General features: G+C 68.7%; 39 protein-coding genes (1 of these 39 only partly in view). 15 read left to right on the top strand and 24 right to left on the bottom strand.

The annotated features are described in order from the left end of the window. From ABW16_RS15185 to ABW16_RS15170, 4 genes are all read right to left on the bottom strand, one after another. Positions 1-692 (bottom strand): condensation domain-containing protein (locus ABW16_RS15185; RefSeq protein ID WP_047320000.1); only part of this gene is annotated, 692 nt, incomplete at its 3' end. Continuing rightward, positions 685-3,642, bottom strand: a complete 2,958-nt coding sequence (locus ABW16_RS15180) for an SDR family NAD(P)-dependent oxidoreductase (protein WP_052956930.1) — start codon at positions 3,640-3,642, stop codon at positions 685-687. The genes ABW16_RS15185 and ABW16_RS15180, both read right to left, overlap by 8 nt. Next, positions 3,636-4,961: a beta-ketoacyl [acyl carrier protein] synthase domain-containing protein gene (locus ABW16_RS15175; protein ID WP_047319999.1), complete on the bottom strand. Its 1,326-nt coding sequence runs from the start codon at positions 4,959-4,961 to the stop codon at positions 3,636-3,638. Before ABW16_RS15175 ends, ABW16_RS15180 begins: the two co-directional genes overlap by 7 nt. Next, positions 4,954-5,700, bottom strand: coding sequence for a thioesterase II family protein (locus ABW16_RS15170; protein ID WP_047319998.1), 747 nt, complete (start codon positions 5,698-5,700; stop codon positions 4,954-4,956). Before ABW16_RS15170 ends, ABW16_RS15175 begins: the two co-directional genes overlap by 8 nt. A gap of 226 nt (positions 5,701-5,926) precedes the next feature. Here ABW16_RS15170 and ABW16_RS15165 point away from each other — a divergent pair, with 226 nt between their 5' ends. Then, entirely contained in the window at positions 5,927-6,298 is a 372-nt protein-coding gene (locus ABW16_RS15165) for a nuclear transport factor 2 family protein (RefSeq protein ID WP_047319997.1), read from the top strand. 19 nt (positions 6,299-6,317) lie between these two features. Here ABW16_RS15165 and ABW16_RS15160 read toward each other — a convergent pair whose 3' ends face one another. From ABW16_RS15160 to ABW16_RS15140, 5 genes are all read right to left on the bottom strand, one after another. Further along, entirely contained in the window at positions 6,318-7,004 is a 687-nt protein-coding gene (locus ABW16_RS15160) for a cutinase family protein (RefSeq protein ID WP_109519615.1), read from the bottom strand. Between the two features lie 73 nt (positions 7,005-7,077). Further along, complete coding sequence (locus ABW16_RS15155) at positions 7,078-7,362, bottom strand: hypothetical protein (RefSeq protein ID WP_131721508.1); 285 nt, start codon at positions 7,360-7,362, stop codon at positions 7,078-7,080. A gap of 104 nt (positions 7,363-7,466) precedes the next feature. Beyond that, on the bottom strand, positions 7,467-9,674 hold the full coding sequence (locus ABW16_RS15150; RefSeq protein WP_082134134.1) for a copper-transporting P-type ATPase: 2,208 nt from the start codon (positions 9,672-9,674) through the stop codon (positions 7,467-7,469). Next, positions 9,671-10,165: a hypothetical protein gene (locus ABW16_RS15145; protein WP_047319995.1), complete on the bottom strand. Its 495-nt coding sequence runs from the start codon at positions 10,163-10,165 to the stop codon at positions 9,671-9,673. The genes ABW16_RS15150 and ABW16_RS15145 overlap by 4 nt, the downstream gene beginning before the upstream one ends. Before the next feature lie 682 nt (positions 10,166-10,847). Then, positions 10,848-14,270 (bottom strand): non-ribosomal peptide synthetase, encoded by a 3,423-nt coding sequence (locus tag ABW16_RS15140; RefSeq protein ID WP_047319994.1) that lies wholly within the window; start codon positions 14,268-14,270, stop codon positions 10,848-10,850. A gap of 87 nt (positions 14,271-14,357) precedes the next feature. Between ABW16_RS15140 and ABW16_RS15135 the strand changes: the two genes are divergently transcribed. After that, complete coding sequence (locus ABW16_RS15135; protein WP_047319993.1) at positions 14,358-15,896, top strand: (2,3-dihydroxybenzoyl)adenylate synthase; 1,539 nt, start codon at positions 14,358-14,360, stop codon at positions 15,894-15,896. A 15-nt stretch (positions 15,897-15,911) separates the two neighbouring features. On the opposite strand, the gene ABW16_RS15130 is transcribed toward ABW16_RS15135, so the two are convergent. From ABW16_RS15130 to ABW16_RS15120, 3 genes are all read right to left on the bottom strand, one after another. Continuing rightward, entirely contained in the window at positions 15,912-16,520 is a 609-nt protein-coding gene (locus ABW16_RS15130) for a DUF3060 domain-containing protein (RefSeq protein WP_047319992.1), read from the bottom strand. A gap of 80 nt (positions 16,521-16,600) precedes the next feature. After that, complete coding sequence (locus ABW16_RS15125) at positions 16,601-18,340, bottom strand: ABC transporter ATP-binding protein (RefSeq protein WP_047320027.1); 1,740 nt, start codon at positions 18,338-18,340, stop codon at positions 16,601-16,603. Next, the gene (locus ABW16_RS15120) at positions 18,337-20,934 is read right to left on the bottom strand and encodes an ABC transporter ATP-binding protein/permease (protein ID WP_047319991.1); all 2,598 of its coding nucleotides are present in this window, start codon (positions 20,932-20,934) and stop codon (positions 18,337-18,339) included. The genes ABW16_RS15125 and ABW16_RS15120 overlap by 4 nt, the downstream gene beginning before the upstream one ends. 123 nt (positions 20,935-21,057) lie before the next feature. On the opposite strand from ABW16_RS15120, the gene ABW16_RS15115 reads away from it, so the two are divergent. Next, positions 21,058-21,687: a GNAT family N-acetyltransferase gene (locus ABW16_RS15115; RefSeq protein ID WP_047319990.1), complete on the top strand. Its 630-nt coding sequence runs from the start codon at positions 21,058-21,060 to the stop codon at positions 21,685-21,687. On the opposite strand, the gene mbtN is transcribed toward ABW16_RS15115, so the two are convergent. From mbtN to ABW16_RS15100, 3 genes are read right to left on the bottom strand one after another with little or no spacing between them, the layout of a single operon-like run. Continuing rightward, positions 21,648-22,823, bottom strand: a complete 1,176-nt coding sequence (gene mbtN / locus ABW16_RS15110) for a mycobactin biosynthesis acyl-ACP dehydrogenase MbtN (RefSeq protein WP_047319989.1) — start codon at positions 22,821-22,823, stop codon at positions 21,648-21,650. The two genes, ABW16_RS15115 and mbtN, sit on opposite strands and share 40 nt — an antisense overlap. Continuing rightward, positions 22,820-24,406 (bottom strand): long-chain-fatty acid--ACP ligase MbtM, encoded by a 1,587-nt coding sequence (gene mbtM / locus ABW16_RS15105; RefSeq protein WP_047319988.1) that lies wholly within the window; start codon positions 24,404-24,406, stop codon positions 22,820-22,822. The genes mbtN and mbtM overlap by 4 nt, the downstream gene beginning before the upstream one ends. Next, positions 24,403-24,711 carry an acyl carrier protein gene (locus tag ABW16_RS15100; protein WP_267878360.1) on the bottom strand — a complete coding sequence of 103 codons (309 nt, stop codon included), beginning with the start codon at positions 24,709-24,711 and terminating at the stop codon, positions 24,403-24,405. The genes mbtM and ABW16_RS15100 overlap by 4 nt, the downstream gene beginning before the upstream one ends. Positions 24,712-24,835: 124 nt before the next feature. Here ABW16_RS15100 and ABW16_RS15095 point away from each other — a divergent pair, with 124 nt between their 5' ends. The 5 genes from ABW16_RS15095 to ABW16_RS15075 all read left to right on the top strand — a co-directional run bounded on the left by ABW16_RS15095 (position 24,836) and on the right by ABW16_RS15075 (position 30,062). Beyond that, a complete protein-coding gene (locus tag ABW16_RS15095) occupies positions 24,836-25,756 on the top strand; it encodes a hypothetical protein (RefSeq protein ID WP_047319986.1) in 921 nt (306 codons plus the stop codon). A 140-nt stretch (positions 25,757-25,896) separates the two neighbouring features. After that, complete coding sequence (locus tag ABW16_RS15090) at positions 25,897-26,763, top strand: SDR family NAD(P)-dependent oxidoreductase (protein ID WP_047319985.1); 867 nt, start codon at positions 25,897-25,899, stop codon at positions 26,761-26,763. An 11-nt stretch (positions 26,764-26,774) separates the two neighbouring features. Beyond that, positions 26,775-27,695 carry a hypothetical protein gene (locus ABW16_RS15085; protein WP_047319984.1) on the top strand — a complete coding sequence of 307 codons (921 nt, stop codon included), beginning with the start codon at positions 26,775-26,777 and terminating at the stop codon, positions 27,693-27,695. Between the two features lies 1 nt (position 27,696). Beyond that, positions 27,697-29,166: a flavin-containing monooxygenase gene (locus tag ABW16_RS15080; protein ID WP_047319983.1), complete on the top strand. Its 1,470-nt coding sequence runs from the start codon at positions 27,697-27,699 to the stop codon at positions 29,164-29,166. Then, positions 29,163-30,062, top strand: a complete 900-nt coding sequence (locus tag ABW16_RS15075; protein WP_047319982.1) for a MerR family transcriptional regulator — start codon at positions 29,163-29,165, stop codon at positions 30,060-30,062. Before ABW16_RS15080 ends, ABW16_RS15075 begins: the two co-directional genes overlap by 4 nt. 25 nt (positions 30,063-30,087) lie before the next feature. On the opposite strand, the gene ABW16_RS15070 is transcribed toward ABW16_RS15075, so the two are convergent. The 4 genes from ABW16_RS15070 to ABW16_RS15055 all read right to left on the bottom strand — a co-directional run bounded on the left by ABW16_RS15070 (position 30,088) and on the right by ABW16_RS15055 (position 33,357). Continuing rightward, complete coding sequence (locus ABW16_RS15070) at positions 30,088-30,357, bottom strand: metal-sensitive transcriptional regulator (protein WP_047319981.1); 270 nt, start codon at positions 30,355-30,357, stop codon at positions 30,088-30,090. Between the two features lie 69 nt (positions 30,358-30,426). Then, positions 30,427-31,773 (bottom strand): salicylate synthase, encoded by a 1,347-nt coding sequence (locus tag ABW16_RS15065; protein ID WP_047319980.1) that lies wholly within the window; start codon positions 31,771-31,773, stop codon positions 30,427-30,429. Positions 31,774-31,840: 67 nt separating this feature from the next. After that, positions 31,841-32,335: a hemerythrin domain-containing protein gene (locus tag ABW16_RS15060; protein WP_047319979.1), complete on the bottom strand. Its 495-nt coding sequence runs from the start codon at positions 32,333-32,335 to the stop codon at positions 31,841-31,843. Continuing rightward, the gene (locus tag ABW16_RS15055) at positions 32,332-33,357 is read right to left on the bottom strand and encodes a Rieske (2Fe-2S) protein (RefSeq protein ID WP_047319978.1); all 1,026 of its coding nucleotides are present in this window, start codon (positions 33,355-33,357) and stop codon (positions 32,332-32,334) included. Before ABW16_RS15055 ends, ABW16_RS15060 begins: the two co-directional genes overlap by 4 nt. 525 nt (positions 33,358-33,882) lie before the next feature. Between ABW16_RS15055 and ABW16_RS15050 the strand changes: the two genes are divergently transcribed. Then, entirely contained in the window at positions 33,883-34,155 is a 273-nt protein-coding gene (locus tag ABW16_RS15050; RefSeq protein WP_412178212.1) for a hypothetical protein, read from the top strand. An 18-nt stretch (positions 34,156-34,173) separates the two neighbouring features. Here the strand turns inward: ABW16_RS15050 and hemW are convergent, their stop codons facing one another. From hemW to ABW16_RS15035, 3 genes are read right to left on the bottom strand one after another with little or no spacing between them, the layout of a single operon-like run. Further along, on the bottom strand, positions 34,174-35,355 hold the full coding sequence (gene hemW, locus ABW16_RS15045; protein ID WP_047319977.1) for a radical SAM family heme chaperone HemW: 1,182 nt from the start codon (positions 35,353-35,355) through the stop codon (positions 34,174-34,176). Between the two features lie 49 nt (positions 35,356-35,404). After that, positions 35,405-35,800, bottom strand: a complete 396-nt coding sequence (locus ABW16_RS15040) for a transglycosylase family protein (protein ID WP_047319976.1) — start codon at positions 35,798-35,800, stop codon at positions 35,405-35,407. Continuing rightward, on the bottom strand, positions 35,797-36,336 hold the full coding sequence (locus ABW16_RS15035) for a hypothetical protein (RefSeq protein WP_230987504.1): 540 nt from the start codon (positions 36,334-36,336) through the stop codon (positions 35,797-35,799). Before ABW16_RS15035 ends, ABW16_RS15040 begins: the two co-directional genes overlap by 4 nt. A gap of 118 nt (positions 36,337-36,454) precedes the next feature. Between ABW16_RS15035 and ABW16_RS28115 the strand changes: the two genes are divergently transcribed. The 6 genes from ABW16_RS28115 to ABW16_RS15010 all read left to right on the top strand — a co-directional run bounded on the left by ABW16_RS28115 (position 36,455) and on the right by ABW16_RS15010 (position 42,408). Next, positions 36,455-36,625, top strand: coding sequence for an Ms4527A family Cys-rich leader peptide (locus ABW16_RS28115; protein WP_350355354.1), 171 nt, complete (start codon positions 36,455-36,457; stop codon positions 36,623-36,625). A gap of 113 nt (positions 36,626-36,738) precedes the next feature. Further along, the gene (locus ABW16_RS15030; protein ID WP_047319975.1) at positions 36,739-38,418 is read left to right on the top strand and encodes a nitrite/sulfite reductase; all 1,680 of its coding nucleotides are present in this window, start codon (positions 36,739-36,741) and stop codon (positions 38,416-38,418) included. Beyond that, positions 38,415-39,146, top strand: a complete 732-nt coding sequence (locus tag ABW16_RS15025) for a phosphoadenylyl-sulfate reductase (protein WP_047319974.1) — start codon at positions 38,415-38,417, stop codon at positions 39,144-39,146. Before ABW16_RS15030 ends, ABW16_RS15025 begins: the two co-directional genes overlap by 4 nt. Beyond that, positions 39,125-39,856, top strand: coding sequence for a sirohydrochlorin chelatase (locus ABW16_RS15020; protein WP_047319973.1), 732 nt, complete (start codon positions 39,125-39,127; stop codon positions 39,854-39,856). Before ABW16_RS15025 ends, ABW16_RS15020 begins: the two co-directional genes overlap by 22 nt. A gap of 105 nt (positions 39,857-39,961) precedes the next feature. Continuing rightward, positions 39,962-40,774, top strand: coding sequence for an iron reductase (locus tag ABW16_RS15015; RefSeq protein ID WP_230987502.1), 813 nt, complete (start codon positions 39,962-39,964; stop codon positions 40,772-40,774). Next, entirely contained in the window at positions 40,771-42,408 is a 1,638-nt protein-coding gene (locus tag ABW16_RS15010; protein ID WP_200900670.1) for a diflavin oxidoreductase, read from the top strand. Before ABW16_RS15015 ends, ABW16_RS15010 begins: the two co-directional genes overlap by 4 nt. Before the next feature lie 16 nt (positions 42,409-42,424). Here ABW16_RS15010 and ABW16_RS15005 read toward each other — a convergent pair whose 3' ends face one another. Continuing rightward, positions 42,425-43,465 (bottom strand): sulfate/molybdate ABC transporter ATP-binding protein, encoded by a 1,041-nt coding sequence (locus tag ABW16_RS15005; protein WP_047319972.1) that lies wholly within the window; start codon positions 43,463-43,465, stop codon positions 42,425-42,427. Beyond that, positions 43,462-43,883: the 3' portion of a sulfate ABC transporter permease subunit CysW gene (gene cysW / locus ABW16_RS15000; protein ID WP_047319971.1), read on the bottom strand. Its footprint extends 391 nt past the window's final position; only the last 422 of its 813 coding nucleotides appear in the window; its start codon lies beyond the right edge, outside the window; the stop codon is at positions 43,462-43,464. The genes ABW16_RS15005 and cysW overlap by 4 nt, the downstream gene beginning before the upstream one ends.

Raw genomic sequence — 43,883 nt, 5'->3', positions numbered from 1 at the left:
CACCCCGTCGCACCGGCGAACTGCTCTGGGTCGGCATAGGCGGCGGTGAGGTCGGCGAAGAAGACCGCCCAGGAGTCGTCGTCCCAGGCGATGTGGTGGGCCACCAGCAGCAGAATGTGTTCGTCTGGCGCCACCCGGATCAGGGTGAGCCGAAGCGGGGCATCGGATTCCAGCCGGAACGGGGTGCCGAATTCTCGCTGGGCCAGCACTTCCAGCCGCAGTGCGCGGGCCTGTTCGGCGAGGTCGGACAGGTCGTGTGCGGCAAAGCCCGGCGTGACCTCAGCGATCACCGGGTGCGGTTCGCCCGCGTCGTCGACGGAATAGACGGTGCGCAGCACGGGGTGGCGTGCGGCCACTGCGGCCAGCGCGGCCTGCACCCGGGCGCCGTCCAGCGGACCGGTGAGACGGTAGGAGACCGAGATGTTGGCCAGGGCGCCGTCCGGGTCGAGCGCCTGTACGAACCACATGCGTCGCTGTCCGTCGCTCATGGTCAGCGGCCCAGAACCGTTGGCCGGCCCGGAAGCCGGCTCGTCAGAGGACGAAGCAGCGGACAGGCCGCGTTCGGCGAGTCGGCGGCGCAGCAGTTCCAGCCGCAGCTCGTTCGCGTCGGTCGCCTGGTCGACGGCGTCACGCGGCGATTCCAGCTTCGCCTCTCCTTCGTCGAGCCTCGCTAAACCGCCGGTGTCAGTCATGGGTGAATACAGTCCTTTCCGTCGCCGCGGCCGGCGCTGCGTCATCGCTCAGCGCCGCCGTCAGCTGGGCTCCGGTCATTCCGGCCAGCAGCGGGCCGAGCGCCACGCGCAGGCCGGTGGCCCGCCCCAAGCGCTTGCGCAAGTCCAGTGCGAGAAGTGAATCCAGGCCGAGGTCGACCAGGGCCCGGTGCATGTCGATGTCGTCGGGACCTTCCAGGCCCAGCACCGTCACCAGTTCGGCGGCCACCACCTCACCGATCGGGCGATCTGCCTCGGCGTCAGCCGTTGCTGCGGTCAGTGATTCGTCGAACGGCGAAGGCACGCCCTGGCTGTCGAAGAACACCGCCAGCCGATCGAAATCGGCGGCCAGGATCGCCGGGTCGTCCGGCGCGGCAAGGAATCCGGCGATGATCGCGGCCTCCGGGGTCATCGGTGTGAGGCCGGTTCGGGCGATCCGGTCCTTCTCCTCGCCGCTGACCACCGCCACGCTGCGCCACAGTCCCCAGCGGATGGAGGTTGCGTTTCGGCCCTGCACCCGCAGCTGTCCCACCAGCGTGTCGGCCATCCGGTTGGCCGCCGCGTAGAGTCCGTGTCCCGACCCGCCCCACAGCGCCAGCACCGAGGAGCACACCAGCACTCGTGCGTCGGCGGCCAGCGGCCAGAGCCGTGCCAGGTTGTCCAGTCCGATCACCTTGGCGCCGAACGCGTCCCGGACCGCCTCGGCGGTCACCTTCGACGTAGCCACGGCTTCCGCCGACGCGGTATGCACCAGCAGCCCGGCCGGTACGGGTCGGTGTTCCGCGATGACCTCCGCGACCGCGGCCTCATCGGTGACGTCGCAGCGGATCGCGGTGATGCGCGCCCCGGTACGCGCGCGCAGCGCATCCAACTGCGGCGTAATCGCATCGCCGGCCCCGCTCCGGCTGAGCAGGACGATGTCGCGTGCGCCGTGTTCGGCGCAGAACGCCGCATACGCCATGCCGATGGCTCCGGTTCCGCCGCTGATCACCACGGTCTGCGGGACCGTTGGCACCGCTGCGGCGGCCTTAAACTCGGCGGCCTCGACGGACTCGACGAATCGACGGGTCGCCAGGCGCCCGGCGCGCACTGCCACCTCGGTGTCGGTCAGCGAGAGTGCGGCACCGGCGGCTCGCAGGTCTGCGACGGTGGGCTGCACCGGCAGGTCCAGGTGCGCGAAGGTGTGGTCGGGGTAGTCGAATCCAGTGCTGCGATGCAGCGCGGCCAAGGCGGCGGCGCCGGGGCGCGGTGGCGGATCACCGTCGAGTTGCTCGGCGCCGCGGGTCAGCAGCCAGACCCGGCGGCAGTGCTGCCCCGGCTGAACAACGGTCTGGCCGGTCGCGTGTGCGGCGAACTCGGTTGTCACTGTGGCGATATCGGCCGCGTCGGCAAGCGGAGCGATCACAAGCAGGAATTCGGCGTCGGCCGGGTTCACCACCTCGACGTCCAGCTCCGCCGCCAATTGCGCCGTCAGCTCAGGCGATTGGCCGGCGTAGTCGACGACGGCCACCCGCGCGGGCCGCTGCTCCGGCTCGGCGACCGGCCGCCAGCTCTCGGTCATGACGACCGGCGTCCGATGGCGCGGCGCGGACGTCTCCGCGCCGGCCCACAACCGGTTGGTGTGCATCGGTGCATGCGGGAAATGCCGCAGCAGCGCAGGAGCATCCGGTGGGGTGAAGTCGCGCCAGCGATAGCCGGGGTCGGCGATCGCCGCGGCGGCGATGTTCGCTGCCAGCGCCTCGCCGGCGGGCCGGTCACGGTCGGTGCTGCCCAACACCTGGGCGGCCCCGACCGAGTCGCCCAGCGCGACGAGCAGGGTCGGGTGCGGCGACATCTCGATGAACGTCGTAACGCCGCGCGCCACCGCGGCAGCGGCGGCCAAGTCGAATCGGACCTGCCGGCGCAGATTGTCGAACCAGTACTGTCGGAACGTGGTGGCAGGCGGGATCGGACCGCCGTACACCGACCCGATGAATTCCACCGGGGCGCTGTGGAATTGCGCGTCGGGAAGCTGCCCGGTCAGCTGGTCACGCAACGGCTCCAGGGCGCTGGTGTGCGCGGGGTAGCGCACCGGCAGCTCGCGGGCGAAAACGCCGCGCTGGCCGGCGCACTCCAGAATCTGCTGTATCGCCGGCCACTCGCCGGAGACGACCACCGATTCGGGGCCGTTGACCACCGACAGCTCCAGCCAGCCGGGGATTGCGGCGATGATGTCGGCCGCGGCGTCGGCGTTCAGGGCGATCATCGCCATGCCGAACCGGACCGGCGCGTCGGCGGCCAGCTGGTCGGTCAGCTGCGCGCGTGCGGCCACCACCGCCACCGCGGCGTCCAAATCCACCACGCCGGCGGTGTAGGCAGCGGCCAGCTCCCCCAGGCTGTGGCCGACGGTGATGTCGGGCAGCACGCCGAAATGTCGCCAGGTGGCTGCTAGGGCCGCGGCGTGGGTGAACTGAGCGGCCTGCACCACCACGGGATCTGTGTCCTCAGTGCCGCGCAGGTAACTCAGCGGCGAGGCGTGACCGGCACGCAGGAAGGCGTCATGACAGCGGTCCGCCTCGGCGCGGTAGGCCGCAAGCTCGAGCAGCTCGGCGCCCATGCCGGGCCACTGGTTCCCCTGGCCCGGGAACACGAAGGCGGTGCGAGCGGCCTCGGGTTGATGCGACCGAGCCACCAAAGGGTGTTCGACGCCGCGATAGACGGCGTCGAGGCCGCCGATGAGCTCGGCGGCGTCGCGAGCCCGGATCACCGCGCGGTAGCGGCGCACCGAGCGGGTGGCCCGCAGGGTCTGGGCGACCGCCGAGACCCCGGCGGGGTGCGTGTGCAGGTAGCGCGCCAGCGCGCCCGCCTCGGCAGCCACCAGGTCGCGGGCGTGTGCCGAGATCAGCACGGGGATCCGGCCGTCGGGCAGGGTCATCGGGTGGCTGTTCAGCACGACGCGACCTCGGAAGCGTCGTCCACCCCGACGATCACATGCGCGTTGGTGCCGCTCATTCCGAACGCCGACACCGAGCCGATCCGGCGGCCGTCGCTCGCCGGCCAGGCGGTGATGGTTTCGGCCAGCGTGATTCCGTGACCGTCCCAGTCGATGCCGTCATGCCAGCCGTCTCGAACATGCAGAGTGGCCGGGATCGTCTGGTGCTCAGCGGCAAGGAGCAGCTTGGTCAGCCCGAGCGCGCCCGCCGCGGCCTGGGTATGCCCGATGTTGGATTTGACCGAGCCGAGCCGCGGGCCGCCGCCGCCAGCCGTGTCGGTGCCGTAGACGCTGATCAGCGAGCGCAGCTCCACGGGATCTCCGACCCGGGTTCCGGTGCCGTGACCCTCGATCATTCCGACCTGGCTGGGGTGCACGCCGGCGTCGGCCAGGGCATGCCGGAACAGTCGCTGCTGGGCCTGTTCACTGGGGGTCAGCAGGCCGGTGGTGTGACCGTCCTGGTTCAGCCGGCTGGCCATGATCTCGCCGTAGATGTGGCGGCGCTCGCGCAGCGCGGCCGACTTCCGTTGCAGCACAAAGATTCCAGCGCCCTCGGCCCACACCGTTCCGGTAGCGGCGGCACTGTAGGGCCGGCAATGGCCGTCGTCGGAGAGCGCGTGCTGCTTGGAGAACTCGACGAAGAAGCCGGGCGAGCCCATCACGCACACACCACCGGCCAGCGCCATGTCGGTGTCACCGGTCTGAATCGCCTGCACCGCCAAGTGCAACGCGGACAGCGCCGACGAACAGGAGGTGTCGACGGTGATCGCCGGGCCGGCCAGGCCAAGGGTGTAGGCGATCCGGCCGGAGATCACCGACAGCGCGGTGCCGGGCAGCAGGTGACCACTGTGCGCGCTGAACTGCGCCATGTCCGGGCCGTAGCCGGTGACCGAGGCACCGAGATACACGCCGACGTCGTGGCCGGTGAGCTCGTCGGGATTGATGCCGGCATCTTCCAGCGCGCGCCAGGCCACCCGCAGTGCCACCCGCTGCTGCGGGTCCATCGCGATGGCCTCGCGTGGCGCGATACCAAAGAATCCGGGATCGAATTCGGCGGCGCCGGACAGGAATCCGCCCGCGTTGCAGATCGGCTTGAAGCCGTCGCGGTGCGACCCCTCGATGAGTTCACGCACCGCCCAGTCGCGGTCTTCGGGGATGGTGCTCAGCGCCTCGCGGCCGTCGGCCAGCAGTGACCAGTACTGCTCGGCGGTGTCGATCCCACCGGGCGCCTCGACGCCGAGGCCGGTGATGACGACCGGGTCCTCGCGCCGATCATTCATCGGCGATGATCCGCTTCGCCAAGGTCTCGATGTGCTCGTAGTGATAGAAGTGCCCGCCGTCGTACAGCGACATCGACCAGTCGCCGGTGGTGTGGTCGGCCCAGCGTTGCAGCAGGTCGGCGCCGACCCGGTCATCGGAGCGGCCGCCGAGCACCGTGATGTCGGCGCTGATGGTGGTATCGGGTGCGCACTCGTAGCGGTTGAACGCCAGGTAATCCGCGCGCACCGGGGTCAGCAGCAGGGTGAGGAACTCCTCGTCGGCCAGGATTCGCGGGTCGGTGCCGCCGAGCTGGGCGAGCTCGGCGCGCAGGTCGGCATCCCCGGTGGGCACCTTGCGCAGCCCGGCCACCACGCCGGGTGCCGGGCCCGCCGAGGCCCACAAGCGCTGGATCTCGATGCCACGCTCTTCGGCGAGCCGGGCGAACTCGAACGCCACCAGCGAGCCCATGCTGTGCCCGAACAGGCGTAGCGGCCCGAGCTGGTGCCAAGGCGCGGCGTCGAACAGGCTGCGGGCCAGCTCCGGCAGGGTTTCGGCGGCCGGCTCGCGAAAACGGTCGGCACGCTGCGGATACTGCATGACGTAGGTGTCGGCACCGGTGGCGAGGGCCAGCGCCAGCGGGCGATAGTTGACCGCCGTTCCGCCGGCATGCGGGAACACCAGAGTCGGGGCGCCGGGCCCGGGAAAGCGGCCGATCCAGGGTGGGAACTGCGCGACGGCCGAGGTGTCGTCGACGGCCATCCGGTCCCCTCCCGATCCCTCGCAAGTGTTAGTAAAGGCTGCCCTAATTTTCCTGCGTTAGGTTACCCCTATCGGAGGCGCGCCGGAAATCCGGGAGCTTGTGGACCGGTCTTCGACCCTTCGCTGCGCCGAGCGTGTACTGAGGGCGTTTTTGCGGCCGTGTTTTTCCTCGCACTGAATACACGTTCGGCGAAGGCGGAGCCTCGCCCTGGGTCACACTCCCCTGATGGACGTCCGCACCACGATCGACACCTACCTGCGGGCCTGGACGCTCCAGGACCCCGAACTCATCACCACGATCTTCACCGACGACGCCACTTACCACGAGCGGGTGCTGAACGAACCGATCCGCACCCGCGCCGGGATCCGCGACTATTGGCAGAGCAAGGTCGTCCAGGGACAGGCCAATATCGATGCCCGACTGCTCAACCTCTACACCGCCACCGACGGCACCACGGTGATCGCCGAGTGGGAGGCGACATTCGACGACCGCGTCCAGAACGTGCGAAAGCGGATGCGCGAAGTCGCCATTCTGGAATTCGCCGGTGAGCGGATCGTCAGCCTGCGCGAGTACTGGGCCTCGGAGGTAGTCGGCTAGCGCGGGTTGCCGCCCAGCGTCAGAGCTGGCCGGCCACGAATGCCGCCGCCTGACCGGGCATCGGCGACTGCGCATAGGACAGGTGCGGCGCGGAGAACATCTCGTCGTGCGAAGGCAGCGCCAGGGCGCCCGGAGTGCAGATCGGATCGCCGTCGGCACACAGGTCGATGGCCTTGGCCCCGTACCAGGGGCTGATCTCGCTGATCGGTCCGCCCAGGTACCGGTCGGTGGGATTCCCGAAGACCGCGACCGCAGCCACGTGTGCGGCCTCCTCCTCCGACAGGGTCGCGGCGTTGAAGCCCGCCACCGATGCCCGCGCGATGGTGATCAGGTCGATGACCATCGCGCCTTGCGAATATCCGCCGAGCACCAGCTTGGTGTTGGGACAGGTCGCGACCATGGATTGCACGTGGGCGTTCGCGTCGCCGGCGCCGGCGGACGCCGACGGCGGCCAGTCTTCGCCTGCCGGGTAATTGACCGCATACACCCCGACGGTCCGTCCCCCGACCCGCGAGCGCAGTGCATCGATGAATTTCTGGCCGACCGCGCCGACGCCGGGCGGTTCGGCGGTGCCACGGGCGAAGGTCACCTCGACGTCGGGACAGCCGGCAGCGGCGGCGGAAGGGACGACCGGGGCGCTGGGCAGGATCGCCAAGGCCGTCAGCACCGGGACACCGAGCAACACGAGCCATCGGCGCGCTTTCATGTCACCGATGCTGGCACACCGCGACCGCGATCCACCAGCCCTTATCGCCACGTCTGGCACCTTTCTCCGGAGATCAGAACGGGCCCAGGAGACTGTCCAGGGCGTCTCCGCCCGCCGAGGCCACGGCGCTACCGGCGCCGTCAGCCGTAGCCCCCAGGGCGGTGGCAAGCATCTGCGGCCAAGTCACCAGGAGGTCCTGCAGCAGGCTGCCCTCGTTGATCAGACCTGCGAACGGGGTGTCGTCTCCGTTGACGGGGCTGACCTGGACGAAGCCGTTGAGAAGGTCGCCGATCGCGTCGCCGGGCACCGTGAGCGCGTCGAAGAATGCCTGTTCAAGGATGCCGGGCACTAGCTGCATGAAAAACCCTTCGCAAGGTCCGATCGGCGGCGGTGACATGGGCATGGCCTCGACAAGCCCCCATGTTGGACAGGCGCCCCGTCGTCTCTGTCAGCTGCGACTCGTCATACCCCGGGTTCGGTCAGACGCTGGGTGCGCAATCGCAGCGCATTGCCGATCACGCTGATCGACGACAGGGACATGGCAGCCGCGGCGATCATCGGTGACAGCAGCAGCCCGAATGCCGGGTAGAGGATCCCCGCGGCGATCGGAATGCCGACCGCGTTGTAGGCGAACGCGAAGAACAGGTTCTGCCGGATATTGGCTACCGTCATCCCGGAGAGTTCGCGTGCTCGCACAATGCCGGTGAGGTCGCCGTTGAGCAGGGTGACGCCGGCGCTTTCCATTGCCACATCGGTGCCGCCGCCCATGGCCAGCCCGACGTCGGCGGCGGCCAACGCAGGAGCATCGTTGACGCCGTCACCGGCCATCGCCACCACCCGCCCCTCGACGCGCAGCCTGGTGACGACATCACTCTTCTGATCGGGCAGCACATCGGCCTCAATCCAGTCGATCCCCAGGCGGTTTCCGACGGCCTCGGCGGTCACCCGGTTGTCGCCGGTCAGCATGACGATGTCGATGCCTTCGCGGCGCAACGCGGCCAGCGCTGCTGGCGTCGTCGGTTTGACCGGGTCAGCGATGGCGAAGATGCCGGCCGCCCGACCGTCGATGCCGATATAGATCGCGGTGGCTCCATCAGACCGCAGCCGGTTGGCGTCGGCCTCCAACGCGCTGGCGTCGATCCGCTGCGAGATGAGGAATTCGGCGTTGCCCGCCACCACATGGCGGCCGTCGACGACGCCGATCACGCCTCGGCCGGCCGGTGCATCGAAGCCGTCGACGGCGGGAACAACCACGCCGCGGGCCGCCGCCGCCGCAGCGATGGCTTGCGCGAGTGGGTGCTCCGAAGCCCGCTCGACACCTGCGGCCAGTCGAAGAATTTCGGCGGGATCGAAACCGGACACGGCGACGATGTCCGTCACCGCGGGATGTCCTTCGGTCAGGGTGCCGGTCTTGTCGACGACCAGGGTGTTTACCTTCTCCATGAGTTCCAGCGCTTCAGCGTTCTTGATCAGCACGCCCAGCCTGGCTCCGCGGCCGACTCCGACCATGATCGACATTGGCGTGGCCAGCCCCAGCGCACAGGGACAAGCGATGATCAACACCGCCACCGCGACAATCAGGGCGTGCGCCAGCTTGGGGTCGGGACCGAATAGACCCCATGCGATGAATGCGATCACCGCGACAGCGATCACGGTGGGTACAAACACCCCGGCGACTCGGTCGGCGATCCGCTGGATCGGTGCTCGGGAGCGCTGCGCCTGCGCGACCATGGCCACGATCTGCGCCAGCATGGTGTCCCGACCGATCTTCTCCGCGCGCATGACCAGCCCGCCGGACTGGTTGATGGTGCCGCCGATAACGGTGTCGCCGGTGGACTTGGTGACCGGCATCGATTCGCCAGTCACGACCGACTCGTCGACAGTGGATCTGCCGTCCTCGACCGTGCCGTCGACCGGCACCCGCTCGCCGGGCCGTACCCGCAACCGGTCGTCAATCTGCACATCGTCGAGGCTGATCTCCTCGTCGGCACCATCCGAACGGATTCGCCGGGCAGTCTTCGGTGCCAGGTTAAGCAGGGCCTTGATGGCGCCGGAGGTCTGCTCGCGCGCCCGTAGTTCCAGCACTTGGCCGAGCAACACCAAGACGGTGATGACGGCTGCCGCCTCGAAATAGACATCGACGGCGCCCATGGTCCGGAACGAGTCAGGGAAGACATCCGGTGCGACTGTGGCGACGACGCTGTAACCCCAGGCCACACCGGTGCCCATCGCGATGAGGGTGAACATGTTCAAGTTGCCGGTACGCACCGAATCCCAGCCTCGGACAAAGAACGGCAATCCCGCCCACAACACCACCGGCGTGGCCAGTCCCAACTGGATCCAAGCCGATACCGAGGCAGAGATGACCTCCGGCACCCAGCCGAGCAGGTGGCCGCCCATGGCCAGTACGACCACCGGCAGTGCCAACGCTAGGCCCACCCAGAAGCGGCGGGTCATGTCGGCAAGCTCGTGGCTGGGACCGGTGTCAGCGGTGACTGAGACCGGCTCCAGCGCCATGCCGCAGATCGGGCACGACCCCGGGCCCGGCTGGCGAATCTCGGGGTGCATCGGACAGGTGTATTCCGACGCCTCCAGCACGCCCGAAGGCTCGACGCCGACTCCGCAGTGATGGTGCTCGTCGTGCCGCTCGCGGCCGGTCTGCGCGGTCATGCGCAACACCCCATCGAACCCCAGACCGCTTGAGCACCGGTGTGGCCAATGCGCACCACGAGCCAGACGGAAGCAACGGCCGACAGCACGGTTCCCGTTCCGGCGATCGCGATGCCGATGCGACGCACAGCGAGCGGCAGGGCACCCACCACATCGGCGAACAGCGGAGTGTGCCCAGCCCACCAGCAGATCAGCGCGATCATCAACAGCGCCGACCAAACGATGATCTGACCGCCCAACCGCGCGTGTACCTGGAGAACCGCGCTGCCCATCACCTGGCTTTGCAGCCAGTTTCCGGCCCCCGTCGTCAGCGGGATTGCCATCAGGGTCCCGGCCGCCACGAACAACAGCGGTCCACCGATTCGGCGGCGCGCCGCGGGCCAGAAGACCACCACGATCGCCAGCACGGCCGTTACGAAGATCATGACTGCTGCCAGATGCGCGACCAGTGGGTGCGCAGGTAGACCGCCGATTGTGGTTAGCACGGTCATCTCACCTCAGATCGCGAATTACTATTTGTCGCAGCACCTTTTGTCTGGCATCTGCTTGTCCATCGGCATGCCTGGGGACATCTTGTGGTGAGACATTCCCGGACCCGACTTGTGTGAACCCCCGCCGTCGTGCTCGGACCCGTTGGGCGAAGGCGCATTCGGGGCATGAGGCGCGGCGACCGCTACCGGTCCCAGCGTAACCGCGCCAGAGGACCCAGCCCAGGCTCCGACGAAAAAGACTCCCGCCGTGACGCCGACGACGGCCAAGGCGGCCGCCATCGCACGCCGGCGCTCGCGCACGACACGGCCAAGTTTGTTGACGATCCCCATTTTCGACTCCTTCCGGCACTGGCGGAACCAGCCCGTTAGCCCGACCAACTCCCCCGCAAACCTGCTCGATTTATACCCACACGGGGTATGGGTATGTAGGGTTCGACTGTACAACCCCGGCAAACCGGTGGCAACTGTGACTTATCGAACGCGACCTGATAAGCGCACGAGCGGGCGCTAGTCGAGCCGATCCGTACTCGCGGCGGGATCAAGGACTACTGGCAGAGCTGCTAGGGCGCGCGAAAACGGATGCGGGAAGTCCCTATTCCGGAATTGGCCGCGAGCCGATCGCCGGCCCGAGCGAGAATTGAGTTTGGGGGTCATCGCCCGGCGAATCGGCAAACCCCCGGGCTCACTCCTCGCCGATCGCCGCCAGCACGTCGGCCGCATCCAGTTGCGCCACCTCCAAATACACCTCCGCCACCGCGTCCAACCGTCCCGGATCGGCCTCGGCAGCAGCCAGCCGCGAAGCCAGCCCTGCCACGGTGCGGGTCGCGAAGATGTCGGCGACCACCGCGCCGGGGGCGTCCAGCCAGGTGCGGATGCGTGACACGGCGGCGGTGGCCAGCACCGAATCGCCGCCCAGGGCGAAGAAGTCGTCGTCGGCTCCGACCCGGGCGGCGCCGAGTACCTCGGCGACGATCGCGGCCAGGGCGCGCTGCAGCGGACCAACCGGCTCGCGGTAGCCGTCACCGGCCGCCATGGCCGCGGCCAGCTCGGCCGTCACCGCCCGCCGGTCGATCTTGCCGGATACGGTGTAGGGAATCGCCGAAACCACGTGCAGCTGAAGAGGAATCATGTGCTCGGGCAGCGACTGGGCCAGCCCGGCCTGCAATCCGGCAACGCTCACCGCGGGGTCGCCGGTGCGCACCGCAGCCGCCAACACCTCACGCCCGCCGGGCTCGGGCAGCGCCACCACCACCGCCTCGGCAACCCCGGGCAAGCGGCGCAGCGCGGATTCGACCTCGCCGAGCTCAATCCGGTAGCCGCTGATCTTGACCCGGTGATCGGCGCGACCGACGAATTCCAGGGTGCCGTCGGACTGGTAGCGGGCCAGATCGCCGGTGCGATACCAGGTTCGGGCGTCGTACTCGACGAACTTCTCGGCGGTCAGATCGGGCCGGCCGCGATACCCCGAGGCGATACCGCGCCCGGCAACCCACAGTTCGCCGGCCACCCAGTCCGGACGGTCGGCTCCGTCGGCGCCGACGACCCGGCAGGCGATATTGGGCAGCGGGATGCCGTAGGGCACCGAGGCCCACTGCGCCGGCGGTTCACCCTCGACCTCGCAGATAGTGGCATGGATGGCGGTTTCGGTGGCCCCGCCCAGCCCGGCGAACCGCACCCCGGGTGCCGCGGCGGCAAATCGTCGCGCCAGCTCGGGGCGCACCCAGTCGCCTCCGGTCAGCACCGCCCGCACCGACGACAGTTCGCCGCCCGTGGCGGCCAACATCTCCAGCGCCCCCGGCATCAGGTTGAGCACACTGACCCGGTGCCGAGCCACCAGCTGCGCCCACACCTCGGGGCTGCGCCGGTCGGCCTCGTCGACCATCGCGATCGCCGCACCGGCGCGCAGCATGGCGAAGACGTCGAGCACCGACATGTCGGCGTCCAGGGTCAGCAGGGCCAGACTGCGGTCCTGTGGACCGAATCCGAAACGGGCGCTGAGTGTTTCGACAGTGTTCATGGCGGCGTCGTGGGTGACCTCGACGCCCTTGGGCTCGCCGGTGGAGCCGGAGGTGAACACCACATAGGCCAGCTCGGACGGATCGGTGCGCACCGGTTCCATAACACCGGGTCGCTGCACGGCATCGGACACAGCCACCACCGGAATATCCAACTCCGGCACCGCTTCCCCGGTCACCAGGGCCAGCACGGCACCGCCCAGCGCCAGGATGCGTTCTCTGCGCTCGGGCGGCTGATCGGCCGCGATCGGCAGATACACCGCACCGGCGGCCAGGATGCCCAGCAGCGCCGGGATCTGCTCTGCCCCTTTGGGCCCCAGCAGCGCCACGGTGTCAGCAGGCCGCACGCCGCGCTCCCGCAAGGCGGCGGACACCGCCAACGCCTGATCGCGCAGCTGGCCGTAGCTCAACTCCCCCGACCCGTGCAGCAGCGCGACCGCCTCGGGATCGTGGTCGGCCTGGCGAAAGAAGCCGTCCTGCAAAGCTTCCCCGCTGGGGTCGGCGGTGCCCGCGTTCACCGACTCCCGCACCTGGGCCTGATCGGCGGGCAACGCGGCCGGCGCCGGCTCCGCCCAGCCGTCGCCGCCGGCCAGCCGGGTCAGGTCGGCGAGGTGGTGGGCGAACATGGCGTCGATGACACCGGGCGCGAACATCTCCTCGCGCACGTCCCAGTTCACCAGGATGCCGCCGTCGAACTCGGTGACCTGGGCGTCCAGCAGCACCTGCGGGCCCTGGGAGATGATCCAGACCGGAGTGCCGAACGCGCCGGTGACCTCGTCGGCGAACAGCTCCCCGAGTCCCAGTGCGCTGGTGAACACCACCGGCGCCAGCACCTGCGTGCCGCGATGCCGGCTCAGGTCACGCAGCACCGCCAGGCCGGGATAGTCGGCGTGCGCGGCGGCGGTCCGCATGGCGTCCTGTAGCGCGTGCGCGCGCTGCGCACCGGTGCTGGCCTGGCTCAGATCCACATCCAGTAGCAGTGACGAGGTGAAATCACCGACCAGCCGATCCACGTCGTCGTGCAACGGTTCCCGGCCGAACAGCGGCACGTTGAGCAGGAAACGCGGTGCGTCCGACCAGCTGGCCAGGGTGTGGGAGAACGAGGCGGCCAGGGTCATGGCCGGGGTGACGCCGTGGGCGCGCGCCTGGCCGAACAGCGCGTCGCGGGTGTCGGGGTCCAGCCAGTGCCACCGCCGGGTGCTGCGCCGCGGGTCGTCGGGGGCGCCTATGGGCGGCGGCAGCTTGGGCGGGTCGGGCAGGTCGGGGATGCGCTGCGCCCACCACTGGCGGTGGCTCTCGTCGGGCTCGCGGTCGGCGGTGGCGTGGCGGTACTGCCGGTAGGTGTAGCCCAGCTTCGGCAACGTCTCCCCCCGGTAGGCGGCGGCCAGATCCGCCATCAGGGTGCGGTAACTCATCGCGTCGGCGGCCTGCATGTCCAGGTCGACGTGCAGGCGCGCGGTCCCGTCCGGCAGCAACGACACCGTGAGCTCGAAGACCGCGTTGTCGAGTTGCTGATGCGATTTCGCCACCCTGGTGGCGTCCAGCCGTTGGGCCACCTCGGCGACGTCCAGTCCGCGCAGATCCTGCACCACGACGGGCAGTTCGGCGTCAGCCCGGATGCGCTGGGTGCCGTCGGGCGAGAATTCCACCCGCAGCATCGGGTGGCGGGCGGCCAGCGCGGTTGCGGCGGCGGCCAGCCGGTCCGTATCAATGCCGGGCCCGTCAAACTCGACGTAAAGGTGTCCCGCCACCCCGCCGAGCGCCACGTCGTCGTCGCGTCCCACCCACATGGCGTGCTGCATGGGAGCCAGCGGAAACGGTGCGCAGGCGTCCGTCGGGTCGTCCGTCGGGGCGGTGACCGGCGCGGGTTCGCCCCGCTCGCCCAACAGGTCCTGCCAGGCGGCGATGCGGGGGTCGGCGGCCAGCGCAGCGAAGTCGACGTCAAGACCCTGTTTGCGCCAGCGGCCGGCGAGGCTCATCATCCGGATCGAGTCCAGACCCTGTCCGACCAGGTCGGCGTCGGGGTCGACGGCGCTGACGTCGGCGCCGAGCAGCTCAGCGACCTGCGCGCGAATCTCCTCCGGCCCCACCGCGCCACCCCACCCTTCGTTAGGCTGCCCTAATTTCGTTGAAGCTACTCTAGCTACGTTCGGTCGTCGGAAAGCCAGGGAGTACAGATGCACGGGTTCGTACCGTTTCCCGACGAGCGGGCCGCCGCCTACCGGGCCGCCGGGTACTGGAGCGGACGACCGTTGGCATCGCTGCTCGACGACGCCGCCGCGCGCTGGCCCGAGCGTCCCGCGGTGATCGATGGAGGCGCGACGTTGTCGTATACGCAGCTGGACGCGGCCGCCGATCACGCCGCGGCGGGCTTGCACCGGCTGGGGGTCGGCGCCGGCGACCGGGTGCTGCTGCAGTTGCCCAACAGTTGCACCTTCGCGGTCACGTTGTTCGGGCTGCTGCGGGTGGGCGCTATCCCGGTGCTGTGCCTACCGGGCCATCGCGCTGTCGAGATCGGGCATCTGGCTGCGGTCAGCGATGCGGTCGGGATCGTAATCCCTGACGCCGCTGCGGGATTCGACTACCCGGCGATGGCTGCCGAACTGGGCCTGCGGCGGATCGTCATCGACGAAACGTCCGACAGCTCTCCCCCGCCTCGATTCACCCCCGACCCGGCCACACCGGCACTGCTGCTGGTCTCCGGCGGAACCACCGGGCTGCCCAAGCTGATCCCCCGCACCCACGACGACTACGTCTACAACGCCACCGCCAGCGCGCAGGTATGCGAGCTGACCACCGACGACGTCTACCTGGTGGCGTTGCCGGCCGCGCACAATTTCCCGCTGGCCTGCCCGGGGTTACTGGGCGCCATGTCGGTGGGAGCGACCACCGTCTTCGGCGCCGACCCCAGCCCGGAGGCGGCGTTCGCCACCATCGCCCGCCACCGGGTGACGGTCACCGCGCTGGTGCCGGCGTTGGCCACGCTGTGGGCGCAGGCCTGCGACTGGGAGCCGCAGAAGCCGACGACGCTGCGGTTGCTGCAGGTCGGCGGCGCCAAACTGGCGCCGGGCGACGCCCGCCGGATTCGCGAGGTACTGACGCCGGGCCTGCAGCAGGTGTTCGGCATGGCCGAGGGGCTGCTCTGCTACACCCGGCCCGGCGACGCAGCGGAGTTGCTCGACACCACGCAGGGCCGGCCATTGTGTGCCGACGACGAGCTGCGGGTGGTCGACGAGGACGGCGCCGAGGCACCCGAGGGTGAGCTGCTGGTGCGCGGGCCCTACACGATCAACGGCTACTACAACGCGGCCGAGGCCAACGCGCGATCCTTCAGCCCGGACGGTTTCTACCGCAGCGGGGACCGGGTCCGCCGCCTGCCGGGCGGTTATCTGGAGGTGACCGGGCGGATCAAGGACGTGATCGTTCGCGGCGGCGAGAACATCGCTGCCGACGAACTGGAGACGCACCTGCTGACGCATCCGGCGGTTCGGTCGGCTGCCGCGGTCGGCCTGTCGGATCAGTACCTGGGCGAAAAAGTGTGCGCTGCAGTTGTTTTCAAGGGGTCACCCCTGACGCTGACAGAGCTGAACCGCCATCTCGATGAGTGCGGGGTCGCCACCCACGTCCGGGTCGATCAGCTGGCGGCGCTACCGGCGCTGCCTACCACGGCGGTTGGCAAGATCGACAAAAAAGCGTTGGTCCGCCAGCTCGGCTGAACCGGATTCGCCGACTTAACCCCGTTCGACGACGTTGTCGAACCCCGAGGTGCTTATCACCGGGTTACCGGAGCGGTAGGTGACCCGGTTGTTGAGACCCGATGCCGTGACCTTGGGCGTTGCGTCCACGGTGATGACGTTGCCGATACCGGACACTGTCAGACCGGCGCACTGGCCGGTGAGTTCCACCGTGTTTCTGACCCCACTCACGGAGACGTAGCGCCCGGCGCAGGCCAGGGTCTTGTTCTCCCCGGCCCCGGCGATGGTGATGGTGACACTGCTGTCCGGCACCGGGATAGCAGGCGACGCTGCGACCGGCGGCGCCGGAACGGGCGCCGGTTCCGACGACGACGCGGCAGCGCCACCGCTGGGCATGGTGGCGCGCCCCGGCGCGGTGCTGGTCGAGCCACGGGAGACCAGGAATACCGCCACCGCGGCGGACATCACCACTACCGCCGCCACCACGCTGACCGCGATGGCGATTCCCCGGCCCGTGCCAGACCGCGGCGGCCCCTGCCAATCGGCGCCAACGGACGGGGCGGTCAGTTCCACGGGCCCCGCGAAGTCCGACAGCGGGCGCTCCAATTCCCGTATCCGGGCCTCGGGGTCATCGTCGGAGTTCACGCTGGAATGATCGCACAGCTGAATCGATGGCAGTGGCCCGCTGCGCCCGGCTCCGCCGCGCTTGCGACCACCGCTGGGCGCTAGCCGGCGTGGATCTGCCATCCCGCGGCATCGGTTTGCTGTCGCCAGAACTCATCGAAACGTCCACCGGCCGCTCGCAATTCATCGATCGTGCCGTCTTCGACCACTCGGCCGTCATCGATGAACAGCACGCGGTCGGCCTGGGAGATGCTGGCCAGCCGGTGCGCGACGATCACCCGGGTGCGCGGGCGCAGTTCGGAGCTCAGGGCGGCGACGATCGCCGCCTCGTTCTCGGTGTCCAGGGCGCTGGTCGCCTCGTCGACCAACAGCACCGGTGCGGGTTTGAGCAGGGCACGGGCGATGCTGACCCGTTGACGCTCACCGCCGGACAACGCCGCGCCGGCTTCGCCCACCCTGGTGCCGGCGCCGTCGGGCAACCGGGCGACCAGCTCGTCGACGCGAGCCAATTCGGTGGCCCGCCCAAAGGTCTCTTGATCGGCCTCGGGGTCTCCGACCAGCACGTTGTCGCGGATCGTGCCGTCGAGTAGGTAGGGATGCTGGAACACCACGCTGCTGGCGGCCCGCCGCGACGGGGCATCCAGCCCGGCGGCATCCACCCCGTCCAGCAGCACCCGGCCGCCGGTCGGCTCATGCAGCCCGGCGATCAGGGACAGAATGGTGCTCTTGCCCGATCCGGAGGGCCCGACGATAGCCGTCGTGGTGCCGGGCTCCAGCGTGAAGCTCACCCGGTCGAGCACCGGTGGGCCCGCTGGGTCGTAGCCGAACGTGACGTCGTCGAACTCGATGCGCGGCGCATCGCCACGGTCGGGTAGCCGGCTGGTTCCGACCGTCACCTCCGGCGCGGTGAGCACGGCACGGATCCGCTCGAGGGAGGCCCGCGTCGACTCCAGGGCAGGCGCCAGCTCGCTGATCACGGTGAAGGGTTCCAGGTAGCGAGCCGCCACGACGATCAACGCGATGGCCTCGGGAACGCTCAGCGTGCCGGTCACGGTCAGCGCGGTGGTGGTTCCGGCAAACAGGATCAACGCGCCCTGGCTGGCCAGACTGAACAGCAGCTGCCCCGGAATCTGCATGAGCAGCAGCCGCATCGCCGCGCCATGCTGGGCGCTCAGCGCCTGTCCGACGGTGCTGCGCTCGGGTTCGACGCGCCGCGCCGCGCGCAGCGCCTGCTGGGTGCGGGCGAACTCGATGATCCGTTCGGTCAGAGCGGTGTTGGCGTCGCCGGCCGCGGCGTCCGCGCGGGCGCTGAGCCGGTTGGATGCCCACAGCGCCCCCAGCAGCAGCGGCACCCCGCCTAGGGCGGCCAAGCCCAGCTGCCAGGACACCCCGAGCAGGGCCACTGCGATCGCCGGCGGCAGCAGGATCGCGCTGATCAGCGGGGTCAGCAGATTGACCACCAGGCTCACCAGTTCGGGACCGGTGGCTGCGATCGCCTGTCGCGCGTCCGCCGTGTTGTCCGCGGTGAACCAGCCCAACCGGACGCCGGGCAGCCGGTCGGCCACGTCATGTTGAGTGTGATCGAGGACGGCGAATCCCAGGTCGAATCCGATTCGGGCGCAGACGAAGTCGATCAGCCAGCCCGCGACAGTCGCCACGGTCAGCCAACCCAACCAGGCCACCGCCCGGCTCGGGGTTTCGGAGAACAGCGCGCTCACCAGCGGGACCAGCAGCACGGTTCCCGCCGCCCGTACCGCTACCGACACCAGCGTCAGCGCGGCGTAGCCGAACATCCGACCGCGGCGGTCCTGCGGAATCAGCCGGATCAGGGTGCGGATCATCGGCTCGCCTCCGCACCGACGGTGACCGCGGCGCGGCCGGTCTCCCACAACTGCAGGTAGCGTCCCTGCGCGGCCAGCAGCTCGTCGTGGCTGCCCTGTTCGACGATGCCGCCGTGATCGAGCACGACGATCTGATCGGCACCGGCGATCGTGTGCAGCCGGTGTGCGATGACGAGCACCGTCCGGTCCTTGGTCAGCCTGTTCAGTGCCTGCTGCACCAGGTATTCCGACTCGGGATCGGCGAACGCGGTGGCCTCGTCCAGGATGAGCACCGGGGTGTCGGCCAGGATGGCGCGAGCGATGGTGAGCCGCTGCCGCTCCCCGCCGGAGAGCGCCGCGGCGGCCCCGAGCACGGTGTCGTAGCCGTGCGGCAGCCGCAGTATCCGGTCATGGATTTGGGCCTGACGGGCGGCGGCCTGCACCTGCTCATCAGTGGCATCCGGGACGGCCAACGCGATGTTGTCGCGCACGCTGCCGTGCACCAGTTGGGTTTCCTGCAGGACGAATCCCACTCGGCGGTAGAGCTCGTCGGCGGTCAACGACCGGATGTCTTGTCCGTCAACCGATATCGATCCGGACTCGATATCGTGGAACCGGGCCAGCAGTGCGGCCAGGGTCGACTTACCCGAGCCCGACGGGCCGACCAGTGCGGTCACCGTGCCCGGCCGCAGCGTCAACGACACGTCGCGGATCACCGGGACACCCGGGCGGTAGCCGAAGGTGACCGCGTCGAAGCGCACCGTCCCGGCCGCGTCCGCCGGCTCCACTGCGGCGGCATCATGCTGCTCGACCGCGAGTTCGGGCTCGTCCAGGGCGATCTGCAGCCGCCGGGCCGCCAGCATCCCGCCGCGAATACCACCGACCCCCAGGCCGATGCCCAGTAGGCGGGCGCCGAAGGTGGTGCCCAGCAATAGAAACGGCAGTAGGTTCACCGGGTCCATTCGGCCGGTGACGATCAGCGGGGTACCGGTCAGCATGATCAGCCACAGGAAGGTCGACGGGCGGGTGACCAGGTCCATCAGCGTCTTCTTGCCGATGAAGGGCCGCTGCCAGTCCACCAGAAAATTGATGTATTCGTCGAGGCGGCGGCGGAAGGTCGAGGCCGCGGCCCCACCGAACACCCGGATCACCGGCTGGCCCTCCAGATAGGTGCCGGCTTCGCCGTTCATCCGCTCGGCCCAGCGTTGCGCCTGGCTGATCTTGGGACCCGACTGGGTCAGCATCACCGACATCAGCACCATGTAGACCAGCACGGGCGCGAACAGCACCAGAGCCACCCGCCAGTCCACCACGAACAGGTAGACCAGCACCGCCACCGGCGCCACGACGGCGGCGACGGCGTCGGGGATGGCGTGGGTCACCAGATAGTGCAGCGACAGGGTGTCGTCGGCGACCAGTTGCTTGATCGAACCGGATCCGCGGGCGGTGAACCAGCCCAGCGGCAGCCGCGACAGCTTGCTCAGCAATCGAGTTCGCAGCGCGCCGGCAAAGCGGGCGTCGACGACATGTAGCCACAGCGTCAGCCCAGCCCCCAGCAATGTGCCCAAGCCCAGCAACGACAGCGCGGCGATCCCGACCGTCCACAGCCGTGACTCGTCGGCGCCGGCGACCAACAGCCGGGCCAGCTCCACCAGCAGCACGAACGGCGCCAACTGCAGCAGCGTGATCAGGGCCTGCAGCACACCGGAGATGATCAGCGGCACCTTCAACGGGGCGAGCAGCCGTCCCGCGGCCTGGGCGCGCCATGCCCCCTTTGCGTTGACTCTGCGCTCACCCGGCGGTTCACTCGCACTCTTGTCTGGTGGCGGCAGAGTCAACGAGGTGGGCTCGGCGACTTCGGGTGCGCGCTGGGTGCCCATGGCACGTCCGGCGGTCCAGTAGGCCTGCGCGTGGATCTCGGATTTGGGGAAGCCGAACTCGTCGCGCAGCCGGGTCCGCAGCGCCTTGAGCGTCGCGGCTTCCGGGGTGGCCCAGGCATACCAGTCCGACCAGTCCCGGGCCTCGATCGCCGCGGCCAGCGAGCTCGCGTCGCGCCGGGGCACCCAGTGCACCCGCAGCCGGGGATGTTCACGCAGTGGGATCAGCAGGTCGTCGTCCTCGTGCTGTTCGAGGTACAGCTCGATCGGTACGTCGGGCGCGACGGTGCCGATAATCCCGTTGATCCCCGGGATCGACGCCGAGTCCCCCATCAGCAGGTAGCCGGCGGGCTGCGCGTCGGCGTCGGGCACCTCGAAGCGCGAGGAGCCCATCAGTGACATCGCCGCGATGGAGGCTCCGGGTTCGACGGTGCGGGCCCAGCGGGTGGCCGGACCGGCCGGTTCGTGCAGCACCATGTCGACCGCGAAGCGCCCGGTCTCGGCGTCGCCCTCGGCGATGGTGTAGGCGCGCTGGAACTCGGTGTCCGAACCGTCCGGGTCCGGGAACCAGAACCTCAGCCAGGCACTGGGTTCCACGGCCGCGTCGGTGAACAGGGTGGGCGAGTGCATCCAGACCCGGATGCAATGTGGGGCGATCCAGCTGGTTTCGAGCACCGTTACGGTGTGGTCGCGAGCACCGAAGCCCCGCAGAATCGCACCCTGCAAGCCGCGCGCCATCACGGTCCTTTCGCCAACGGTGGCCCCCGCGGAGTCGGGCTCCGCCCCCCGCCGCCAAGTCGAACCTAGGTTACCCTACCCTCACTTACTCGAATAGGCGCTCGGGTAGGCTCACTGCTCGTTATGACTGACGCCGCAACCATCCTGCACCGCGAGCTGACGGATATATCCGACGAGGTGCGCCGCGTCCCGGCACCCCCGATCCCGGTGCTGGCCGAGCCCTATGCGATCCGGGTTGCCGACCCGGACGCCGACGCGGAGATGATCTCGGAGTGGATGAACCGGCCCCACCTCGCGCAGACGTGGGAGTCCGCCTGGCCGCCGGAGCGCTGGCGCGCTTACCTCACCGCCCAGGTCACCGGCAGGTATTCGCGGCCGTTGATCGTCAGCCGGCAGGGGCAAGACGGCGGTTATATCGAGATCTACCGGGCGGCAAAGGATTCCATCGCGAAGTACTATGCGGCCGACCCCTATGATCTGGGCATTCACGCTGCCGTCGCCGACACCACGGTGGTCAATCGCGGGTTCGCGGCGATCCTGTTGCCGCGCATCATGCGCTACGTCTTCGACCTCGAGCCGCAGTGCCGGCGGATGATGTTCGAACCCGAGTACCGCAACACGGCGATGCGCCGGCTGGCCGAATATGTCGGCGGCGTTTTCCTCGGCGAACACGACATGGGTTATCGCAAGATGGCGCTCTACGCGGTACTGCGCTACCCCGACGACGACCCGCTGTCGAACAACTCGGCGTAGCCCTCGTAGTCGGGCCGCATCCCGGCAGCAACCAGTTCCCAGAGCACCTCGTCGGTGCCGCCGCCCACGCGGGCCAGCTTCATGTCCCGCCACCAGCGCCCGAGCGGCGTCTCGTCGACCAGATAGCCGGTCCCGCCGAAGATGTGCATGCATTCGGCGATCACCTCTTCGCCGAGCCGCGCCGCGGTCACCTTCATCGCCGCGGAGGTCCGCAGGTCGAGCTTGCCCCCAGCCGCGAATCCGTTGAGCCCGTGACGAAGCAGGTCGACGCGGGCCTGCATGTCGGCCATTCGCAGCCGCAGCGCCTGATGCTCGAACAAGGTGGCGCCGAACTGGGTGCGGTGCATCATCCGAGCGAGGGTGATCCCAAGAACTTTCTGGGTCGACGAGGCGACCTGCCCGGCGATCGACATGCGCTCGTGCGCCAGTCCCCAGGAAATGGCGGCCAGCCCGGTGCCCGGTCGGGCGACCAGGGCGTCGGCGGGCACCCAGGTGTCGATGTCGACCGGGGCGGTGTCCAGTGGGCCCGCCCCGACTTTGCTGAACGGCTCGTGCACCTGCACCTGGTCGGTCGGCACCGCGATCATCATGACGTTGCCCTGCCGGCTGTTCTCGTCATGGTCCACGCTGCGGGCCAGCACCAGGATGTGGTCGGAGATGGGTGACAGCGACACGAACTTCTTGCGGCCGCGCACCTCGAAACCGTCGCGCACGGAACGGGCTTCGGTCTGCACGCGCTGTAGGTCCGATCCCCCGGACTCCTCCGACGCGCCGATGCACAGCACCGCTTCGCCGCGGATGGCCCGCTGGCAGATGTCCTTCAGATACTCCGAGCGGGCGAAGCGGTGCAGAATCGAGATCGACGAATCCTGCAGGCTCACACCGACTCCGATGCCGGCAGACCCGAGCCGCCCCAGCGCGTAGGCCAACTCCAGAAGTTTGGCCACGTCGGTGGGCTGCGCTCCCGCCCACTTCTGCGTGAAGACGCCGGCCCGGCCGAGGTGCTCGATCAGCTTGCGGGGAAAGCGCCCGCTGTCTTCGGCTTCGGCCGTCCAATCCACGACCTGCTGGTCGAACACCTCGTTGAGCAGAGCGCGGTAGGCATCGATATCCGAGATATCCGACCCCGCAATCACTTCATAACCTCCATGTTGCGTTTGACTTCCAGCCGCCGCAGCTTCCCCGACGACGTCCGGGGCAGCGAGCCCGGCGCCAGGAACACCACATCTGCGGGCACCACCCCGCATTGCGAGGCCACCCGGGAGATCAAGTCGGCACGCGCGCCGGCCTCGTCACGGCCACGGAACTCCGCGGCGATCACCAGACCCGGGCGGATTCCGTCGGTGCCGACCGCCACCACCGCACCGTCGCGGACACCACGCACCTCGGCGGCGACCCGCTCGATCTCGGTGGGAAACACGTTGCGCCCGGCGATCGAGATGATCTCTTTGGCCCGGCCGCAGACCACCAGGCCGGCGTCGGTGAAGTAGCCGAGGTCGCCGGTGGCAAACCAGGCGTCCGGGTCCAGCGCCGGCTGGCCGAGGTAGCCCGACATCATCGAGGTTCCGCGGATCTCGATCTCACCGACCTCGCGCTGCGGCAGCTCCTCGTGGCGTTCGGCCACCGGGCTGATCCGGACCTGCATGCCGGGAATCGGCTCTCCGAGCACCGCATGCCTGCGCCCGGACTCGGCGTCATCGCTTGCCGCGCCGACGATTTCGTCGTACTGCAGACCGGTCCCCGGCCGTGGCGCGGTCACCGCACAGGTGGCCTCCGCCAGGCCGTAGGACGGCATGAGGGCACCCGGATCGAGACCGTATTTGCCGAGTTCGGTGACGAATCGCTCCAGTCCCGCACAGTCGACGGGTTCGCCTCCGTTGATCGCGACCCGCAGCCGGCCCAGGTCCACTTCGGGGACCCGTCGGGCGTACTTGCCGATCACGCCGTAGGCGAAGTTCGGTGCGGCCGTCATGGTGGCCCGGCTGTCGTGCAACCAGCTCAACCACCGAAACGGCGAGGCGGCGAACGCGGCGGTCGGCGCCAACCACTGTTCCGAGCCGGTCAGCGCCGCGCTGAGCAGGAAGGTCAGGCCCATGTCGTGGTACAGCGGCAGCCAGCTGCAGCCGACGTCGTCCGCCGGATCGACACCGACATGCTTGCTCAAGCCGGAGACGTTCGCCAGCACCGCGGCCGGTGACAGCTGGGCGGTACGCGGGGTGCCGGTGGACCCGGCGGTGCCCTGCAATACCGCGGGCACATCGGTGTCCGCGGTGACGGGATCGACCGAGCGACCGGTGCCGGCGACCGCGGCGACGTCAGCCACCGCCAGACTGCGATCGCTCTCCTCGGCGCGCAGCAGGTCCAACACCGGACCGTGGCTCAGCACCGTGCCGACCCCAATGCCGTGGAAACGATCCAGCGTCGCCTGTGCCCATTGCTGGGGATCAGCGCCGCGGACCGGGCCGGGGAGGATCGACACGCTGCGGCCGGCCAACCAGGCGCCCTGGATCGCGGCGACCAGATCCGCGGTCGGCTCACCGACCAGCCCGACGGCACCGGCGTCATCGCCGTCCAGGATCCGGGCGGCCACACTTTCGGCCCGAGCGTGCACCTGCTGCCACGGGTGGCGATTCCATGCTCCGGCGTCGGGGTCGAAGACCACCAGGTCGTGTTCCGACCCGGTCATCGCCCGGGTCAGGGCGCTGGCCAGCACACTCACGCGTCGGCGGGGGCTTTCGCCCGGATGGCGGCTTCGAGGTCCCCGACCGTGTCGCAGTTCAACAGGTCTTCCTCGGACAGTGCTACACCCAGCCGGTCCTCGATGGCCACCATGCCGATCGCGAAGGCCACCGAGTCTAGGCCCACGTCGTCCACCAGCCGCGACTCCGGAGTCACGCGGTTGAGATCGACCTGCAGGTCGTCTCGCAAAATCTCGCGCAGCGCGGCGTTGATGGCATCGGGGGATGAAGCGCTCATGCCCAGCGACGCTACACCAAACGACGAACTAAGGTTAGCTTGCCCTATCTTGTGACTCCCGACACTTGAGGTAAGGCAAGGCTTGCCTGATGTCGCTCTTATGGTTAACGTTAGCCGGCGTTCTACATAGACAGAAACCTCACATCAGATGAGGTAACGATAAGGAGAAGCAATGCAGCTCGCCCTGGCCGACGGTTCGACCGACCGCGGCACCGCATTTAACACCCGCGCCACGGGCCTCCTGGCCGCGGGTGTCGCCCTGGCCGGCGCCGGCGTGATCGCCGTCAACCCGGTCGCCCCGATGATCAGCGCGGTCGCCCAGCAGCCCGCCGTCGAGCTCACCGCCACCACTGGCGAGAACCTCGACCACATCATGGACCTGCTGACGGGCCCGAACCCGATCTTCACCGCCCTCGGCGAGCTGGGCAGCTACTACGGCCAGGTCGCCAGCGACAGCTTCGCCGGCGTGCAGGATGGCCTCGAGATCATGTGGTCCGGCGGCGGCCGGGTCATCGGCCTGGAGAACCTGATCCCGCAGGTCACTGAGTTCCTCCAGCAGGGCGACACCCTCAGCGCCTGGAACGCGATCAACAACGACATCCTGTACAACATGAACGGCATCTTCCAGCCGCTCTTCGACCACACCGTCCGTGGCACCGGCGAGTTCGTGCCCGGCGTGATGGGCATCGGCGCCGACCTGACCCATGTTTGGGCGGCCGTGCAGGAAGTCTTCGGCGACTTCAACTTCTGGAAGACCACCGCCAAGTACCTGTACGAGCCGATCACCGGCTTCACCTTCGCGTTGTCGGAAAACCTGACCGGCGTGCCCGACGGCATCGAGCACACGGCGCAAGACCCGCTCGACGCACTGCTCAACGGCTACATCACGTGGGACTCGGAAACCGGCGAGAACACCGGCCAGTGGTGGGGCCTGCTCACCGAGCAGGGCACCTTGTCGTATTTCCTCGACTTCCTGCCGGGCAAGATCGCCGACGCGCTGACCTCGACCATCCCGGTCGACGCCGACCCCGGTGACGCAGCCGCGGCCGCCAGCCTGCTCGACTTCGGCTGGCTCGACGGCCTGTTCAACTAGTAGCACCACCCGTCTCGCGCGGGCTGGAGGCAACTCCAGCCCGCGCGTGCACGAGAGCCGGGTTCGGGCCCCCTCGGGCCCGGGCCCGGCTCAAAACATTGCCATTGACTAATGGCACCATTGACTGTTGACTCAGTCACATGATCCTTGGCCGATCCCCCAAACGCAGCCATGGGGCCTCCGCCGTCGTCACCGGCGCAGGAAGCGGCATCGGAGCCGCATTCGCCATCGAACTCGCCCGCCGCGGCAGCGCCGTGGTCTGCAGCGACATCGACGATGACGCCGCCCAACGCACCGTCGAGGCCATTACGGGCACGGGCGGCCGCGCCACCGCCGTGCACTGCGACGTCGCGAAAGTCGACGACGTCGCCGCGCTGGCCGACGCCGCACAGTCCTGGTTCGGCCACTCGCCCACCCTGGTGATCAACAACGCCGGCGTCGGCGCCGGCGGAGAGCCGATCGGCACCATGTCGCTGGACGACTGGAACTGGACGCTCGGTATCAACCTGTGGGGCCCGATCCACGGCTGTCACGTCTTCACCCCAATCCTGCGGGAAGCGGGCCCGGAGCAACCCCGTCAACCCCGCGGCATCATCAACGTCGCCTCGGCGGCGTCCTTCGGCGCCGCCCCGGAGATGGCGGCCTACAACGTCAGCAAGGCCGGTGTGCTGTCACTGTCGGAGACCTTGGCCGCCGAGTTGTCCGGTACCGGCATCGGGGTCACCGTGCTGTGCCCGACGTTCGTCAAGACCAACATCGTCGAATCCGGCCGGATCACAGCCCAATCCAGCGACGCCGCCAACCTGTTGATGCGCTGGACCGGGCTCTCCGCTGGGCGCGTTGCCCGCGACTGCCTGGACACCCACGACCGCGGCGGGCTGTACTGCATGCCGCAGCTGGACGCCAAAATCGGTTGGAACATCAAACGTTTCGCGCCGGAGACCTTCACCCGAACCATCGGACTGGCATTCCGTGCCAGTGCAGCACTACCGGGCCGGGCCGACTGAAGGAGAAGCAGATGGCTCTCGACATGGACGTCATGCTCGCCAAGATCAAGGATCGGCAGTGGGCGCTGGCCGATATCGACTGGGACGCACCGGGAGCCGAGCTGATCCGTCCCGAGATGGCGCCCGAACTCAAGAAGTTCATGGCCGACCTATGCTGGATCGAGAACATCGGCGCCCGCGGCTTCGCGGCCATGGCGCGCAAGGCGCCCACCGCGACGCTGGCCGAGATCTACCGGTACTTCCATGCCGAGGAGCAACGGCACGCCAATGCCGAGCTGGCGCTGATGAAGCGCTGGGGCATGCTCGAAGACGGCGAGATACCCGAGCCCAACGTGAACATCCGGCTGGCCATGCAGTGGCTGGACGACTACTCCGACGACTTGCCGCTGTCGGTGCTGGGCACGGTGATCCCGATGCTGGAAGTCGCACTCGACGGCGCGCTGCTCAAGTTCCTGCTCGACGAGGTCGACGACCCGGTGTGCCACCAGGTGTTCGAGAAGATCAACAACGACGAATCACGGCACATCGCGGTCGATTTCGAGGTGCTGGAGCTGATTGGACACGCCGACGCCCGCAGGCTGGCGATCGAGTTCGTCGGCACCGTCGCCTCCCCCTCACTGATCGTCGGGGCGCTGATCTCGATCCCGTTGCTCACCCGGATCCGCAACGAGGTGATCGGCATGGGACTGGATCCCCAGCGGCTGTACTCGGCACTGATGCGTTTCACTCAGTTCGGCGAACGCGGCGAACACACCCGGCGGGTGCCGGCCTACCAGGTGATCAAGCGCTACTCAGGCTGGATGGCCAACCCGAACAGCCCGTACCATCTGCTGGCCAATCCGGCGGTGTGGCTCTCCGGCTTCTACCCCAAGCGGCTGCTCAAGCCCATCCCGAGCTGGTTCAAAGAGCTCACCCACGAACCGGCGGCCTGAGGTGGCGCGCGCGCACATCTACCAGACGCTGATCGTGGGCGCCGGGTTCACCGGAATAGGCGCGGCGATCAAACTGACGGAGGCGGGCCTCGCCGGCGCCGACGAGATCATCATCCTGGAGCGCAGTGACCGGGTCGGCGGCACCTGGCGCGACACCCGCTATCCCGGTGCGGCATGCGACATTCCGTCGCTGCTGTACTCCTTCTCCTTCGTCGCCAACCCCGGCTGGTCGCGGGCCTACCCGTCGGCCGACGAGATCTGTGCCCACATCGAGGACATGGTCGACCGGTTCGACTTGCGCCGCCACATCCGGTTCGGCACCGATGTCACCGGGCTGGCGTTCGATGAGGGTGCCGGCGTCTGGACGGTGTCGGCCGGGAGCACGAAGTTTCGGGCCCGCACCGTGGTGCTGGCATCCGGGCCGCTGCCGGACTCCAGCTTCCCCGCCATCCGCGGCCTGGAGAGCTACACCGGCCACAAGATCCACAGCGCTCGCTGGGACAGCGACTACGACTTCACCGGCAAGAGGGTCGCAGTCGTCGGCACCGGCGCCAGCGCGGTGCAGATCATCCCGGAGCTGGTCGAGCGGGCCGGGTTCGTCAAGGTCTTTCAGCGCACTCCGGGCTGGGTGATCCCCCGCCTAGACGTGGCCATGCCGGCCGCGGTGCAGGAGCTGTTCGCCAAAGTTCCCGCCGCCCAACAACTCGCCCGCCAGGCGCTGTTCTGGGGGCACGAGGCCAGCGCCACCGCGCTGGTGTGGAACACCCCGCTCAGCGGCCTGGTGGCCCAACTGGGCAAGGCCCACCTGCGCGCGACGGTCAAGGATCCGTGGTTGCGTCGCCAGCTCACCCCGGACTTCACCCCTGGCTGCAAACGCATGCTGATCTCCAGCGACTACTACCCGGCGCTGCAGCGCGACAACTGCAAGCTGATCGCCTGGCCGATCGCGACGCTCAGCCCGTCCGGCATCCGCACCAGCGACGGCGTGGAGCACCACCTGGACGCCATCGTGTTCGCGACGGGCTATGACGTGCACCTGACCGGCCCGCCGTTTCCGGTCACCGGGCTGGGCGGCCGGTCACTGGCCGCGGACTGGAGCGGCGGCGGCCAGGCCTTCAAGAGCATTCAGGCCCACGGCTACCCGAACCTGTTCTTCATGACCGGCCCCAACTCCGGGCCGGGCCACAACTCACTGCTGGTCTACGTCGAAGGCCAGATCGACTACGTGGTGCGTGCCGTCCGCGCGATCCGCAGGGGAAGCCTGCGCTACCTGGACGTGCGTGACGACGTGCAACGCCGCCACAACGAGCAGATCCAGCGGCGACTGGGCAAGACGACCTGGATGTCGGGCTGTCGCAGCTGGTACCTGACCGAAGACGGTTTCAACGCGTCGATGTACCCGGGGTTCGCAACCCAGTATCTTCGGCAGATGCGCAGTTTCCGCCTCGCCGACTACCACGCGGTGGCATGACCGCACCGGATCGTCCCGCCAAGCCCGACTCCATCGCCGGGGTGCTGGCGAATCTGCGGCGGGTCCCCCGCCGGGTGCGGCGCGAGTCCCGCGAGGTGATCGAGGCCGCGGTGACCCAGCTCTTCGAGATCGTGGTGCGCCAACCGGGCGGCAACACGGCGTCCCGGGAGTACCGGATCGACGACCTGGCCCGATTGGCCGGCACCACCACCCGCAACGTGCGGGTGTATCGGGACCGGGATCTGCTGCCGCCGCCGCGACGGGTCGGGCGGATCGCGTTGTACAACGACACCCACCTGACCCGGCTGCGGCTGATCACTTCGATGCTCGACCGTGGCTACACCATCGCGCACGTCAAAGAGATGATCGGCGCCTGGGAGCAGGGCAAGGACCTCGGCGACATCCTGGGCCTGGAAAGCGCGATCGCCGGCTCCTGGACCACGGAACGGCCCGAAACCATGCCGCGCGCCGAGGCCGAGCGGCGAATCGGCGACCCACCGGCCATGCGGCGGCTGGTGGAACTCGGCGTGATCCGCCTCCACGAGGCCGACGACTCCCTGGCCACCATTACCCGGCCCAAGCTGATCGAAGCGTTCAACGAGGTCCGCGGCTACGGCATCGCCATCGACAAGCTCATCGACCTCTACGAGGAGACGCTGCCGCACATCGATGCGATCAGCCAGATGTTGGTGCGCGCCGGCGCCGAACACGTGCTGAAAAGGGTCCAGCCCGGTGCACCGCTGCCGGCCGACACCGAGATCGCCGAGCTGATCGGCATGCTGGTGCGGTTCCGCACCCAGGCCGTCGCCTCGGTCACCGCCACCCTGGCCTCGTCGATCGAATCGACCATCGAGTCGATGGTCAGCGGCCTGCTCACCGAGTCGCTGTTGCACTGACGCCGCGTCGCGGGTACGGGTCTCCCTAGGCCAGCGCGAGGAACAGCTTCTCGAGTTCGTCCTCAGAGAGCGGCGCCTTGCCGCTGGCGGATTCACCGGACAGGCACTCGCGAAGCCCACTCGCGACAATCTTGAAGCCCGCCCGATCCAGGGCGCGCGAGACCGCCGCAAGCTGGGTGACCACATCCTTACAGTCGCGGCCGCCCTCGATCATCGCGATCACTCCGGCGAGCTGGCCGTGCGCACGGCGCAGCCGGTTCAACACCGACTTGACGCTGTCTTCGTCATCAAGCACGTGAGGTCCTCTCCCCGAGCTGCCTGTTATACCCTACAGGGTATCCCAACAGCAGGGCGGGCCGCAGATTCAGCGGTCGGCGATCAGATACGGCGCCAGGGTGGCCAGCTTCTCGCAGGTCTCCTCGAATTCCCGCTCGGGCCGCGACTCAGCGATGACACCCGCGCCAGCCCGCAGCCAGCAACGCCCGCCGCCCTCGTAGGCAGCCCGCAACGTCAACGCGGCATCCAGCCCGCCGTCGGCCGAGAACATCACCACCGCGCCGGAGTACAGGCCCCGTGGACACTCGTCGAGCCGCAGGATGGCGTCGATTCCCGCCGATTTCGGGATCCCCGACGCGGTGACCGCAGGGAACAGCGCCTCCAGGGCATCCATCCGGTCCCGTGCGGCATCCAGCCGCCCGCGCACCGTCGACCCCAGGTGCTGGACGCTGCCCCGCTCCCGCACAGTCATGAAGTCCGCGACGACGGTAGTGCCGGGCTCGGCGATCTCGGTGATCTCGTCCACCGACGTGCGCACCGAGATCGCATGCTCCACGATCTCCTTGGCATCGGATTCCAGGTCGGCTCGAACCGCTGCGTCGATCGCGGGATCGCCGGTGCGTGCGCGCGTCCCGGCCAGCGGCTCGGTGACCACCACACCGTCGCCGCGCACCTCGGCCACCAGCTCCGGGCTGTACCCGAGCGCCCGGATCCCGCCCAGCCGCAGCAAGAATGACCGAGCCGGAGTGTTGTGGCGCCGGCCCAGTCGGTAGGTCGACGGGAAGTCCAGCGCGAACGGCACGTCGACGCAACGCGACAGGATCACCTTGCGGTAGCTGCCGGCGCGGATCTCCTCGACCGCGGTCGCCACCCGATCGCGATAGCCGGCACCGTCGGCGTCGACCACAATCGGCGACGGCTCGGCAAGCGCGGGAACACCGTCGGCCAACAGCCGCTCCAGCACCGCGACTGCGCGGTCGCTGTGTCCGAACAGCTCGACTGTCTCGGCGGTGACGACGATGCGGGTCTGCGGCCAGAACACCCGCGCCAGCGCGGTGCCCGGCGCCAACCGGTCCTGCAACCCGAATCGGTAGGTGCCGAATTCGAAGGCCACCCAGCCGAATACCTCGGCGGCCTCGAGCAGCAACCGGTCCACTGCCTCACCGAGCACTGCGGCCGGCCGGCCCCGCCAATGTTCGCGACGCACCACCCCGTCGCGGACCGTGCGCAGCTCGTCGCTGTCCAGCTCAACGGCAGCGCGCACACCGGCGGCCAACGTCCAACTTCCGGCGCGCTCGTAGAGCAGGTACTCCTGAGCGTCATGTTCCGGCAGTTCCACGGCCAGCGCGGCGGCCAGGTCAGCCGGCTCGACGCCCGGCGGCAACGGCACCGACAACGCGGCTTCGGAAACCGTTTCTACACCGACTTCGGACACGGTTAGTAAATGTAGCCTAACCTACCAAGTGATGTGCGCCTCGCCCCGCGAACCCGCGTGCGCAACCTCAGCCAGGCAGCAGGGCCAGCAGTCTCGCTCGCGCTTTCACGTGCAGCTGTTCGAACTTGGAATTGCGCTGACGTTCCATCTCCGCGGCCATCCGATTGCCCAGGTCCTCCAACTCCGCGTCGGTCAGGTCGACCGGCGCCGGCGGAGGCACCAGGTCGCGCTCCTCTTCGTCGGCGTGCGCTTCCAGGACGGTGAGGAAGGAATTCCACTCGTCCACATACCGGGGTGAGCTGGTCGGAGTCCGCAATGCAACCGCGAGCTGGTCGTAGATCTGCCGGTGCTCGGCGTGTGCGATCGCGATCAGCCGGCTGGCCGCGGCCAGCGCCGGATAGTAGATGCCGTCCTCGATCTTCATATGGATGGTGAACTCTCGCAGCAGCTTGTCGAGGGTCTCCTGCCGCTCGTCCGATCCAACCGGGGCGGCCTTGAGCTTGGATCCCAATCCGCGCAGCACGTTGTGGTGGTTCCGCAAGACGGTGTAAGCGTCACTCATTGTGCAATCTCCTTCTGTTCCGCGATTTCGGGGCACTCCAGGGTCTGCGGAGCGAGGTATTTCACCCGGCCCTCACCGAGTGGCGTCGGCACGCCGTCGCGCAGCTCGACCATCCCGTCCTGCACCCGCGCCTGGTAGCGGGGCAGTGGAGCGGCGGCCGGTCCGCGCACCACGGCACCGGTCTGGACGTCGAACTGCGAGCCGTGCCACGGGCAGACGACCCTGCCGCGGTCGAGCCAGCCGTCCTCCATCGGCGCGGCAAGGTGCGGGCACAGCCCGGCGAACGCGGACACGTTGTCGCCGTCGCGGCACAGCACCACGCCGACCCCGTCGACCTCGACCCGCTTGAGCTTCTTGCCGGCGGGAAGCTCCGCCTCCGGGAGCACCGGCGTCCAGTCGTCGATGCGCAGCCGCTCACCGGACTGGTCGATACCGATCCCGGAGCCGAACACCAGTGCGCCGCCCAGGAATCCACTGGCGGAGGTGATGCCATAGCCGACCGCGCTGGTGATGACGCCCCGCAGGTGCCGTCCACGGCGCCGGTCCCGCCAGGATTGGATGTACAGGCCCGTGGCGACGAGGTTCAGCACGCCGTGCACCAGCCCGATCCGCCGGTCCTTTTCGTGGGTGTGCTGCCAGTCGGTGACCCCGGTGGCCGCCGAAGCCAAGTTGGCCGCAATCCCCAGACTCAGGGCGCGCTGGGCGAACCGGGACGCGTCAAGCATTTCCGTCGCGGACTTGCTCGGCAGCAGGCTCAGCGCGTCCAAGGCGACCGTAGTCCCGATGGCGCCGGTGGTCAGCGACGCCAGCGGCGGATGCACGGGGTGCCCCAACCACACGCCGTTCAAGAAGTTGGTCACCCGGTTCCGCGCCCCGCCGAAGGCGTTGAACACGAAGCTCAGCACGTTCTCCAGCCGGTAGCTGGGCCGGTCCATCCATTCCTGTCGTCCAAGAACTTCCAGCACTCGGCCGCCGGCCCCGTGCGCCCGGTCCTCGGCGCCTCGCACCCGTTGAACTGCCATCCCGTCGCCTCCATCCACCTCTGGGCTAACCCGATTGCAGCCCCGTTTGCAGCCTCGTTTGCGGAGCTACACCCCGGAGCGTATCCGCATGTACGATTTACTACAAGTAACGGGTTACGATATTGCTGCGAACGCCTGACTTCCGTTGCGCGATAACTCCACCGTAGGTCCGGCCTGTTCCCCAAACCTGTTTTTTGGCATCGCATTCGATGCCATTTTGAGCAGTGGCAGGCGACCCCCAACACAGACCTGGCAATACCAAGACAAGATAGCTGTGAATGTGTTGGCAACGATTTACCTGCGGGAGACGCGAGTGCTGTGGAGCGGCATATAACCGCATCTGCGGTTTATTGATTGGCCCTGCGGTCCACCCGCCGAATCAGTGACACCGACCACAGCGACCGGATCGCAGTGATGCGTTACAGGCGTTCACAATTCGGTATCGGTCCGCACACAACGGTTGGCAACGCCACCATCCGCGCGGACTATAGAGGCATGCTAAGTATTCGCAAACTCGTGGGATCGATGTTCGTAGCGACAGCCGCCGCGGCGATCGCGCTCGCCCCGACAGGCGTGATGCTGATGACCGGTTCGGCGGGCACGCCAGGCCAGACCGCGGTCGCCCAACCGCACGGTTCCGGCGGCCCCGACGGCAACGGCGGGGGAAGCGGCTGTGGCCATGACGCCGGTTGGCAGGGCTGCGGTGGCTTTGTCCCCGGCCAGGGCGGATTCGGCCACGGCTGCTTCAACGGCATCTGCGGCAGCTGGGACGGCAACCGCGGTTGGTTCAGCGGCTGATCGGCGCCCGGATCGCCACTAGCCCAGCAGCGACCGCACCACCGCGTCGGCCAGCAGCCGACCGCGATCGGTGAGCACCAGCCGCTCACCGTCGGTGTGCAGCAAGCCGTCGCTGACCGCGGTCGCGGCGCGCTCGCGCTCCTCGGCATCCAGGACCGCCAGCGCCAGCCCGTCGCGCATCCGCAGTCGCAACATCACGTCCTCGGTGTGACGGTCGGCGGCGGAGAGCTCCTCGAAGCCGGCCACCGGCAGTGCGTTGTCCCCCAGCAGCTGCGCGTAAGTGTTGGGGTGCTTGACGTTCCACCAGCGCAGCGCGCCGTCGTAACTGTGTGCGCCCGGGCCGGCACCCCACCACCGGCCACCTCCCCAGTAGCCCAGGTTGTGCCGGCAGGCCGCGCCGGGCCGACTCCAGTTGGACACCTCGTACCAGTCCATCCCGGCCGCCCGCAGCCGGCCGTCGACCAGCTCGTAGCGGTGCGCCGCCACATCACCCTCAGGTGCGGGTAGTTCCCCGCGCCGCACGCGACGGGCCAGTGCAGTGCCGTCCTCCACGATCAGGCTGTAGGCCGAGACATGATCCACGCCCGCCTCCAGCGCCGCTTCCACCGAACGCAGCAGATCGTCATCGGTCTCGCCCGGGGTGCCGTAGATCAGGTCGATGTTGAGGTGCTCGAAGCCCGCGGCCCGCGCCTCGCGCGCGGCAGCCACCGGCCGGCCCGGCGAATGGATGCGGTCCAGGGTGGCCAGCACGCGCGGCGAAACCGACTGCATGCCCAGCGACACCCGGGTGTAGCCCGCGGCGCGGATCGACTCGAAGAACTCCGGCGACGTCGACTCCGGGTTCGCCTCGGTGGTGACCTCGGCGTCGTCGGCCAGTCCGAAGTGTTCGCGGACATGGTCGAGCACACGCGCCAGCCGCGCCCCGCCCAGCAGCGACGGGGTGCCGCCGCCGACGAAAACCGTGTCGGCCCGCTGCCTGCCCAGCCGGGCGGCCGCGAGCTCCAGTTCCTTGTCCAGCGCCGCCACCCAGGCGTCGGGGTTCGCGCCGCCCAGCTCCGCCGGGGTGTAGGTGTTGAAGTCGCAGTAGCCGCACCGGATGAAACAGAACGGCACGTGCACGTACACCCCGAACGGGCCGTCGTGGCCGCGCCGGGCCGGCGCCACGTCGGGCAGCGCTACGGCAGTCGGAGTCGGCGTCATGGGGCCCGATCATCCCACGCCGGCGCGGGCGGCGCCGTTCGTCAGCGCCTCAGTCGGATCGCGCGCCGGTCCCCGGTGTGTCCTCGGACAGCGCCGTCACATAGTGGGTCAGCGAACCGACCGGAGCAGCCGCGGCGGCACCGCCGCGCGACACGCACCCGGGCCAGGCCCCGGGCCCCCGGTTGGCCATGATGCGCTTGGCGACGGCGATCTGCTGTTGCGCCGACGCCTGCGAGGGCAGCCCCGCCCCGCCGTTGTCGTCCCAGTCCGCGACGCTGATCTGCAACCCGCCGTAACCACCGTCACCGGTATCGGCCGACCAGTTCCCGCCGGACTCGCAGAGGGCGATGGCTTCCCAGTCGATCGGGTCGGCGCTGGCCGCGCCGGACAATTCGGCGGCGCCGACCAGCAGCACGCCCGCCGTCAGCGCTGTGAACTTCCTCATATCAACTCCACCTTGCTGGCCAGCCAGCGTCCGTCGACCTTGTCCATGGTCATCCGGATCCGGCTGTGGTCGAGCACGGGTTCGGGATTGTCGGCGTTACGCACCGCCTGGTCGACCAGCAGCACCACCACGGCGTGGTTACGGTCGGCGGATTTCAGCACCGCCTCGGCGACGTGCCCGCGCGCCGTCGCCCTGTTGTCTATCAACTGCTGACGCAACCGCACGCTGGAACGGGTGTGCATGGTCCGGAACTGGCCGGTCGATCCGTCGGTGATGTCGGCGAAGTCGCGATCGATGTTGTCGGCGTCGATATTGCTCAGTCGCAACACATATGCCTCGGCCGCCTCCAGGGCCTGCTCACCGGCGAGGTGGGTTTGATAATGCTGGATCGCCAGCCATCCGCCGCAACCGACCGTGGCCGCCAGCGTCGTCACGGCCAGCCAGCGCCGCAGCTGGGCACGGCCGCTGGTACGCCGTGGCGGGTCGGCCACCGGCAATGGTTCCCACGCCGGATCCCATCCGAAGTCGACACTCACCTGTCCCACCCGCCTTCCGATCGGCTGACCGTCTGCGGCGGCCCGGTACCCGGGTGCATCGCCCCCGAGCCGTTCCGATCCGCTCCCCCGGGCCGACCGCCGCGACGTCGAGCCCCAGATGAGTTTTGCTCACGATGATCACAACTTTGCGCCGGTAAGGAAGATTTTCGGCATCCATGGCATAATCGCCGGTGTGACCGCCGCCTACTGCACCTCGTCTGGGGTTGCCCTGGTGGCTCGGCGGCATATCGATTTCAAGCGTGTCTGCAGCTGTCGCTGTCTGCCTTGATGTCGTAGAACCGCCCACCTGTACTTTCCAGCTGGCCGCCGGATCTGCGCCGCCGGAGACAGTCGCCGGTGAACTGCGCTCAATCCCGCCGGCTCCTCTTTGAAGGAGAATCGATGACCGCCACTCCATCCGCTCCCCCGGCCCGGGCTAAGCGCAGTGAGGCCCAGTGGGCGCTCGGCGAAACCGAACCGGCCAACCACAACGAGCAGTTCAAGCAGGAAGACCCGGCCCTCAATGTGCAGGCCCGGATCCTCGACGTCTACTCCAAGCAGGGCTTCGACAGCATCACCAAGGACGACCTGCGCGGCCGCTTCCGCTGGATGGGCCTCTACACCCAGCGTGAGCAGGGCTACGACGGCACCTTCACCGGCGACGAGAACGCCGACCTGCTCGAGGCGCCCTACTTCATGCTGCGGGTGCGCTGCGACGGCAAGCCGATGTCCGCCGCCGCCATGCGGACCCTCGGTCAGATCTCGGTCGACTTCGCGCGGAACACCGCCGACATCTCCGACCGCAACAACCTGCAATACCACTGGATCGAGATCGAGAACGTCCCGGAGATCTGGAACCGCCTGGATGCGGTCGGGCTGCAGACCATCGAGGCCTGCGGCGACTGCCCGCGCGGCATGCTCGGCTCGCCCCTGGCCGGGGAATCGCTCGACGAGGTGCTCGACCCGTCCCCCGCACTCGACGAGATCGTCCGCCGCTACATCGGCAACCCGGAATTCGCCAACCTGCCGCGCAAGTTCAAGACCGCCGTCTCCGGTCTGCCGGACGTCGCCCACGAGATCAACGACATCTCCTTCATCGGCGTCAACCACCCCGAGCACGGCCCCGGGTTGGACCTGTGGGTCGGCGGCGGCCTGTCCACCAACCCGATGCTGGCCCAGCGCCTGGGCGCGTGGGTGCCGCTGGACGAGGTGCCCGACGTCTGGGAGGCCGTCACGAGCCTGTTCCGTGACTACGGCTATCGCCGGCTGCGTTCCAAGGCCCGGCTGAAGTTCCTGGTCAAGGACTGGGGCGTCGAGAAGGTCCGCGAAGTTCTCGAGACCGAGTACCTCAAGCGCCCGCTGATCGACGGGCCGGCGGCGGCACAGCCCACCGCGACCGTCGACCACGTCGGGGTGCAGAAGACCCGCAATGGCCGCAACGCGGTCGGGGTGGCCCCGATCTCCGGTCGGGTGAACGGCGAGACGCTGCTCAAGGTCGCGGAATTGATGGAGCAGGTCGGTTCCGACCGGGCCCGGTTCACGCCCTACCAGAAGCTGGTCATCCTCGACGTTCCCGACGAGAAGGTCGACGGCCTGGTGGCGGAGCTGGATGCGCTGGGCCTGCCGTCCAACCCGTCGCCGTGGCGGCGCAACCTGATGGCCTGCACCGGGCTGGAGTTCTGCAAACTGTCGTTCGTCGAGACCCGCGTGCGGGCCCAGAGCCTGGTCCCAGAGCTCGAGCAACGCCTCGACGACCTCAACGCCGTCCTGGACGTGCCGGTCACGGTCAACATCAACGGGTGCCCGAACTCATGTGCTCGGATCCAGGTGGCCGACATCGGGTTCAAGGGTCAGATGATCGACGACGGCAACGGCAACTCGGTCCCCGGCTTCCAGGTGCACCTCGGCGGCAGCCTGGGCGCCGACAGCGGGTTCGGCCGCAAGCTGCGCCAGCACAAGGTCTACAGCGACGAACTCGGCGACTACATCGAACGGGTGGTCCGTAATTTCATCAAACAACGCAGCGCCGGTGAGCGTTTCGCGCAGTGGGCGGTGCGTGCCGAAGAAGACGATCTGCGATGAGGCCCCACAGCGAAGCGGAGCTGCGTGAGCTGGCCGCCCAGGGCGCGGCCGAGCTCGACGGCGCCAGCGCCACCGAGCTGCTGGAGTGGACGGATGCGAACTTCGGCGGGGTGAACGGCCCCCGAGGTGGCGCCACCTGCAACTACGTGGTGGCCTCCAACATGGCCGACGCGGTGCTGGTGGACCTGGCGGCCAAGGTCCGCGCCGGGGTTCCGGTGCTGTTCCTCGACACCGGCTACCACTTCGCCGAGACCATCGGCACCCGCGATGCGGTGGAGGCGATGTACGACATCGCGTTGGTCAACGTCACCCCGGAGCAGACGGTGGCGGAGCAGGACGCCGCCCACGGCAAAGACCTGTTCGGGTCCAATCCGGCGCTGTGCTGCCGGCTGCGCAAGGTCGAGCCGCTGTCTCGCACGCTGCGCGGCTACTCGGCGTGGGTCACCGGGTTGCGCCGGGTGGAGGCGCCGACGCGTGCCAACGCCCCGCTGATCAGCTTCGACGAGCAGTTCGGTCTGGTGAAGGTCAACCCCCTCGCCGCGTGGACCGATGACGAGATGGACGCCTACATCATCGCCAACAACGTGCTGGTCAACCCGCTGATCGATGAGGGCTACCCGTCGATCGGCTGCGCGCCGTGCACCATCAAGCCGGAGGCGGGTGCCGATCCGCGCAGCGGACGCTGGGCCGGCCTGGCCAAGACCGAATGCGGGCTGCACGCCTCGTGACCACCACGCTGGTACTGACCGCGCACGGCAGCCGGGATCCACGCTCGGCGGCCAACACCCGTGCGATCGCCGGGCACCTGCGCCGGGTGGCGCCCGAATACGCCGTGCGGGTGGCGTTCTGCGAACACAGCACCCCGAACCTGCGCGATGTGCTGCGTGAGACCACCGGCGACACGATCGTGGCCCCCCTGCTGTTGGCGAGTGCCTACCACGCCCGCGTCGATATTCCGGCGATGATCGCGGAGTCCGGCGTTGATCTGCGGGTGGCTCCGACGCTGGGCGAGGACAGCCGTCTGGTGCAGGTTCTCGGCGAACGCCTGACCAGCGCCGGTGCCTCGCGATTCGACCCGGAGCTGGGTGTGGTGGTGGTCGCGGTGGGCTCCTCGCGTGCGGCGGCCAATGCCCAGACCGCCACGATCGCAGCTCCGCTGTCTCGCGGAACACGTTGGGCCGGAGTGGAAGTCGCCTTCGCCACCGAGGGCCCCCAGCCGTCGGTGCCCGAAGCCGTCGAACGCTTGCGGGCACGTGGCGCCACCAAGCTGATGATCGCCCCGTGGTTCCTGGCCCACGGCAGGATCACCGACCGGGTCGCGGCCTACGCCGCACAGGCGGGGATCACGATGGCCCAGCCGCTCGGCGCGCACCGCCTGGTGGCCGCGACCGTGCTGGACCGCGTGGAAGACGTCCTGAGGGCGCGGGCCGCCGCCTGACGGACGGCGGTTCGCCAGCGACCGCTCCGCAGTGAGACCCGTCACAGCGCTCATCACCACCCTTCACCCTTAGTATGGTTAGCCTAACCTACGTAAGGAGCTTGGGTGACGTCCACGGGCGAGGATCCCCTTATCGCGAGAATGGTAATTCGTCGGCGGTTCGCGCTGCACGAATCCTGTACCAGGCTTCGCCAGCTCCATCCGCATTGCCCGCGAACCTACGGTGTCGCGGTTCTCGCTGACGTCAACAAGCGCCGATGGTTCCCGTTGGATTCGGTTTTCACCATCGATCGCCTGCGGGTCCGCTTCGATGAGACCGCCGCCATGACAGACCCACGCGCGGCAGGAAACGTCCTGGCCGCGCGGCTGGTCCACGAAGTGCTGGGGCGGCTCCTTCCGCTGGTGCTACTCGAGGGACGCGCGTGGGACGCGGGCCTGGAGAACCTGTGGGTGCACTTCGACCGCGACAACGACATCGACTGGGTGGCCGTTGTCGACCCGACCGTGCGCGTGCTTCCCGACGACCCCTGGATCCACGAGAAGGGCGAGCGCGGCCACACCGACACGGTGGTGGTGCTGCCCAGCGAATCGGCCCTGACCACCTGGGCGGCCCACCGCTGCCACCGAACTTTGGCGCCGCTGTTCGTCTGGCTCCATGCGGTGTGCGAGGGCGCGATCTCGATCGCGTCGATGTGGCAGCTCCTGGGATCGACGGTGGTGGTCGCGGCAAACCAGCTGCCACGCCGCACCGAGCAGGACGAGGCCGTCAGCTTCCGGCGCAGTCAGGCCATCCTGGACGCGATGGTCGGCTTCGGCCTACCGGTGCGGGGGCCCGCCATGCCGGCTTTCCAGCCGAAGACAGCCCCCCGTCGGGTCCCCACCGGCACCGCTTCGAGTTCGGGCGGGCAACGGCTGTGAACACCGGCCCCGACTTCTCGATGGTGGTCGGCTACGGCAGCGACATGGGCAACGCCGAAGACGCCGCCATGTCGTTCGCCGAGGCATTCGAAGAAGCCACCGGTCTCAGCGCCGAAGCCGTCGAGCTCAATCAGGTCGACATCAGTGACCTGCACTCGGCCACCCACCTCATCGTCGTCACCTCGACCTGGGGCGACGGCGAGTTTCCCGACAACGCCACGCTGTTCTGGGAGGCCCTGAGCGCGGAGACCGCCGACCGCCTGGAACACCTGAGTTTCGCGGTGCTCGCCCTCGGCGACACCGGTTACGACCTGTTCTGCAACGCCGGCCGACTGCTCGACGCACGGCTGAAGCAGTTGGGCGCCACCCGGTTGGCCGAACGCGTCGACATCGACGGCTCCTATGCCAAGCCGGCCGCGGCCTGGACGACCGACATCGTCAAGCTCCTGACCGCCGAGCACACCGCCCCCGGTGGGGACGTCGTCGTATCGAGCCGCGCCGCGCACTCCCCCGAGCAGGCCACACCGAACAACCCCGACCGAGATCGCCCCTTCGAAGCCCGCGTAATGGTCAACAAGCTGCTCACCGCGCCCGGATCCGACAAAGAGGTCCGCCACTACGAGCTGGACCTCACCGGCTCCGGCATCGCCTATGCCGCAGGCGATTCCCTGGCCGTGCATCCGACCAACGATCCCGCTCTGGTCGACGCCATCTTGGCCGAGTTCGGGCTGGGCCCCGAACACACCGTGCCCGGCCACGACGAGCCCCTCGGTGTGCTGCTGACCCATCACCTCGAGATACGGACGCCGTCGCGAGCACTGCGGGAGCTGACGGCCGCACGCACCCGTGACGCGCATGCCGCAGCTGCGCTGGGCGGGAATGCCGATGCGGCACAGGACTCTTGGCTCTACGGCAGAGACGTGCTCGACCTGATCAGACTGGGCACGCTGACCGCGGACGAGGTGATCGACACGTTGCGTCCGCTTCAGTACCGCGACTACTCGATCGCCTCGAGCCCACTGGTCAGCCCCGACCACGTGCACCTGACCGTCGCGACCGTGCGTTACGCCCTCGCAGACCGCCACTATGGCGGCGTGGCTACCTCGTTCCTGGCCGACCGCGCCGACACCGTGCGAGTACACCTGCGGCCCAACCATTCCTTCCGACTGCCCGGACCCGATGTGCCCGTCATCATGATCGGCCCCGGGACCGGGGTGGCGCCGTTTCGCGCGTTCCTGCAAGAACGCCGCGCCGCCGGCGCCAAGGGACGTTCGTGGCTCTTCTTCGGGAATCGGCGCAGAGCCGGCGACTTCCTCTACCGGAACGAGTTCGAGGACCATCTCAGGTCAGGGGTGCTGTCCCGGCTCGACCTCGCGTTCTCCCGCGACGGCGCCACCGACACACCGAATCGGTATGTCCAGCAACGCATGTGGGAGAACTCGACGGAGCTCTTCAGCTGGCTCGAAGAGGGTGCGCAGCTCTACGTCTGCGGTGATGCCGAACGTATGGCCAAGGACGTCGACGCCGCACTGCACGCCATCGTGGCCAGCGCCGGCAACATGAACACCGCTGCGGCGCACGCCTATGTCAACCAGCTCATCAAGACCCACCGCTATCTGCGGGATGTCTACTAGCCGGCGCAGGGTCGGCTTACCCTGACGCCGGTACCGCCGCGCCCACCGCCGCCACGTCACTCAACGGCGGGATCCGGGTGGCCCGCACGTAAACGGTGTCCCCCTCGGCCAACGCGAGCGCCTCGGCGTCCCCGCGGGTGATCTGGGCGGTGAACGGCACCTGGGTCGCGGCATTGGTGAGCTCGACCCGCACCTCGAAGCCCAGCGTCACCACCCGGTCGACGGTGGCACGCAGCACCCCGACCCCGTCGGCGCCGTCTACCGTTGCCGCGGACACCGCCATGTCGGGGGTACGGCCGACCCGGATGTCGTGCGGACGGACCAAGGCTCCGTTGAGCGAGGACACCGCTCCCAGGAACGACATGACGAACGCGTTCGCCGGCGCGTCATAGACCTCGGTCGGGGTGCCGAGCTGCTCGATGCGGCCCTGATTCAGCACGGCGATCCGGTCCGCGACGTCCAGCGCCTCGGCCTGGTCGTGAGTGACCAGCACCGTGGTGACGTGCACCTCGTCGTGCAGGCGGCGCAGCCAGGCCCGCAGGTCTTCCCGGACCTTGGCGTCCAGCGCCCCGAACGGCTCGTCGAGCAGCAGCACCTGCGGATCCACCGCAAGGGCCCGCGCCAGGGCCATCCGCTGGCGCTGACCGCCGGACAGCTGGTTGGGGTAGCGGGTCTGGAAACCGCTGAGCCCCACCACTTCGAGCAGGTTGTCCACCTTTTCTTTGATTTCGGCCTTGGGCCGCTTGCGGATCTTGAGCCCGAACGCCACGTTGTCGCGCACCGTCATGTGCTTGAACGCCGCGTAGTGCTGGAAGACGAACCCGATCCCGCGCCGCTGTGGCGGAACCCCGGTGACGTCGACTCCGTTGATGGTGACCGTCCCGCTGTCCGGGTGGTCCAGGCCGGCGATGGCCCGCAGCAGAGTCGACTTGCCCGAGCCGCTGGGCCCGAGCAGCGCCGTCAGCGAACCGGACGGGACCGCGAAGTCGACGTTGTCCAATGCGACGAAGTCGCCGTAGCGCTTGTTCGCCCCGCGCACCGTGATTGCGTTGCTCATTTGTTTCCCTTTCCGGCCCGCACGTCGAGCACCACCTGAACGATCAAGACCAACACCGACACCGTCATCAGCAGTGTGGACAAGGCGTAGGCGCCGTATTCGGCGCCGCGGTTGTAACGGTCGGACACCAGCAGTGTCAGCGTCTGGGACTTTCCGGGCAGGTTCGACGACACGATCAACACCGCGCCGTACTCGCCGAGCGTGCGCGCCACCGTCAGCACGATCCCGTACGTCAGCCCCCAGCGGATGGATGGCAGCGTGATCCGCCAGAACGTCTGCCACCAACTCGAACCCAGCGTCGCCGACGCTTCCTCCATATCGGTGCCCAGTTCGTGCAGCACCGGTTCGACTTCCCGGATCACGAACGGCAGCGTGACGAAGATGCTGGCCAGCACGATGCCCGGCAGGCCGAAGATGA

It is taken from the genome of Mycolicibacter heraklionensis (assembly GCF_001021505.1).
GTDB lineage: Bacteria > Actinomycetota > Actinomycetes > Mycobacteriales > Mycobacteriaceae > Mycobacterium > Mycobacterium heraklionense.
This window is presented reverse-complemented; position numbering and strand designations above follow the sequence as displayed.

Coding starts and splice junctions, on each gene's coding strand:
- ABW16_RS15135 (WP_047319993.1), top strand. CDS start 14,358: ATGCACGGGTTCGTACCGTTTCCCGACGAGCGGGCCGCCGCCTACCGG.
- ABW16_RS15125 (WP_047320027.1), bottom strand. CDS start 18,340: ATGATCCGCACCCTGATCCGGCTGATTCCGCAGGACCGCCGCGGTCGG.
- ABW16_RS15150 (WP_082134134.1), bottom strand. CDS start 9,674: ATGACCGCGCAGACCGGCCGCGAGCGGCACGACGAGCACCATCACTGC.
- ABW16_RS15120 (WP_047319991.1), bottom strand. CDS start 20,934: ATGGCGCGCGGCTTGCAGGGTGCGATTCTGCGGGGCTTCGGTGCTCGC.
- ABW16_RS15055 (WP_047319978.1), bottom strand. CDS start 33,357: ATGGCAGTTCAACGGGTGCGAGGCGCCGAGGACCGGGCGCACGGGGCC.
- ABW16_RS15155 (WP_131721508.1), bottom strand. CDS start 7,362: ATGCAGCTAGTGCCCGGCATCCTTGAACAGGCATTCTTCGACGCGCTC.
- ABW16_RS15040 (WP_047319976.1), bottom strand. CDS start 35,800: ATGAGGAAGTTCACAGCGCTGACGGCGGGCGTGCTGCTGGTCGGCGCC.
- ABW16_RS15095 (WP_047319986.1), top strand. CDS start 24,836: ATGCAGCTCGCCCTGGCCGACGGTTCGACCGACCGCGGCACCGCATTT.
- ABW16_RS15115 (WP_047319990.1), top strand. CDS start 21,058: ATGACTGACGCCGCAACCATCCTGCACCGCGAGCTGACGGATATATCC.
- ABW16_RS15050 (WP_412178212.1), top strand. CDS start 33,883: ATGTTCGTAGCGACAGCCGCCGCGGCGATCGCGCTCGCCCCGACAGGC.
- ABW16_RS28115 (WP_350355354.1), top strand. CDS start 36,455: ATGAGTTTTGCTCACGATGATCACAACTTTGCGCCGGTAAGGAAGATT.
- ABW16_RS15090 (WP_047319985.1), top strand. CDS start 25,897: ATGATCCTTGGCCGATCCCCCAAACGCAGCCATGGGGCCTCCGCCGTC.
- ABW16_RS15025 (WP_047319974.1), top strand. CDS start 38,415: ATGAGGCCCCACAGCGAAGCGGAGCTGCGTGAGCTGGCCGCCCAGGGC.
- ABW16_RS15170 (WP_047319998.1), bottom strand. CDS start 5,700: ATGGCCGTCGACGACACCTCGGCCGTCGCGCAGTTCCCACCCTGGATC.
- ABW16_RS15160 (WP_109519615.1), bottom strand. CDS start 7,004: ATGAAAGCGCGCCGATGGCTCGTGTTGCTCGGTGTCCCGGTGCTGACG.
- ABW16_RS15020 (WP_047319973.1), top strand. CDS start 39,125: ATGCGGGCTGCACGCCTCGTGACCACCACGCTGGTACTGACCGCGCAC.
- ABW16_RS15060 (WP_047319979.1), bottom strand. CDS start 32,335: ATGAGTGACGCTTACACCGTCTTGCGGAACCACCACAACGTGCTGCGC.
- ABW16_RS15005 (WP_047319972.1), bottom strand. CDS start 43,465: ATGAGCAACGCAATCACGGTGCGCGGGGCGAACAAGCGCTACGGCGAC.
- ABW16_RS15165 (WP_047319997.1), top strand. CDS start 5,927: ATGGACGTCCGCACCACGATCGACACCTACCTGCGGGCCTGGACGCTC.
- ABW16_RS15030 (WP_047319975.1), top strand. CDS start 36,739: ATGACCGCCACTCCATCCGCTCCCCCGGCCCGGGCTAAGCGCAGTGAG.
- ABW16_RS15145 (WP_047319995.1), bottom strand. CDS start 10,165: ATGACCGTGCTAACCACAATCGGCGGTCTACCTGCGCACCCACTGGTC.
- ABW16_RS15075 (WP_047319982.1), top strand. CDS start 29,163: ATGACCGCACCGGATCGTCCCGCCAAGCCCGACTCCATCGCCGGGGTG.
- hemW (WP_047319977.1), bottom strand. CDS start 35,355: ATGACGCCGACTCCGACTGCCGTAGCGCTGCCCGACGTGGCGCCGGCC.
- ABW16_RS15085 (WP_047319984.1), top strand. CDS start 26,775: ATGGCTCTCGACATGGACGTCATGCTCGCCAAGATCAAGGATCGGCAG.
- ABW16_RS15175 (WP_047319999.1), bottom strand. CDS start 4,961: ATGAATGATCGGCGCGAGGACCCGGTCGTCATCACCGGCCTCGGCGTC.